The sequence below is a fragment of the Niallia endozanthoxylica genome (genome assembly GCF_008710145.1).
In the GTDB taxonomy this organism is placed as follows: Bacteria; Bacillota; Bacilli; order Bacillales; family Cytobacillaceae; genus Bacillus_BD; species Bacillus_BD endozanthoxylica.
The window spans coordinates 115,343-173,013 of record NZ_VYKL01000022.1 but is presented as its reverse complement, the minus strand read 5'-3'; the positions used below and the strand labels follow the sequence as shown (position 1 = coordinate 173,013).

Annotated in this window: 60 protein-coding genes (2 of these 60 running past the window's edge); 9 read left to right on the top strand and 51 right to left on the bottom strand. The window is 38.2% G+C overall.

What is annotated here, in order from left to right; genetic code table 11:
* The 5 genes from F4V44_RS15350 to F4V44_RS15330 form a co-directional block, all read right to left on the bottom strand.
* A protein-coding gene (locus F4V44_RS15350) for a D-serine ammonia-lyase (protein WP_150440895.1) crosses the window boundary here: on the bottom strand, positions 1–159 show its start. The gene continues 1,158 nt to the left of window position 1, outside the view; the window shows 159 of its 1,317 coding nt (coding positions 1–159); the start codon lies at positions 157–159; its stop codon lies off the left edge, out of view.
* A 120-nt stretch (positions 160–279) separates the two neighbouring features.
* Entirely contained in the window at positions 280–1,236 is a 957-nt protein-coding gene (locus F4V44_RS15345) for a sugar ABC transporter substrate-binding protein (protein ID WP_150440894.1), read from the bottom strand.
* Between the two features lie 51 nt (positions 1,237–1,287).
* Positions 1,288–2,799, bottom strand: a complete 1,512-nt coding sequence (locus F4V44_RS15340) for a response regulator (RefSeq protein WP_223881910.1) — start codon at positions 2,797–2,799, stop codon at positions 1,288–1,290.
* A gap of 28 nt (positions 2,800–2,827) precedes the next feature.
* A complete protein-coding gene (locus tag F4V44_RS15335; RefSeq protein WP_150440892.1) occupies positions 2,828–3,676 on the bottom strand; it encodes a CheR family methyltransferase in 849 nt (282 codons plus the stop codon).
* 30 nt (positions 3,677–3,706) lie between these two features.
* Complete coding sequence (locus tag F4V44_RS15330; RefSeq protein ID WP_150440891.1) at positions 3,707–6,463, bottom strand: ATP-binding protein; 2,757 nt, start codon at positions 6,461–6,463, stop codon at positions 3,707–3,709.
* A gap of 255 nt (positions 6,464–6,718) precedes the next feature.
* Between F4V44_RS15330 and F4V44_RS15325 the strand changes: the two genes are divergently transcribed.
* Both F4V44_RS15325 and F4V44_RS15320 read left to right on the top strand, forming a co-directional pair.
* A complete protein-coding gene (locus tag F4V44_RS15325) occupies positions 6,719–7,030 on the top strand; it encodes a DUF5634 family protein (RefSeq protein WP_223881909.1) in 312 nt (103 codons plus the stop codon).
* A gap of 324 nt (positions 7,031–7,354) precedes the next feature.
* On the top strand, positions 7,355–8,116 hold the full coding sequence (locus tag F4V44_RS15320; RefSeq protein ID WP_150440890.1) for a MerR family transcriptional regulator: 762 nt from the start codon (positions 7,355–7,357) through the stop codon (positions 8,114–8,116).
* 253 nt (positions 8,117–8,369) lie between these two features.
* Here F4V44_RS15320 and F4V44_RS15315 read toward each other — a convergent pair whose 3' ends face one another.
* The 3 genes from F4V44_RS15315 to F4V44_RS15305 all read right to left on the bottom strand — a co-directional run bounded on the left by F4V44_RS15315 (position 8,370) and on the right by F4V44_RS15305 (position 11,228).
* Positions 8,370–9,218, bottom strand: a complete 849-nt coding sequence (locus tag F4V44_RS15315) for a DODA-type extradiol aromatic ring-opening family dioxygenase (RefSeq protein ID WP_150440889.1) — start codon at positions 9,216–9,218, stop codon at positions 8,370–8,372.
* Between the two features lie 139 nt (positions 9,219–9,357).
* The gene (locus F4V44_RS15310) at positions 9,358–9,879 is read right to left on the bottom strand and encodes a 3-phenylpropionate/cinnamic acid dioxygenase subunit beta (protein WP_150440888.1); all 522 of its coding nucleotides are present in this window, start codon (positions 9,877–9,879) and stop codon (positions 9,358–9,360) included.
* On the bottom strand, positions 9,876–11,228 hold the full coding sequence (locus F4V44_RS15305; protein ID WP_150440887.1) for an aromatic ring-hydroxylating oxygenase subunit alpha: 1,353 nt from the start codon (positions 11,226–11,228) through the stop codon (positions 9,876–9,878). The genes F4V44_RS15310 and F4V44_RS15305 overlap by 4 nt, the downstream gene beginning before the upstream one ends.
* Positions 11,229–11,365: 137 nt before the next feature.
* Here F4V44_RS15305 and F4V44_RS15300 point away from each other — a divergent pair, with 137 nt between their 5' ends.
* The 3 genes from F4V44_RS15300 to F4V44_RS15290 all read left to right on the top strand — a co-directional run bounded on the left by F4V44_RS15300 (position 11,366) and on the right by F4V44_RS15290 (position 14,536).
* Entirely contained in the window at positions 11,366–12,142 is a 777-nt protein-coding gene (locus F4V44_RS15300) for an IclR family transcriptional regulator (protein ID WP_150440886.1), read from the top strand.
* Between the two features lie 97 nt (positions 12,143–12,239).
* On the top strand, positions 12,240–13,025 hold the full coding sequence (locus F4V44_RS15295) for an IclR family transcriptional regulator (RefSeq protein WP_150440885.1): 786 nt from the start codon (positions 12,240–12,242) through the stop codon (positions 13,023–13,025).
* Positions 13,026–13,156: 131 nt separating this feature from the next.
* Positions 13,157–14,536, top strand: coding sequence for an MFS transporter (locus F4V44_RS15290; RefSeq protein ID WP_150440884.1), 1,380 nt, complete (start codon positions 13,157–13,159; stop codon positions 14,534–14,536).
* A 140-nt stretch (positions 14,537–14,676) separates the two neighbouring features.
* On the opposite strand, the gene F4V44_RS15285 is transcribed toward F4V44_RS15290, so the two are convergent.
* Positions 14,677–16,122, bottom strand: a complete 1,446-nt coding sequence (locus F4V44_RS15285; RefSeq protein ID WP_150440883.1) for a DEAD/DEAH box helicase — start codon at positions 16,120–16,122, stop codon at positions 14,677–14,679.
* A gap of 323 nt (positions 16,123–16,445) precedes the next feature.
* Between F4V44_RS15285 and F4V44_RS15280 the strand changes: the two genes are divergently transcribed.
* On the top strand, positions 16,446–18,668 hold the full coding sequence (locus F4V44_RS15280) for an RNA degradosome polyphosphate kinase (RefSeq protein WP_317978330.1): 2,223 nt from the start codon (positions 16,446–16,448) through the stop codon (positions 18,666–18,668).
* 252 nt (positions 18,669–18,920) lie between these two features.
* Here F4V44_RS15280 and F4V44_RS15275 read toward each other — a convergent pair whose 3' ends face one another.
* Complete coding sequence (locus tag F4V44_RS15275) at positions 18,921–19,691, bottom strand: SDR family NAD(P)-dependent oxidoreductase (RefSeq protein ID WP_150440882.1); 771 nt, start codon at positions 19,689–19,691, stop codon at positions 18,921–18,923.
* 156 nt (positions 19,692–19,847) lie between these two features.
* Here F4V44_RS15275 and cysQ point away from each other — a divergent pair, with 156 nt between their 5' ends.
* Complete coding sequence (cysQ, locus tag F4V44_RS15270; RefSeq protein WP_223881908.1) at positions 19,848–20,645, top strand: 3'(2'),5'-bisphosphate nucleotidase CysQ; 798 nt, start codon at positions 19,848–19,850, stop codon at positions 20,643–20,645.
* A 57-nt stretch (positions 20,646–20,702) separates the two neighbouring features.
* Here the strand turns inward: cysQ and F4V44_RS15265 are convergent, their stop codons facing one another.
* The 10 genes from F4V44_RS15265 to F4V44_RS15220 all read right to left on the bottom strand — a co-directional run bounded on the left by F4V44_RS15265 (position 20,703) and on the right by F4V44_RS15220 (position 25,774).
* Positions 20,703–20,921: a hypothetical protein gene (locus F4V44_RS15265; RefSeq protein ID WP_150440881.1), complete on the bottom strand. Its 219-nt coding sequence runs from the start codon at positions 20,919–20,921 to the stop codon at positions 20,703–20,705.
* A gap of 59 nt (positions 20,922–20,980) precedes the next feature.
* Positions 20,981–21,757, bottom strand: a complete 777-nt coding sequence (locus F4V44_RS15260) for a sulfite exporter TauE/SafE family protein (RefSeq protein ID WP_150440880.1) — start codon at positions 21,755–21,757, stop codon at positions 20,981–20,983.
* 48 nt (positions 21,758–21,805) lie between these two features.
* Positions 21,806–22,033, bottom strand: a complete 228-nt coding sequence (locus F4V44_RS15255; RefSeq protein ID WP_150440879.1) for a sulfurtransferase TusA family protein — start codon at positions 22,031–22,033, stop codon at positions 21,806–21,808.
* A 17-nt stretch (positions 22,034–22,050) separates the two neighbouring features.
* The gene (locus F4V44_RS15250) at positions 22,051–23,187 is read right to left on the bottom strand and encodes an MBL fold metallo-hydrolase (protein ID WP_150440878.1); all 1,137 of its coding nucleotides are present in this window, start codon (positions 23,185–23,187) and stop codon (positions 22,051–22,053) included.
* 43 nt (positions 23,188–23,230) lie between these two features.
* On the bottom strand, positions 23,231–23,800 hold the full coding sequence (locus F4V44_RS15245) for a sulfurtransferase TusA family protein (protein WP_150440877.1): 570 nt from the start codon (positions 23,798–23,800) through the stop codon (positions 23,231–23,233).
* 53 nt (positions 23,801–23,853) lie between these two features.
* Complete coding sequence (locus tag F4V44_RS15240; protein WP_150440876.1) at positions 23,854–24,150, bottom strand: rhodanese-like domain-containing protein; 297 nt, start codon at positions 24,148–24,150, stop codon at positions 23,854–23,856.
* A gap of 114 nt (positions 24,151–24,264) precedes the next feature.
* A complete protein-coding gene (locus F4V44_RS15235) occupies positions 24,265–24,744 on the bottom strand; it encodes a DsrE/DsrF/DrsH-like family protein (protein ID WP_150440875.1) in 480 nt (159 codons plus the stop codon).
* 66 nt (positions 24,745–24,810) lie between these two features.
* Positions 24,811–25,038 (bottom strand): sulfurtransferase TusA family protein, encoded by a 228-nt coding sequence (locus F4V44_RS15230; RefSeq protein ID WP_150440874.1) that lies wholly within the window; start codon positions 25,036–25,038, stop codon positions 24,811–24,813.
* 82 nt (positions 25,039–25,120) lie between these two features.
* Positions 25,121–25,384: a metal-sensitive transcriptional regulator gene (locus F4V44_RS15225; protein ID WP_150440873.1), complete on the bottom strand. Its 264-nt coding sequence runs from the start codon at positions 25,382–25,384 to the stop codon at positions 25,121–25,123.
* A gap of 12 nt (positions 25,385–25,396) precedes the next feature.
* Entirely contained in the window at positions 25,397–25,774 is a 378-nt protein-coding gene (locus tag F4V44_RS15220; RefSeq protein WP_150440872.1) for a rhodanese-like domain-containing protein, read from the bottom strand.
* 321 nt (positions 25,775–26,095) lie between these two features.
* Here F4V44_RS15220 and F4V44_RS27395 point away from each other — a divergent pair, with 321 nt between their 5' ends.
* On the top strand, positions 26,096–26,263 hold the full coding sequence (locus F4V44_RS27395; protein WP_191090697.1) for a hypothetical protein: 168 nt from the start codon (positions 26,096–26,098) through the stop codon (positions 26,261–26,263).
* 91 nt (positions 26,264–26,354) lie between these two features.
* On the opposite strand, the gene F4V44_RS15215 is transcribed toward F4V44_RS27395, so the two are convergent.
* The 24 genes from F4V44_RS15215 to F4V44_RS15100 all read right to left on the bottom strand — a co-directional run bounded on the left by F4V44_RS15215 (position 26,355) and on the right by F4V44_RS15100 (position 49,387).
* Positions 26,355–27,491 (bottom strand): MBL fold metallo-hydrolase, encoded by a 1,137-nt coding sequence (locus tag F4V44_RS15215; RefSeq protein ID WP_150440871.1) that lies wholly within the window; start codon positions 27,489–27,491, stop codon positions 26,355–26,357.
* Positions 27,492–27,522: 31 nt separating this feature from the next.
* Entirely contained in the window at positions 27,523–27,912 is a 390-nt protein-coding gene (locus tag F4V44_RS15210) for a DsrE/DsrF/DrsH-like family protein (RefSeq protein WP_150440870.1), read from the bottom strand.
* 16 nt (positions 27,913–27,928) lie between these two features.
* Positions 27,929–28,501, bottom strand: a complete 573-nt coding sequence (locus F4V44_RS15205; RefSeq protein WP_150440869.1) for a sulfurtransferase TusA family protein — start codon at positions 28,499–28,501, stop codon at positions 27,929–27,931.
* 346 nt (positions 28,502–28,847) lie between these two features.
* Complete coding sequence (locus F4V44_RS15200; protein ID WP_150440868.1) at positions 28,848–29,546, bottom strand: Na-translocating system protein MpsC family protein; 699 nt, start codon at positions 29,544–29,546, stop codon at positions 28,848–28,850.
* A gap of 201 nt (positions 29,547–29,747) precedes the next feature.
* Complete coding sequence (locus F4V44_RS15195) at positions 29,748–30,467, bottom strand: ATP-binding protein (protein ID WP_150440867.1); 720 nt, start codon at positions 30,465–30,467, stop codon at positions 29,748–29,750.
* A gap of 333 nt (positions 30,468–30,800) precedes the next feature.
* A complete protein-coding gene (locus F4V44_RS15190; protein ID WP_150440866.1) occupies positions 30,801–32,528 on the bottom strand; it encodes a PAS domain-containing sensor histidine kinase in 1,728 nt (575 codons plus the stop codon).
* A gap of 1 nt (position 32,529) precedes the next feature.
* Complete coding sequence (locus tag F4V44_RS15185; RefSeq protein ID WP_150440865.1) at positions 32,530–32,997, bottom strand: GAF domain-containing protein; 468 nt, start codon at positions 32,995–32,997, stop codon at positions 32,530–32,532.
* Complete coding sequence (locus F4V44_RS15180) at positions 32,987–33,640, bottom strand: response regulator (RefSeq protein ID WP_150440864.1); 654 nt, start codon at positions 33,638–33,640, stop codon at positions 32,987–32,989. The genes F4V44_RS15185 and F4V44_RS15180 overlap by 11 nt, the downstream gene beginning before the upstream one ends.
* A 95-nt stretch (positions 33,641–33,735) precedes the next feature.
* Positions 33,736–34,380 (bottom strand): sensor histidine kinase, encoded by a 645-nt coding sequence (locus F4V44_RS15175; protein ID WP_150440863.1) that lies wholly within the window; start codon positions 34,378–34,380, stop codon positions 33,736–33,738.
* Positions 34,381–34,430: 50 nt separating this feature from the next.
* On the bottom strand, positions 34,431–35,654 hold the full coding sequence (locus tag F4V44_RS15170; protein ID WP_150440862.1) for an MFS transporter: 1,224 nt from the start codon (positions 35,652–35,654) through the stop codon (positions 34,431–34,433).
* A 5-nt stretch (positions 35,655–35,659) separates the two neighbouring features.
* Positions 35,660–35,935, bottom strand: coding sequence for a hypothetical protein (locus tag F4V44_RS15165; RefSeq protein ID WP_150440861.1), 276 nt, complete (start codon positions 35,933–35,935; stop codon positions 35,660–35,662).
* Positions 35,922–36,233 carry a hypothetical protein gene (locus F4V44_RS15160; protein ID WP_150440860.1) on the bottom strand — a complete coding sequence of 104 codons (312 nt, stop codon included), beginning with the start codon at positions 36,231–36,233 and terminating at the stop codon, positions 35,922–35,924. The genes F4V44_RS15165 and F4V44_RS15160 overlap by 14 nt, the downstream gene beginning before the upstream one ends.
* A 5-nt stretch (positions 36,234–36,238) precedes the next feature.
* A complete protein-coding gene (locus F4V44_RS15155) occupies positions 36,239–36,430 on the bottom strand; it encodes a hypothetical protein (protein WP_150440859.1) in 192 nt (63 codons plus the stop codon).
* Positions 36,420–36,947, bottom strand: coding sequence for a QcrA and Rieske domain-containing protein (locus tag F4V44_RS15150; protein WP_071396271.1), 528 nt, complete (start codon positions 36,945–36,947; stop codon positions 36,420–36,422). The genes F4V44_RS15155 and F4V44_RS15150 overlap by 11 nt, the downstream gene beginning before the upstream one ends.
* 11 nt (positions 36,948–36,958) lie before the next feature.
* The gene (locus F4V44_RS15145; RefSeq protein WP_071396272.1) at positions 36,959–37,519 is read right to left on the bottom strand and encodes a 4Fe-4S dicluster domain-containing protein; all 561 of its coding nucleotides are present in this window, start codon (positions 37,517–37,519) and stop codon (positions 36,959–36,961) included.
* Positions 37,520–39,688, bottom strand: coding sequence for a molybdopterin oxidoreductase family protein (locus tag F4V44_RS15140; protein WP_150440858.1), 2,169 nt, complete (start codon positions 39,686–39,688; stop codon positions 37,520–37,522).
* Positions 39,675–40,775: a hypothetical protein gene (locus F4V44_RS15135; RefSeq protein WP_150440857.1), complete on the bottom strand. Its 1,101-nt coding sequence runs from the start codon at positions 40,773–40,775 to the stop codon at positions 39,675–39,677. The genes F4V44_RS15140 and F4V44_RS15135 overlap by 14 nt, the downstream gene beginning before the upstream one ends.
* A 251-nt stretch (positions 40,776–41,026) precedes the next feature.
* Entirely contained in the window at positions 41,027–41,227 is a 201-nt protein-coding gene (locus F4V44_RS15130) for a hypothetical protein (protein WP_223881907.1), read from the bottom strand.
* Positions 41,228–41,493: 266 nt separating this feature from the next.
* Positions 41,494–41,784, bottom strand: a complete 291-nt coding sequence (locus F4V44_RS15125; protein ID WP_150440856.1) for an SAV0927 family protein — start codon at positions 41,782–41,784, stop codon at positions 41,494–41,496.
* 473 nt (positions 41,785–42,257) lie between these two features.
* On the bottom strand, positions 42,258–43,283 hold the full coding sequence (locus tag F4V44_RS15120) for an isopenicillin N synthase family dioxygenase (protein WP_150440855.1): 1,026 nt from the start codon (positions 43,281–43,283) through the stop codon (positions 42,258–42,260).
* 270 nt (positions 43,284–43,553) lie between these two features.
* Entirely contained in the window at positions 43,554–44,930 is a 1,377-nt protein-coding gene (locus tag F4V44_RS15115; RefSeq protein WP_150440854.1) for an MFS transporter, read from the bottom strand.
* 354 nt (positions 44,931–45,284) lie between these two features.
* Positions 45,285–47,192, bottom strand: a complete 1,908-nt coding sequence (locus F4V44_RS27880) for a dihydrodipicolinate synthase family protein (RefSeq protein WP_223881906.1) — start codon at positions 47,190–47,192, stop codon at positions 45,285–45,287.
* 643 nt (positions 47,193–47,835) lie between these two features.
* Positions 47,836–48,753 carry a DMT family transporter gene (locus F4V44_RS15105; RefSeq protein WP_150440853.1) on the bottom strand — a complete coding sequence of 306 codons (918 nt, stop codon included), beginning with the start codon at positions 48,751–48,753 and terminating at the stop codon, positions 47,836–47,838.
* A 121-nt stretch (positions 48,754–48,874) separates the two neighbouring features.
* The gene (locus F4V44_RS15100; protein ID WP_223881905.1) at positions 48,875–49,387 is read right to left on the bottom strand and encodes a MurR/RpiR family transcriptional regulator; all 513 of its coding nucleotides are present in this window, start codon (positions 49,385–49,387) and stop codon (positions 48,875–48,877) included.
* Positions 49,388–49,848: 461 nt separating this feature from the next.
* Here F4V44_RS15100 and pyk point away from each other — a divergent pair, with 461 nt between their 5' ends.
* The gene (gene pyk, locus F4V44_RS15095; protein WP_150440852.1) at positions 49,849–51,609 is read left to right on the top strand and encodes a pyruvate kinase; all 1,761 of its coding nucleotides are present in this window, start codon (positions 49,849–49,851) and stop codon (positions 51,607–51,609) included.
* Between the two features lie 115 nt (positions 51,610–51,724).
* Here the strand turns inward: pyk and F4V44_RS15090 are convergent, their stop codons facing one another.
* From F4V44_RS15090 to F4V44_RS15065, 7 genes are all read right to left on the bottom strand, one after another.
* A complete protein-coding gene (locus tag F4V44_RS15090) occupies positions 51,725–52,270 on the bottom strand; it encodes an NAD(P)H-dependent oxidoreductase (RefSeq protein ID WP_150440851.1) in 546 nt (181 codons plus the stop codon).
* A gap of 305 nt (positions 52,271–52,575) precedes the next feature.
* Complete coding sequence (locus F4V44_RS15085) at positions 52,576–52,779, bottom strand: aspartyl-phosphate phosphatase Spo0E family protein (RefSeq protein WP_150440850.1); 204 nt, start codon at positions 52,777–52,779, stop codon at positions 52,576–52,578.
* Between the two features lie 501 nt (positions 52,780–53,280).
* A complete protein-coding gene (locus F4V44_RS15080) occupies positions 53,281–54,153 on the bottom strand; it encodes a MurR/RpiR family transcriptional regulator (RefSeq protein WP_150440849.1) in 873 nt (290 codons plus the stop codon).
* 284 nt (positions 54,154–54,437) lie between these two features.
* Positions 54,438–55,061, bottom strand: a complete 624-nt coding sequence (locus F4V44_RS27875) for an MFS transporter (RefSeq protein ID WP_223881904.1) — start codon at positions 55,059–55,061, stop codon at positions 54,438–54,440.
* Between the two features lie 45 nt (positions 55,062–55,106).
* Positions 55,107–55,601: an MFS transporter gene (locus F4V44_RS27870; RefSeq protein ID WP_263406664.1), complete on the bottom strand. Its 495-nt coding sequence runs from the start codon at positions 55,599–55,601 to the stop codon at positions 55,107–55,109.
* A gap of 68 nt (positions 55,602–55,669) precedes the next feature.
* Positions 55,670–57,190: an alanine/glycine:cation symporter family protein gene (locus F4V44_RS15070; RefSeq protein ID WP_191090696.1), complete on the bottom strand. Its 1,521-nt coding sequence runs from the start codon at positions 57,188–57,190 to the stop codon at positions 55,670–55,672.
* Positions 57,191–57,393: 203 nt separating this feature from the next.
* On the bottom strand, positions 57,394–57,671 hold the 3' end of the coding sequence (locus F4V44_RS15065; protein WP_150440847.1) for a dihydrodipicolinate synthase family protein. The gene runs 652 nt beyond the window's last position; 278 of the gene's 930 nt are visible here — the last part of the coding sequence; its start codon lies beyond the right edge, outside the window; it ends in the stop codon at positions 57,394–57,396.

Genomic DNA, 57,671 nt, shown 5'->3' with positions numbered 1-57,671 from the left:
ATACGGGGCAAATCGCTCAACTCTTTGACGTGCATCTTCAATATCTGCATCTGTAAGGTCAATTGTTTCATCACAATTAATCTTAGGGTTAAACCAAATAACCTCCTGACCTTTTTGCATGTCTGAAATGATTGGATATTTATCAGCAAGCTCTAACATACTCTTCCCCACTTTTCAGTTTATTTTTTCTTTAGATTACATATTTAAAATGTACTATATCAACTCTAAAGTAAAAAAATAGTCCCTCACATAACATGGGGACTTTAAAAGAAAATAAGATCATTTTAATATATTATTATAAAATTCCAGGCGCTGCTCAGCATTACTTTTTGTAATAATATCTACTCCACTATCTATATTCTGTTTTATCCTCTCGCCTCTTAGCACTTTATCTGCTGTTTCAATACTTATATACCCCATATCATATGGGTTTTGCGATACTGAAATGGAGAGTTTTCCCTCCTTAATATTTTTAAGCATGTCCCTGATACCATCGGTTCCGGTTACCGGTAATTCAAGACCATGCTCGTAAATGCTATCTAATGCTGGAAGAGCCAAATAATCCGTTGTCGTGATAACTCCTTTAAGATCAGGGTGTTCCTTAATGATATCTGCCATTAATTTTTTGACTTCTTGATTGATTTTATTCCCGAGAGGCAAATCTCCATATTCTCCTGCAATTTGAATCCCCGCTGCTTCTAAGCTTTTTCTAGCACCTATCAATCGGTCCATTTCAGCAAAGGACTCCCGTCTTCCAATAAGGGCAACCTTTTCACCAGGCTGGAGTTCTGAAGCCATTAGGATTCCCGCCTTCTCCCCTAATATACGATTATCTGTTCCGATATAAGCGGTTTTATGTTCCCATGGCGCATTCGAATCCATGAGTAATACCGGTATGTTTCTGTCAACATACTTTTCTAATTTTGGAATAACCCCTGTACCCAAAGGTGAGACAATTAATAAATCAGGATTTTCTTTTAGAGCACTGTCTAATATTTTATTTTGTTCCTCTGGCAGTCCATTCTTCGGTGCAAGAACTTTTCCATCTATCCCAAAATCCTCAAACCCTTTGTCTGCTCCAGCTGTGACGATTTCCCAAAATTCTAATTCTTCTTCTTTTACCACAACAATAACCTTTGGCTTCTCCTTAAACACTTGTCGATAGACGAATATCCCTGCCAATAGGACAACGAGAGTAAATAATGATAAGAGAAGTCGTTTACGAATAACAGTCATTCTATACCTCCCTTCTTCATGGTGAACAATCTGAACCCTGTCAACCTCTTATTAATCGGCGAGAAACGTAATGGAAAAGGTCGTCCCGCTATGTCCAGTTTTAATCTCAATTTCTGCCTGATGACGCTTAGCAATACTATAGCAAATCGCTAGTCCAAGCCCGGTACCGTTATCCTTAGTCGTAAAAAACGGAGTACCTATCTTTTCCAACACTTCAGGGCTGATTCCTGTTCCCTGATCTTTTATGTTTAATATGACTGTTTGTTCTTTTGCAAAGGTTGTAATCGTCAGCTTTCCTCCTGACGTCATAGCATCCAGCCCATTTAAAGCCATATTTAAGATTAATTGACGAATTTCCTTCTCATCTATGAAAATCTCAGAACATGGCTGTAAATCTAAAACGACCTGTTTATTCGCTCTAAGGGCTTCTGCCTGAATCAATGGAAATAAAGCCTCAATAATGGAGTTTATTTGATGCTTCTTTTTATAGCTGACTTTATTCTTAGCTAAATTTAAAAACTCGGTAATAATAGAGTTAGCCCGGTTTAATTCATCCAGCATCAGTTCAATGATGTCTTTTGATACCTCATTCGTCTTAGCTATTTGTAAAAACCCGTAAACAGTTGTCATCGGATTACGAATTTCATGAGCAATTCCGGCCGCCATTTCACCAATTAAATTTAATCGATCCAATCGGGTTAACCCTTTTTCTAAAAGGTCTCTTTCTGTAATATCTGTCAAAACAAACAATACACAAGGTTCCGGGTCAATATCAATTAATTCTGATGACAACAAACCGGCCCGCAATTCTCCGTTTTTTGTTTTGTATTGAATTTTAATATTACGAATAGGATCTCCTAAATGAATCACTTGACCGTTTGCTTCCTCCATAAAGTCCTCGAAATTCATTTTTTGATTATACAATTCATTGTACTGATATCCCGTAAATTGTAACCAACTCGCATTAACGTCGAGATAGATTCCATCCTCTAACGATACAATCGCCATCAGGTTAGGACTAGATTCAAATATTTTGCGAAACCGTTCCTGTGAAACAAACAGATGGTCAGTAATCTTCTTTCTCTCTGCAATTTCCTGCTGCAGCTTTTCATTTGTAGATAGAAGCTCTAACGTACGTTCCTCTACCTTTTTTTCAAGCTCGATTATATGCTGCCGCTCGTTTAGATAAATCTTTTCTTTATGCTTTTGGTAGATTTCAACAAATTTTTCTATTTTCTTTTTCAATGTTTCCGGTTGAAATGGTTTAAATATATAATCGATTCCTCCAACCTCATACCCAAGCTGGACATGTTGGTTTTCCTGGCTAATAGCCGTCAGAAAAATAATCGGTGTATGCTTTGTTTTCTCCCTCGCCCGAATCAGCTTAGCCGTTTCAAAACCATTTAATCCCGGCATTTGAACGTCCAGTAAAATAACTGCAAATTCCTGATTAATAAGGTGCTTCAATGCTTTCTGCCCAGAAGTAGCACTGACTAAATGATAATCCGGTGATGAAAGCACAGCCTCTAGCGCTAATAGATTTTCCGGATGATCATCCACCATTAAAATATTCACCTTTTGAGGAAGGGTACTATTGAATTTTTCGGTATATCTTTTCAGCTGTGTCGAATTCTTCATAACATTTTCCATACGTAGTAAATCTAATCCCCTCTCTCTTACCTAGACCAAGAAAACCAGATAAGCTTAGACTTTCATATAAAAGCTTGTGAACTTCATCTTGCAATGTTTTATTAAAGTAGATTAAGACATTACGACAAATAATAATATCAAACTCATGAAACGATGAGTCTGTCACTAAGTTATGTTCAGCAAAGACAATATTCTTTTGCAAAAGCGGATCGAAAACAACCTGTTCTCCCACTGCCTTGTAATACTCTGAGAAAGCTCGTGTTCCTCCGGCTTCCATATAATTTTTCGTGTACTGCTGCATATGTGCTAAAGAAAACGTTCCTTTTTTCGCTCGTTCTAGTATTCTCGCATTTATATCAGTAGCATAGATCATTGCTTTTTCATAAAGACCTTCTTCCTGTAATAGAATAGCCATTGAATACACTTCTTCACCCGTTGAGCAGCCGACATGCCAAATCCGAATATTTGTATACTCCCTTATGATAGGAATGATATTTTCTCGGAAAGACTTAAAAAACGGAGGATCGCGAAACATCTCGGTAACATTTATAGAAAAGTCGGAGAATAACTTCCTCATGACAGTAGAATCACGAAGGATTTTTTCCTGGAGAGCAGAAATACTTGTCAGTTTCTCCTTCTGAACTCGATTAGCTATTCTCCTTTCAATAAAGGAATCCGCATAATTTCTAAAATCATAGCCATAAAGCCGATAAATAGCTTCAAGCAATAAATCAATCTCTATTTTCTCAATTTCTTCATATTTCTTTTGTTCCTGAATCTTTTCAGTCATTGTTGTATGTTATCCTCTCTTTGTTGTATGTTATCCTCTCTTTTTATATAACCATACATTCATGAGTGAAAATAATTGATCAATGTTCAGAGGCTTACTAATGTAATCATTGGCTCCTGCAGCTAGACAGTCTTCTCTGCTTTTTTTCATCGCTTTAGCCGTTAACGCAATAATCGGTAATGTTTCGAACTCACGTAATTGTCGTATTCTTCTAATTGCCTCAAAACCATCCATTTCAGGCATCATAATATCCATTAGAATGATATCTGTATCAGGATTTGCAAGCAGCACTTCAATCCCTTCATAGCCATTTTCCGCTTCAATTATTTCCATTTCAGCTTTCTCAAGCGCAATGGTTAAGGCATAAACATTTCGAATATCGTCATCAACAATAAGAACCTTTTTATTTCTTAAAGCAGAATGCTCTTCGGCCTCTTGACTGCTATTCTCTTCTGTTGCTTGATTCAAGTCATGAATGGAATCATAGTTATTCTCAATAGCAGCTGCAGCTTCCTTAACATGGGGCAGCAGGTCTATTTCTCTATCTGTTTGTTGCACAGGCAGATAGAGTGTAAATTTGCTTCCTTCACCTTCTACACTTGATAACTCAATATAGCCGCCCAGCATAGAGGCTAGATTTCGACAAATCGATAACCCTAAACCAGTTCCGCCATATTTCCGGCTTGTTGTTCCGTCCGCCTGGCTGAAAGCTTCAAATATAGCAGCATGTTTTTCCTGCGGTATGCCAATCCCTGTATCAATTATAGAAAATGCCAACAATCTTTCTTCCACCTTATTGAGCTTTGCTTCCAGCAGGCTGTCTCCCATATGCAAGCTGTGAATAACAAGTGAAACACTGCCACGTTCAGTGAATTTAAACGCATTTGATAGCAAATTATTAACAATTTGTAATAATCGATGTTCATCATTATAAAAATATAAAGGTACATCCGGCTCCAGTTGAATATAGAAATCCAACCCCTTTTGCTCAGCAAGTGGAGAAAATTGCCTCATGAGCTGCTCTTTAATAGATTTTAGCTCCACTTTGCCATAACTAATTTCTAACTTTCCCGACTCTACCTTTGCCAAATCTAAAATATCATTGATTAATAGAAGCAAATCATTGCCTGAGGAATAAATCGTACTTAAATATTCCCTTTGTTTCTCTGTTAGATTCCCCTCCCCGTTCTCAGCAAGGATTTGCGCTAAAATAAGTAAACTATTCAATGGGGTTCTAAGCTCATGGGACATATTAGCAAGAAATTCTGATTTATATTTTGAATTCACTTCTAATTGCATAGCCTTTTCTTCAAGAGCTTCCTTAACAACCTCCAGCTCTGTTTTCTTTTGTTCAGAAGCAGCATATTGTTCCTCAAGCTTTTCATTCGTTGTCCGCAGCTCCTCCTGCTGCAGCTGCAGTTCTTCAGATTGGACTTGGAGTTCTTCTGTTAAACTTTGAGATTCCTGAAGCAGTCGTTCCGCTTTCATATGGTTTGAAATGCTGTTAATTGTAATTCCGAGTGTAGCCGCTACTTCCTCTAGCAGCATGATATGACTGAACTCAAACGTATCGAGTGCAGCAATTTCAATAACAGCCTGTACTTCATTCTCAAATAAAACAGGCAGAATGATACTATTCCTTGGTAGTATATCTCCTATTCCTGAACGAATTTTTATATATTCCTTTGGAACCTTATTCAAGAGAATCGGCTGCTTTTCCAGCGCGCATTGCCCGATAAGCCCCTCTCCCATTTGAAAGACCTCATATTCCTTCTGCTCATTTGTAATGGCATAGCCAGCCACTCTTTTTAAAAATGTTTTTTCACCATCATGTTTCTTAAAATAAAATGCACCAAAATTGGCCCCGACCATTGGCACAAGCTTTGACATTAATAATTCACCCAGCATTCGGATGTCCTTTGCTTCAGGATAAATCTTAACGATTTCAGCAATTCTCGATTGGTGCCAGCTGTGCGCCTCGGCCTCGGCCAACAGCTGTCTTTCATGCTGGCTGTGATTTTCCAAATCTACCACCATTTTATTATAAGCATTGGCAATAGAAGCAATTTCATCCTTTGTCGAGACCTCAATCCTTGGCAGATTGTCAACATTAGAATCATTCACACTTTCCATAACTGTAACAACTTTCCTAAGGTTCTTCGTCATGCTTCTAATAATGAAAACAATGAGAGCAGCCCCAGAGCAAAGGCTAATAGCTAAATAAAAATAGATAATGGTAACAGCTTTATTATAGGTTTCCCGTGATCTAAAAAGTTCATTTTTCATTTCTTGCTCTTGCAATCCAACGAGAAGACTGGATATTTGCTGCATTCTTTCCTGATTAAGCTTTATATCCTTAAAGAGAACTTCTGTATTTTCTACACTTTGACTTACCTTTTTCATCGTTATTACTTGTTGAATGGTTTCAAGATTAGAGTTATGAAGTGCTCGATATTTCTCAATTAATTCTTTTGATATTTCCTGTTTATCCATTTCCTTCAATAACTCAATATTTTGGCTGATTTGCAATTTCGAGCTTTGCCAATTATTAACCACTGCTGAATCTTCATATAATTGATTTTCAATAATCTCCCGACCTAGCCGATTTGATCGCTCGGTGCCACTCTTAATTTCAGCGGCAATTTCAATTCGAGCATACAAGTCATTCACAACAACATGCATATTAACCATTGATTGTTCAAGCATATTCATTAGATAGATAACGCTGATAGATATAAGCAGTATAATTAAGCCGATACTCGTATAGAGCTTTGTCCTAAATTTCATATAGCCTCCAATTATTAACCTAATATTCAATTATTTCCTTTATTATTATTTTTTTGCCTATTCTAAAGAAAGTTTCTTTAGTTAGGGATAGTAATAGAATACCATATACCCTGATTATCCGTTATTGTAATTATATTAAAAATCAGAACAATTTTTGGAATATAATTTTCGTAATGGATAGAAAAGAAAATAGAAAGATACGATTAAGATTATTAAAGAAGGTCATATTAAAGATAGCTATGAATGAGGAAGGGAATGAAAAGAATGGAATATTTAACGAGAGAGCAAATCATCAATGATTTACAACAATCCTACCAACCCTATATCGATAAATTCGGCATTGAGGATATCGGGATTTTTGAAGAAGAAGGACAGGATGATCAATATTATATTGGATATACTGCCAGAAAAGAAGGTAAAACCTATCATATACACACTCCATTTAAAAAGAACGATAAGGGAGAATTAACTCCTATTAAAAATGAGTGGACAATTGAGTCTGATGAACCGCAGCGAGAGGATATCCACGGATTTAGAGATATAGAAAGTGCACTACGTGAAATTTAAAAACCACAATAAATAAAAGGAAAAAGGGAAAGGAAACATTGCAGACCTTTCCCTTTACTGTCAGCAACCAAATATTCAACCACTTTAATCCCCCATCTTTACCGTTAACTCTCTAATTGATATTTTTTCTGAATAATTTGTTTATTAACAAGATTAATTTTTGACTCATCCGTGAGAAATGTCTATTTCTCACGGGTGAGTCAAAAATTTGGCTTACCAACATGATGCGTTAACATAATCCTCCAAATAAAAAATTAGCCTCTGACCCATTGACATTGACGTTACGTAAAGGTGTATCGTTTCATTACAAGGAGGTTTCAGTTGATGGAATATACCGTGCAAAAACTAGCAAAACTCGCAGGAATTAGTACGAGAACCCTTCGATACTATGATGAAATCGGGATTCTTAAGCCGGCAAGAATCAATTCATCAGGTTATCGAATTTATGGTCAAACTGAAGTTGACATGCTGCAGCAAATTCTTTTCTTTAGAGAATTAGGTTTAGAATTAAACAACATAAAAGAAATTGTAACGGACCCTTCATTTGATGGCATGAACGCACTTAAAGAGCATCTGCAAAAACTCCTTGAAAAAAGAAACCAATTAGATAGGTTGATTGACAATGTCAATCAAACGATTTCATCGAAAGAAGGGAGAATAACTATGTCTAACAAAGAAAAGTTTGAAGGCTTTAAGGAAAAAATGGTCGAGGAGAACGAAAAGAAATACAGTGAAGAAATCCGCCAAAAATATGGTGAAGATAAGGTTAATAAATCCAATGAAAAATTCATGAATATGTCACAGGAAGATTATGAAAAAGTAACCCAGTTGGCAGAACAGGTCCTAGAAACATTAGAACAGGCAATGGCAACAGGTGACCCTAATAGTGAGCTGGCACAAAAAACAGCAGATTTTCACAAACAATGGCTTTGCTTCTATTGGCATGAATACAGCAAGGAAGCTCATGCAGGTCTGGCGCAAATGTATGTAGATGACGAACGCTTCAAAGCCTATTATGACAAGGTTCAGCCAGGTGCAACTGAATTCCTAAGAGACGCCATCCATATTTATACAAGCATGAAGTGATTACAAAGTCCATTAAAGCCAAGCACCTTTGGAAACAGGCTATTATTAATTGGGTGGATGACTATAGACCAAACGAAGCCTTGTATATGATGAAAAAAGGACAGCTCCACTAACAGGTGAAGTCTGTCCTTATATCAATTAGAGCTTATACATAAGCTATTCGAAATAGCTTCCTGTTACAGAAGAAAGTAACTCAACCAGTTCTTTATTCTCAAAAACTTATTTTGCACCAGAACCTTATTGAAAATAGAATTTACTTGACATATTCTTGTTCAGCTTTTTCTTTTAAACTGGAAACCTCTGTTCTTTCAAATGTGATGAGAGGATTCCAACTTCCAGAAGATTGGCCATCTGCAAAATAAACGGGTGTGCACTCTTCATCAATTACACCTAGCAGCATCGCTACATGACGACCCCCTGATTCTACTTTTGCCATGCTTGCATATTGCGGCAGCATTCTATAGGCAGCTTGATAATCTTTATTCATTACTAAATCAACAAACTCTTTATCAAGGGCATGCTCAGCAGCAGTCGGCATATTGTGTCTTCCTCGGACTAAATTATGGGACAGAGCACCGCTCGACACAAAAACTACTTTTTGCTCCGTTTCCTGCAAAACTTTGGCAATCGTTTGCCCCCATTTATAGGTTTCTTCAATATTAGCCGCTAACGTAACAGATAGATTAATAACAGGAATATCTTCATTTGGAACAAGATAACGTAAAGGAACCAACGTACCATAATCCCATTCGAAATTCTTTCCATAGACCCCTTCTACCGGAATATTCGTCGCTTTTCCAGCCTGAACCAATTGATTAGCCAAAGCTTCGTGACCAGGATAATGATACGGCACATCACTAATCATATCTGGAGCTTCTTGTGCCGTCAGAAATCCTTCATGAACAGGGTTACAATCAACATAATGGGCAAATGTAGATGGCCAATGACAAGAAACTAATACAATTACATCCGGTTTTATTTGTTCAATTTGTTTAGCCACTTTTTTAAAACCAGCCACGATGCTTTGCTGGAAATCTGGGGCTTGATCCTCATGGCAGAGACTTGGAGCATGAGGTACGAGCATACTTAATTCAATTGACATAGCATTCCCTCCACTTTAATATAAATTAAATGTGACAGTTTCATCTATTAATGCTTCCTAAAATGAATGATAGATATAGAATAAAGGCGGCCTTCATTGATAGAAGAGCCAACTTTATTCATATGTCTTAATTTTCCCTTTATAGAAACATGCTCATATTCATTGTTGTAATGACTGCTTGGTCTGGTTTGATAAATCTTTTTGCGATTTTCCATTGACTGTTTACTTTTCGAACAAGATCATGACGTTCACCAAATAATTGTTCGACTTCATGATGAGAACCTCTGCTTCGTTTAAAAAGGAAATAACTTCTAACTTTGTATTCATTCGGGTTTGATGTTTCTTCAATCATAATATTGGATACAAAATGCCTTTGCCTTGTAGCTGGATTTTCTACCCAGGCTGATTTTGTATAAAGTCTATTGACCCTTGTTGTTAAAGACATTTTTGTTTCATGATAATAGTCGATATCAGTGGCAATATTATTGACTCCCACTCCTTCAACTGTTTCACGGACGGGCATTTGATACGAAAGGTCCTCTGTCAGTAAGTCTAACCATTCTTTATACATTCCGTTATCTAAATAAAATGCCTCTTGGTATAGCAGGTTCGTAATTTCAAGATGAAGTTCTGCTGATACTGGACTTTTCACCTCAGTCATACTATTTCCTCCTTCATCATTACTCCTTCAGATATCAATTTAAACCACTGTTCATGCATGCTTCTGGCAATTGCATCAATATACGTAGTTGGGTAGGCTGTACCAGGTCCCTGAAAGTTTGAATCAGGTTCAACACGTTCGAAGCCCATTAAATAATTGTTAATGCTGTTATAATTCAAATGCTTATCACGAGCCATTAATCCACTGCTCACTTCTACAATCCGTGCCCAGTTTTCTGTATCATCCACTTCAAGAGTTCCAGTTGGACCGAAAGAACCTAAATACCCTCTATACGCAGCCTCTTTATATTCTTCAGGAGCTGATTTATCAATCATAAACCAACACCAAACCTCCACTTTATCTGGACCAATCGGTCTCCAAAGTCTAAAGTTCAAGTAATTATGCAAGTGCCCCTCTGTCCCATGAATCGGGCTGACAAATGATAGATTCGGATACATCCCGCCGACAAAAACTGTTACTCTTGATTGAATATCAAGCTGTTCCGGCGTTAAATTCTTTTCAAACATAGGCCACATTGATTCAGGTGTAGCTTGGAATGGCACACGTGCTTTCCCTGTCTTTGATGTAATAACATTAATTCCATGCCCATTTTCCATAACAACCTGATGTCCATAGCCAGCATAAAGTGGATCTTCTGGACTGATTCCCATTTCAACGGTCGAACGATGGGTGGTTTGAACATGATAAGGATCTGCAGCGAAGTTCTCTGCCGTGGCTTTCCAATTGGCTTTGGCTACCCAGCGCTGCGGCAATCCTCTTACTTCCATTCCTCCATCACTGCGGCCAAGCATAAGATCTAAATACCATTTCATTTCTCCTAAGTAATCCTCTAAAGATATTGCGTCTTTATCCAGATTCCCAAAAATCATCCCTTGATAAGAAGCAATCTGAGGAATTTCCCGTAATCCCCAATCACCTTTATCCATTTCTCCTCCATACACTTTATTTCCAGCTACGATTCCGATTAACTCCCCCTCTAAATTGTAACTCCAGCCATGATAAGGGCATGTAAACGTTTTCTTATTACCGCGATCAGCAGTACATAGATGAACACCGCGATGGGAACAGGAATTCAAGAAAGCTTTAATTTCTCCCTCTCGATTTTTTGAGACAATAACTGGATCATTAACCATCCATCTTGTAACATAGTCCCCTGGCTCTTTTAATTCTGATTCATGTGCAAGGAATTGCCATGTTCGGCCAAAAATATTTTCTTTTTCTAATTCATAAATGTCCGGATCCGTTAATACCCATTGCGGGAACAACCCTTTGTCCATTTTTTCTTTTAAAAGTTGAAATGCTTTTTCATCAAGAGTTTTTTTAATCATGATTTCTCATTCCTTTCCTAAACTAGTTTATAAATAAGTACTGTTTTGATATTGATAATGTTATACTAAGAATATTCTGAAAAGAATCACATTTTTCTGATATGTGGAACATTTTAATAATTTTTCGAGGTGAAGTAATGGTTTCTTCCATTCAAAATCAAACACTGCTGAAATCTGCCCAAAATGGTCTGCGGATTTTAAGATTATTTAGTAGAGAAAAATCGTTTTGGAGAATAACAGAAATAGCTAGAGAATTAGAACTTCCCAAAAGTACAGTCAGTCGATTATTGAATGTCCTTTCTAAGGAAGGATTTATAGAGAAAATAGATTCAAAATATAGGTTAGGTTTATCCTTACTTAATTTATCAGGTGTCATTAAGTATCATATGGAAATAAAACGCGAAGCTGCAGAACCCCTGCAAGCACTTGTAGACAAAGTGGGGGAAACAGCCATGATTCCTACTCTTGAAGGCGAAAAAGTGGTTTATTTGCTTAAAATTGAATGTAAAAAACCCTATCTTCTTCATGGGGATATTGGTGAAAATAATCCTGCCACCTGTTCTAGTTCAGGAAAAGTACTGTTGGCTCATCTTCCCATGAAAAAGGTGGAAGAAATACTCCAAGCAGGAATACCGAAAATGGGACCAAATAGTGTAACAGACCCAGAAATTCTAATGAATCAGTTACAAAATATTAAAGAACAAGGATACTGTATCTGCATCGATGAAATGCACGAAAATAGCATAAGCATTGCCGCACCCATAAGGGATTATACAGACCAGGTTGTGACAGCCGTCAGTTTAATCGGTCCAAAAGATCGAATGAGTACCAAACCGATATCCGAAATAGTGGACGTTGTTGTTAAAACCGCACAAGAAATCTCTTACCGATTAGGATATATCGAAGGGGAATAATAACGAATTATCTCTTTTTACTAGTTTTCAAGAAAGTTATCAAAGCTGTTTTAGCTGAAAAAAGAAAATATGAATGTAATGGGGATGGAGCATAGCTATGGAAATCAATCAGAAGAAAAGTTCGTCTACATTAGGAAATACTCTCCGTCTATTAAACTTCTTTAATATGAACGAACCTGAATTTACTTTAAGTGAATTGGCTGAAAAATTGGGTGTTGGACATAGTACTATTCACAGGCTCACGATGACTCTTATGCAAGAGGGGTTTCTAGCAAGGGACCTCGTAACGAAAAAGTTTCGGTTAGGATCGTCTATTCTAGCAGTGGAAAAAACGATTCTATCCTATTATGACATCTGTCAAATATCACATCCTGTATTAGAAAAGCTTGTTCAAGAGACAGGTGAGGCAGCACATGTTTCTATTTTAAAAGGTCATAAAGTGGTGTACTTACAAAAAATTGACAGTCCCAACTATGCTCATTTGCTTTCACACGAAGGAAAGGAGAATCCTATTCACGCGACAAATACCGGACTGGTTATTCTCGCTTATCGGTGTCAATCAGAGATAGAGGAAGTGATTGCAGAGGGTTTGTCCCCTTATACTAGTCATACGATTAAGCATCCACAGCAATTTAAGGAACGTTTAACTAAAATACGTAAGGAAGGCTATTCTTATAGTAAGGATGAATTGCATTTGGGTTTTTCCTCGATAGCAGCACCGGTTAAATCCTCGTCAGGGAAAGTGACGTATGCAGTCAGCATTGCAGGGCCTTCATCACGAATCACACCTTATCGGGTTCAGGAGTTAAGTAAAGCCGTTATGGATGCGGCAGATGAATTAGCTATAAGAAATTATGGAAATAAAAGAGCTATGAAGATTTAATTAAGAAACTTTTTTTAAAAAATATTTAAATGTTCCATCTATAGGAAAACCTTTATTTTATTCTGAAAATTTAAAATATATTATTAACACTGTAAAAATATTAAAAAGGAATAAATAAAGGAGGAAAGTAGATGCGAACGATTGCTGCACAAGAGATAGTTTCTGCTAGTAAATTTAACCGCTTTCATTTAATTGTTTTTATTTGGTGTTTCTACGCAATAGGTTTTGACGGCTTTGATATTGCTATGTATGGTGTGGGGATGCCCTGGATGATGGAAGAATGGAATTTATCCGCGCTACAGGCAGGAGCAGTGGGAAGCTATTCTTTATTTGGAATGATGATTGGTGCACTTGTCCTATCTCCAGTGGCAGATAAATTCGGCCGGAAAAATATCATTATAGTATGTATGTTTTTATTCAGTATATTTACTTTGGCAGCAGGATTAGCTCCTAATATTGTTTGGTTCACAATCATGCGCTTTATTGCGGCGATTGGAATGGGCGGTTTAATGCCAAATTGCATTTCCTTAATGACAGAGTATTCTCCGAAAAAACATCGTCCTCTTCTTGTAGGGGCCATTTATATTGGATATGCTTTAGGAGGAATTTTGGCTTCATTAATTGGGATATATCTAATTCCACATACAGGTTGGCGTGTGTTGTATTATATCGGTGCGATTCCGTTATTAACAATCCCGCTTTTCATTAAGCAGTTTCCTGAATCACTCTCCTATTATTTAGCAAGAAAACAGGTTGGGAAAGTAGTAGAAATTCTTCATAAAGTGAAACCAGATGGGAATTTTAAGGAAACAGATGATTATCAACTTACTGCAGCGGCAAAAGACAATCAAGGCTTTCCGGTAAAAAAGCTGTTTACAAACAATCGTGCTTTCAGTACGGCTGCGATTTGGCTTGCTGTATTCTGTACAATGATGATGGCGTATGGGCTAAATACATGGCTGCCAAAAATGATGCAGAATTCGGGTTTTAGTCTGAGTTCAAGCTTAACATTTAATATTGTTCTATGCCTTGGACAAATTGGGGGTACATTGGTAGGCGGTTATTTGGCAGGCAAAGTAGGCCATCGGAAAGTTCTTATTTCGTTATATTTAATGGGGGTTGTTACATTTATTGCCTTAAGTCTCACAACAAATGTTGCTCTAGTATATGTATTGATTTTTGTCGGAGGAGCAAGTACTGTTGGGGCAATGAACTTAGGAAATCCATACATTACAGAATTCTATCCACGTGAAATTCGTGCAACTGGAGCAGGCTACTCGCAGGCTATCGGGCGAATCGGTTCGATTCTCGCTCCGACTTTAATTGCCATGCTGCTTGTAACAGGCATCGATACAAAAGTAGCTTTTGCTACCTTCGCCATACCAAGCATTCTTGCTGCTCTTGGTTACATTCTTATTCAAGAAAAGTATGCTTCTTTCGACAAAGTAGTGGAAGAAGATGAGGTAAACGAAGAATTACTCATCAACAACAACCGTTCTCTGTCCAACTAACCTTCATAAACTGTTCTCTCGTTGTTAGACAACACTTAAACAATCTTGTTATTCTCATTAAAATAACAAGATTGTTTATTTTTAGGATAAATTTTTAAAAATTAATAACCTAAACATTCTGAACCTCTACTAGAGTAACATTACTTATTTGCCTGATATACCTTCAACTGCTTGCCTTTAATAGTGGTATTCTTCATAGCATTTAGTACAGCGGGACCTTTTCCATTTAAAATTTCAACAAAGGAGGCATTTTCTTCGATTGTGATGATTCCAATATCTTCAGCTTTTACGCCATCTAATTTAGCAATGGTTCCGACAAAATCTACTGCTCTCAGTTTCTTTTTCTTTCCTCCATTAAAATACAACTTCATTATATCTTGATTTAATTTTACCCCTTTATCTTCCTTTAAAGCCGGCACTGCTTTTATTTTTGCTATAAACTCAGCCTTCCTGCTTTCTACTTCCTCTTTTGCAGGCGGAGTCATGACAGGAATTTTAAACCCTATATATTGTTCAATTTCATCTAAATACTTTTGTTCATAAGGGGTAACAAAGGTAACAGCCTTCCCCGCTCTACCCGCCCTGCCAGTCCGGCCAGTTCGGTGCACATAGCTTTCTTTTTCTAATGGAATATCGTAATTAATAACAAGATTAATGTTCTCAATATCAATTCCTCTTGCAGCTACATCTGTTGCAACAAGGTATTGAAACACTCCTCTTTTAAAATCATCCATGACAGCAAACCGGTCCTCCTGATACATCCCGCCATGCAGCTTATCACATGGATAACCGCCACTATCTAGCCTTTCCATTACATCATCAACCCGTTCCTGCGTACGGCAGAAAATAATACAGCTATCCGGATTCTCAACAATTGTTATGTCCTTTAAAAGAGAAAACTTCCCCTCTTCTTTTACTTCTAGAAGGTTATGGTCAATCCTTTCAGTAGTGATGCCTGTCGCTTCGACTGAGATTTCAACCGGATTCTTCATATAAGTATGACAGAGATGTTTAATATCCTCTGGCATCGTTGCCGAGAAAACAGATGTCACTCGTTCTGTAGGAAGCTTTTGAATGATGCTCTCTACTTGGTCGATGAAACCCATATTCAGCATCTCATCCGCTTCATCGATGATAAGGAATTTGAGCTTTTCCACGACCAATGTTCCTTTTTCAATATGGTCCAATACCCGGCCTGGGGTTCCAACTACAACATGCGTTTTTTGCTTTAGCTCAAGCTTTTGCTTCGCAAAGGATTGCTTACCGTAAATGGCCGCCGCTTTAATCCGTTTAAATCTTCCAATATTAGTAATATCCTCTTTTATCTGTGCGGCAAGTTCCCGCGTTGGGGTCAAAATGAGGCACTGTGGCTTATTCTCCTCCCACTCCACCATCTCACATATAGGTATGCCAAAAGCAGCCGTCTTTCCGCTTCCTGTTTGAGATGATACAACCAAATCCTTTTTATCTAATGCGATCGGTATCACTTTACGCTGAACTTCTGTTGGGCTTACATAATTCATAGCCGTAATGGCTCTGATAATTTCTTCACCTATGTTATAATTATTAAAGATTAATTCACTCATTAACTAACCTCATTCTCTATGATATTTTGCAACCAATCTTTCAACAACTTTCGACAAAAATTAACAGAAGATTTACAATCCTCATACATAATATTTACCTTATTTTGATATTTTTAATATAACTTAAATATATTGTTCAAAAAAGTGACAAGGAAACAAAGTATAAGTATATCTCGCCTGCATTCTGCATTACATATTGTATTTGCAGTTCCAGCAGTCACGACAATTAACTATACTCTTTTTATCTTCTACAATAAAGCGCTTCTTAAGAAGATTTTCCTGACTTTTTTGAACTCATCTTGAGAGATAGGAGATAGATGAACATGAACGCACCAATTGAAATAAAACATGAAGACCCCTTACTCCATTTAGGCAATCCTTCTTATTATAATAATAGAGAATTAAGCTGGCTTGATTTCAACCAAAGAGTATTGGAAGAAGCAATGGATGAACGAAATCCACTGCTTGAACGGTATAAATTTATGGCGATTTTCAGTTCAAATTTAGATGAATTCTTCATGGTTCGTGTTGCAGGCCTACTCGATCAGTTGAAAGCCGGATTTAACCGCCCTGAGAACAAGGCTGGCCTTACACCTGCAGAGCAATTATCTGCTATTTCTAATATTGCCCATAAATTAATTGAACAGCACGACAAGACATACTTACATGTATTAACCCCTCTGTTAGAAAAAGAACGTGTGAAAATCATCCCAATTCAGGAAATCTCCAGAGCTGATTATTCTTTCTTAGAAAAGCATTTTCATGAACATATCTTTCCTGTCCTCACACCTATGGCAATAGATGCTTATCGGCCTTTTCCAATGCTTCTGAATAAGTCGCTCAATCTAGCCATTGTCCTGTGTGAGCAAAATGAAAACAGCAGAAATCACACCGAAACTAAAATGGCCATTGTTCAGGTCCCGTCTGTTATTAAGCGCTATATTGAACTGCCTTCTAAAAATAATATAAGACGATTTGTACTGCTCGAGCAGGTTATTGCTGAGTTTATCGATACCTTATTTATGGGCTATGATATTCAATCTGTTACACCTTTTCGTATTACCCGTAATGCGGATTTAACGATTCATGAAGAAGGTGCCGATGATCTTTTACGTGAAATTGAAGAGGAATTGAAAAAACGTAAATGGGGAGCATGTGTAAGATTAGAAGTTCAAAGTCAGCTCCATGATCAGCAAGTAGTAGATTATTTAGTTGAAGAACTGGAAATCCATCAAAAGGATGTGTATTTTGTTCAAGCACCACTTGATTTAACCTTCTTATTTTCTTTCTACAATACGATTCAAGCCAGCCATGAACACTTAGTCTATGAAACTTTTATTCCACAAGTTCCAGAGGACTTAATCGGAAAGAAGGATATTTTTGAAGCGGCACTCAGTGAGGATCTTCTGTTCCATCACCCTTACGAATCATTTGAACCCATCGTCGACTTTATCTCACAGGCAGCGGATGACCCTGATGTAATGGCAATTAAACAAACGCTTTACCGAGTAAGCGGAAACTCTCCGATCATTAAAAGTCTCGAGCGCGCTGCTGAAAATGGAAAACAAGTCACGGTGCTAGTGGAATTAAAAGCAAGATTTGATGAAAAAAATAATGTCCAATGGGCAAAAGAACTGGAAAAGGCCGGCTGTCATGTTATATATGGAATGACACACTTAAAAACTCACAGCAAAATAACACTTGTAGTCCGTCGCAGGAAAAATAAAATTGAGCGCTTTGTTCATTTAGGTACAGGCAATTATAATGATGCAACAGCAAGAATCTATACAGACATGGGATTAATTACAACGAATGAACAAATCGGCATTGATGCATCAAACTTTTTTAATTACTTAAGCGGACATACGGAAAAGCCATCCTATCATCACCTAATAGTATCGCCGCATGATATTCGGAATGAATTTATCCAACTGATTGATAAGGAAATTTCCTTCCATAAACAATTTGGTGACGGGTATTTTATTGCGAAAATGAACTCGCTGACCGATAAGACAATCATCATGAAGCTTTACGAGGCATCCATTGCAGGCGTAAAGATTGACCTCATTGTCCGGGGAATATGCTGTTTACGTCCAGGAATAAAAGATATCAGCGAAAATATCACCGTTCGGAGTATCGTGGGCAGGTTCCTCGAGCACACCCGGATCTATTATTTTCACCATCATGGAGAGCAAAAAATCTATTTATCATCTGCAGATATGATGACGAGAAATATGGAAAATCGAGTAGAAATCTTATTTCCCATTCTTAAAGACCATTTAAAAGCAAGAATTTATAGATGGCTTGAGATTATATTATCTGATAATACAAAAGCCCGTGAGCAGGATTCATTAGGAGTATATCATTATGTACAAAATAAAGCCGTGGAAGATCAAATCAACAGCCAGCTTGAACTCTGTAAACAAGCTTCTCGTTCCAGACAGATAGAAGTTAAAAAGATAGAGGAAACATCAACGATTAAAAAAGGTCTTAACAAATTAATCAGCTTAAAAAAACTTTATCACTTTAAAAATTCACTTAGTTAAAAGGCTATGCTAATCAATAATGTTGATAAGTCAGATTTTTGACTCATCCGTGAGAAATATCCATTTCTCACGCCTTTCAGCTATGCTGAAAGGTTGCTGTATGGTTATGAAATGACAGGAGAAAATGTATTTTCTCCTGTCATTTCATAACCATACAGCTTTAGATGAGTCAAAAATCAACAATGTTGCTAAATAAAGCTAATTAAAAAAATAATTAAAGGGCGGATTTCAACAGCCCCCTTAACCAAAGCATTAATAATGAACAGCGTTTCCTGTACCGCCGGTTAAAGACAGCACTTCACCGCTAATAGAGACAGATAGCGGCGATGCTAGGAAGGTTATGACATTTGCCACATCCTGCGCATTGACTAGACGGCCGATTGAATTCATGCTGGCAAGCTTCTTCCTGTCCTCTTCATTTGGAATTCGATCATTAATAGTTTCCGTTTCTGTAAATCCTGGATAAACAGCATTCACATTAATTCCGTATTTTCCCAATTCAATTGATGAAGTCTTCGTTAGATGAACAACCGATACATTTCGCGCCCCAGCACTAACACTGCCGGCCATTCTGGCAGCCAAGCCGCTCACGTTAATAATCCGGCCCCAATTATTTTCCTTCATATAAGGAGCAACAGCCCTTGTACATCGGAAATAGCCGAGGAACTTTTCCTCAAAATCTTTTAAAATCAATTCATCACTAACTTCATTAAATCCTTCAGGTTCTTTACCGCTTACGCGAGCTCCGTTGTTTATCAAAATATCAATACCGCCTAATAAATCTACGGCAGTCTCTACCAATCTTTGAATGGATTCAGAATTCCCCAAATCAGCTGTGACAGGGTAAATATTCCTTCCTGTTTCCTCACTAATTTCTCGGGCTGTTTCTTTTAAAGCCGCTTCACTTCTGGAACAAATAACACAATCAACACCCTCTAATGCGAGCTGGCGTGCAACCGCTTTCCCAATGCCGCGGCTTCCGCCTGTAATAAGCGCTTTTTTACCGGCTAGCTGTAAATCCATTTTCATTACCTCCGATTCATAAAATCATTCATTTGCAGGATGATTCCCTTTTATGTAGAATTAACATTAATTCTTTTTTCTCAAGATTCTCCATACATATTATTATTTCATTATTTTGAAAAGGAAAGCAACTAAATAACTTTAAGGATGATTAAAATGATTGAATCTATTAAAATTCTTGATATAACGAAAGCTGCCTATGAAGCTGGGCAAAAGATTTTAGAAGTGTATGATACTGACTTTCAAGTTGAAACAAAAGAGGATGCCTCACCTCTCACATTAGCTGATCAAAAATCACACGAAATGATTGTTAAACACTTGGAGCAGCTCTACCCCTCCATTCCTATACTAAGCGAAGAGGGTCAGCACCTTCCCTTTGAAGAAAGAAAAAAGTGGGAAACTCTTTGGATTGTCGACCCTTTAGATGGTACGAAGGAATTTGTAAATCGCAATGGAGAATTCACGGTAAATATTGCACTTGCTCATAATCAGAAGCCAATCTTAGGTGTTATTTACGTTCCTGTTAAGGATGAAATGTATTTTTCAAACCAGCTTGGAGCTTTTAAAGTAAACCGCTACAGCAACCATCAGCTTAAATCAGAGCAGAACTTATTAGCAGTGTCTGATAAAGTCGCAGTCGGTCATGAGGGTTCATATAAGGTGGTTGCCAGCCGCTCTCATTTATCTTCTGAAACAGAAGCATTTGTTGAGAATCTAAAAAAAGAACATGCCGAGGTTGAGATGATCTCTGCAGGAAGCTCATTGAAATTCTGTCTAGTAGCAGAAGGAAAGGCTAATGTCTATCCTCGCTTTGCCCCAACAATGGAATGGGATACAGCAGCAGGTCAGGCTATTGTTGAAGCGGCCGGAGGAGAAGTTGTTGATGCCAAAACCAATCAACCATTGCTGTATAATAAAGAACAGCTTGTAAATAACTGGTTTATCGTGCGTTAATCTATTAAAAGAGAGCCGATTCTTGAAATCAGCTCTCTTTTAGTAACTTGCCCGCATCTAATCTTCCTTCAATTCCTTCAGCTCATCAATCAGTTGCTTCGTCCGTTTCGCATTTCCTTGTGCAAAATTTTCAAGACGTTCTTTTAGCTCATCATCATCTTGAACCCTCTCAGCACTTATCAGATAAGTACGCATTAAATCTTCTTCGGTTTCAATTGAATGTTTAAGAACTTCTTCAAGTTTTTCCTTTTCATCGTCATTCATTCCATCAAACATAATTAATCCCTCCTATCATTGTTATCGTTTACTAACCTTTTTCTGAATATCCATTAAGCTTATAAAATATCCACCCATGTCTTTATTGCAGTAGCCAAGATTAATACTCCCATAATGATTTGTAATACTTTTGTATTCATCCTTTTTCCAACATTTGCTCCCAGTGGAGCGGCAAGTAAACTAGCTGCAACCATTATAAGAGAAGGAAGAATTTCTACTTGTCCTGTTGAGATTTTACCAGTAATAGCACCAATAGATGAAATGAGTGTAATCGCTAAGGAGGAAGCAATAGTCATTCTTGTCGGTACCTTTAATACGACAAGCATAATGGGAACTAGCAAAAATGCTCCTCCAGCACCCACAATACCTGCTCCAATCCCGACAATAAATGCTAGAATTGCGGCAAGCCACTTGTTAAATTTCACTTGGTCTAATGAAATATCATCAATACCTTTTTTTGGTACAATCATCATGATAACGGCAAGCAACGCTAAAATTCCATAAACAATATTCACTCCGCTTTCGGTCATGTGCGTGGAGCCGAGCCCGCCAATCAAACTTCCAATCAGAATACTAATCCCCATGTAGACAATCAAAGTTTTGTTAATATAGCCACCTTTGCGGTAAGCAAAAACACCACCGATTGTAGCAAAGAAAACCTGTACAGCTGTAATTCCTGAAACCTCATGTGCCGTAAAATGTCCTACCCCAAAAGCAGCTGGAATATATAATAACATTGGGAAGTTAATAATAGCTCCACCTATTCCTAACATCCCTGAAATAAATGAACCTATAAATCCAATTAGGAAGATCGTGATTATCAAACTAATATCCATCTCTTCCTCCTTTTTAGAAAAGGGAACCTATTACAGCTCCCTTTATTTTTATCCTTTTTGAATCCAAAATTTTAATACATCATTATCTTCTTCGTGTTTTAGAAGATTGTGTCCACCTGATTTTGCCCAGGCTGTAAGATCATTTTTGGCCCCTTTGTCTGTTGTATGGATTTCTAACACTTGACCTGATTCAAGTTCATTTATGGCTTTTTTTGTTTTCACAATCGGCATTGGACAAGCCAAGCCTTTAGCATCTAATACTTTCGCTGCATTCATTTTTTATTTACCTCCTATTATTCAGCATGATGAACAGCACAACGGTTAGGCCCGATTTCCAACTCTTGCATTTTAACAGAATCAACTTTTTCTACTCCACGATTAATTGCAACAATCTCTTCAAAATTTGGTGGTTTAACTGAACTTGCTGACTTTTCAACACGATTGAGAAATTCATCTTTTGTAGCCTTAAACATATTTTCATTGCGTTTTCTAATCTTTCCAAGCGTATCTCCAATATACCCAGCTGAGTTGATTTCAGTATCCAGGTCAGCATAGTGGCCAGGGAGTACAATCACATCATCAGCAATTTCTGATACCTTGTTATGAACAGTATGAAACAAGTCATTTGCCCATTCACGTACTTTATTTCCAAGGTCAGGACGACCTAATCCACTAATAAAAATAGTATCACCTGAGAATAAAAGTTTATCATTCACAAGAAATGATACGCTGCCTGGTGTATGTCCAGGTGTTTTTACAGCTAAGACTTCAAGCTGTACTTGCTCGAACTCAATCTTTTGATAATTTTCTAATGCCTCAAAATTAAATACAGCACCTTCACTCTTCATAATATAATATTTTGCACCTGTCAATTCAGCCAGCATGTTACCACCTGAGATATGATCAGCGTGTAAATGAGAATCGACAATATGAGTAATTTTTGCTCCTTCTTTTTCCGCAGCTTTTACGTAATCATCTACAAAACGTGCGGGATCAACAATGAGAGCTTCCTGACCAGATACAACCATGTACGATAAGCAGCCTTTACCTACGCGGATAAATTGGAATACCTTTAGGTTTTTATCTTCATATACTTTTACCTTTTCTAAGTACTGGCTCCAAGCCTGCATCCCGTCTTCTAATGTGTAAATATGATTAAAGCCAGCATCAACTAATTGTTCTCCAACAAATACAGAAGATCCGCCTTTAGCACAAATCACAAGCACATCTTGATTTTGAGGAATTTGATTAGCAATTGGTTCAATCCCATCAATTAACTCGAAATATGGAACATTTACATATCGAAAATTTTCTCCTTCTACTTTCCAATCACGAAAATCACTTTCATTGCGGACATCCAAAATAAACAATGTTTCTTTATTTAATACCTTTTCAGCCAGTTGTTTGGCAGTCATTACTTTTAAAGTCATCCCCAATTACCCCCTATAGTATTTTTAGTTTCAAAAAAAATTACTAAATACCCGTTGTCTGACCAGACCATTGACTCATTCCCGGAACAACATTGCTCACATTGGTAAACCCTTTTTCAGATAACTTTTGCGCAGCAAGATCACTGCGGCTAGCTGTACGACAAACCACAAAGATTTCATTTTCTTTATTTAATTCATTTAAACGGTCTTCTAATTCACCTAAAGGAATATTAATAGCATTTGGAATATGGTTAAATGCATATTCTGCAGCTTCTCTTACATCCAACACCACGATGTTTTCATTTGTCTCAAGTTTTTTTTCTAACTCTTCATTTTTAATGATGTGTGGATGCTTTTTCTCAGATGTCTCATCATCAGAAGATTTACGAAGATAATGTTTTAGCACTTCCCCTTCTTCAATCGTTCCTAAATACTGATGTCCTGAACTTTGAGCCCATGCCTTTATGTCAGATTTGGATCCTTTATCTGTTGCTTGAACTTCTAATACTTGCCCTGCCTCTAAAGTATTCATTGACTTTTTTGTTTTCACAATCGGCATTGGGCACGCCAATCCTTTTGCGTCTAAAATTACGTTTGCTTTTAAGTTCTCCATTTTAAAGCCTCCTGTTTTTATACATATTGGGGTATTATTTTTACGAAAAAAATTTATTCAACTTTACCTTCCCAAGCAAGCATTCCACCAACCATGTTTATCACGTTAAATCCATAGCTTTCAAGAAATTGCGTTGCACGGCCGCTTCTAGCTCCTGAACGGCAAACCATGATATACTCTTTTGCTTTATCTAATTCATGCATACGAAACTCCACTAATCCTAAAGGAATATGAACTGCACCTGGAACTTTTCCGGCTGCTACTTCATCCACTTCGCGTACATCAATGATATTTAATGTCTTTCCTTCATTAAATAATGTTTCTACTTCTTTTGCAGTCATTTCTCTCATTGTATTAATCCTCCTTCAATTTCTATTAAATCTAGGCACCAATGTCACCTTTGATACTATTGTAAATCCTGACTAGTCTCTCCTATATCTAGAGGATAACATTCCCCGCTTCTTCTAAATAAATAAATTAACATTTCCTTCTTGGGCATCTGCCAAATATGCAGCAACCCCTGCATATTCAATATTATCTAGCAACTCTTCCTGTTGCAGACCTAATAAATCCATCGTCATCGTACAAGCAACCAATTTTATATCCTGCTCTTGAGCCATTTCGATTAGTTGCGGAAGAGGCATCGCGTTGTGTTTTTTCATAACATCCTTAATCATTTTAGGACCAAAGCCGGCAAAATTCATTTTGGAAAGTCCCATTTTATCTGCGCCTCTTGGCATCATCTTGCCAAACATTTTTTCCATAAACCCTTTTTTCACTTGAATATTTTCATCTTTACGAAGGGCGTTTAATCCCCAAAACGTGTGAAAAATTGTTACTTCATGATCATAAGCAGCTGCCCCATTTGCAATGATATATGCAGCCATTGCCTTATCATACTCACCACTAAATAAGATAATGGTTGTCTTTTTCTTCTCTGTCATAATATTACCTCCAATATGATGTTTTTGTTACATGTACCCGTATGGGTATATTTACAGTTAAAAAAATTATCCTTTTTGAATCCAAAATTTTAAAATTTCATTTTCCTCTTCGTATTCCAGCAGCTCATGTCCACCTGATTTAGTCCAAGCGGTAAGGTCATTTTTGGCACCTTTATCTGTTGTATGAATTTCTAAAACCTGACCAGATTCCAGTTCATTTATTGCTTTTTTTGTTTTAACAATTGGCATTGGACAGGCTAAACCTTTTGCATCTAATACTTTCACTACATTCATTATTTATTTCCTCCTATCCGTTTATTACCTTTACCCCTATGGGTATAATGTTAATAAAAATAAAAAAAAGTGTCAACCTTTTTTACCGACTTTTTATTAATAGATTAACGGCTTCTTTTACTAGCTCTTCTGTATTTTTATCACCTTGATCATGATTTTTTTGAACACACTCTACTAAATTGGAACTTACAACAACCCCAATTGTTCGGTCAATAGCAGTCCTAACTGCAGATAACTGAGTGATGACTTCCTTACATTCCTTATCTTCTTCCATCATTCTTAAAATTCCTCTTAATTGCCCTTCAATACGTTTTACTCTATTTTTCATTTGATCATCATAATACATGTTTCTACCTCCTTAACGGTTCGTTTCCATTTCTAATGAATTTTCCTTTAATGAAAACTTTTCCTGTTCCATAATTGTATATCCAGTTACTCGAAAACCCTTTTGTCTTAATAAACGTATACCCATATTTTTTTCTACTAAGCTTAATGCTACTAAATGTAAATCACGATTTGGGATTTCATGATAATTTCTCTTTAGATAGGCAATCGGAATATTGATGGCTCCCTCGATTGGATTCTTACAAGATTCATTAAAATCCCTTACATCTATTACATTTATTTTATCTAAATCAAGATCACTAAAATGATTACACTGGACGCCAAGAACAGGAAAATACCTTCTATATAAAATAAATATGACAATCGCTGTACTCAAAATTAAAAATGTCATTCTAACCTCCATAAATTGAAACTTCCATCAGTGGGGGTCTTACTGCCCGTTAAGAGTGGGATAAATTAAAGAACCCCTCAACATGTTCTATATTATACCCCTATAGGTATAATGTCAATCTTATTTTTGTTTCATCTTCCTTTTCTGCTTTATTTTATATCCATTGAAATCATATACATCCTATTTCGTTCACTTTTATTACCCACCCTCCATAAGATAAATAGTAAAAAGTGAAGGATTCCTATTGTAAATATACGATGATGCTGTATAATTCATAGTATAAACATAGGAATTAATGGAATAAGGATGGTGAATCTGATTATGGGTTTTATAAAGAATCTTTTTGTTGAACATTGCCCAAAATGTAAGAAGGCATTAGAAACTCAACATTCCAATACTTTAAAAGCAATTGTCATTAAATCATGTCCAGATCAGCATTATCAAAAAGAGTTTCATCCAGCTCTTGAAACATATATTGAAAGCCATTAGATTAGTAATAAATAAAAGGTAGCGATTCAAGCTACCTTTTATTTTTCTTCTCTTTTTTCAAAAGAAATTCATGTAACTATTTCCTTACCTTCTACCTGACAGCACAGCGATTTGGTCCAATTTCCATTTCTCTTTGCTTTTCTTCATCCGGAGTCATTTTTCCCATGTTTGTTTCCCGAATTTCCTGATATGAGTTTGGTTGTGGAGGTAAGTTTTCTGTTACTGTTTTTCTAAACTCATGTTCATCTGCAATATTTAACCCATGATTCTTTTGATACAACTCACCTAGCTTTTCACCTATACTTCCATCCTCATTCATTTCTTTTATACTCATATAATGAGCTGGCAGAACCAATAAGTCATCCGCAAGCTCTTTATATCGGCTGTATAAGGTGTTTCTTAAATCTCCTACCCAATCTTCTGCTTTTCCTGCTAAATCTGGGCGGCCCATGCTATCAATAAATAAAATATCTCCTGTTAATAAATATTGATCATCAATTACAAACGATGTACTTCCAATGGTATGCCCCGGAGAGTAAACGGCTTTAATGATTGTGTTCCCAATAATAAATTCATCCTTATCATGAATTGGATCATACTCAAAGTGAACTTCTGCAGCATCTTTGGGCGGAAGACAGTAAGTCGCACCTAATTTCTCAGCCAGTTTTCTTCCTCCGGAAATATGATCTGCGTGTAGATGTGTATCTAAAGCATAATTTAAATGAATGTGATGCTCTTTAATAAAGCTTTCGTATGGTTCAAGCATACGATTAGTATCAATTATAGCGCCTTCTCCATTGGATTCAATTAGATAAGACAAACACCCTTTGCCTATACGAACAAATTGATAAATGGCTCCTCCATTTTTTAAATTGCCAATTTTAATCGGCTCTAAATGCTCACTCCAAGCCTTCATACCACCTTCAACGGAGTATACATTTGTAAAGCCTGCTTCAGCAATTTGCTCTGCTACAAATTCGGAGGACCCGCCTTTTGCACATATTACATAAATTTCCTTATTTTTGGGCAACTTATCTTGTATAGGGTCAATCCCTTCTAGTAAGTCAAAATACGGGGCATTAATAATCTCAATATTTTTCCCTTCAATTTTCCAATCATCAAAATCATCTGTATTCCTAGCATCAATAATAAACAAGTCTTCATGGTTTAATACTTTCCTTGCTAGTTCTTTTACAGTGATTGTCTTTATAGCTGTTGCAGTTACCATTTTGCCCCTCCTTTTTAAATGAAGTTATAGTCTAAAAAGTTAGTGTCACATCAGCATCTTTAGCAAAAGTTAAAAATGTAACAGCTCCCCCAACATCAATTCCTTCAATAAAATGCTCCTTTTCTAAACTCATCACATCCATTGTCATTTGACATCCAATCATTTTGACTCCCAGTTCTCTTGCCATTGAAACCAGTTCCTCAATAGGCGGGACATTGGCTTTTTTAAAGCCTGCTTGAAAATGTTCTGTTCCTGCAGGCATAGGTAAATTTTTATGGGCTTCTTTATGAATAAGATTTAACCCTTCAAACGTAAAAAAGATTGCTACCTCTGCATCTGTTGCAGCGGCGGCTGTTGCAATGTTGAAGACTTTATAGGCATCGAACATACCTCCATTTGCAGCAATAATCGCTACCTTCATTCGTTTTCCTCCTTAATCAGTGGCTTTTATCAATTGCTCCTATCCAATCCTTCATACCAGGAACTACATTCTTTACATTTTTAAACCCTTTTTCTGTTAGTTTTTGGGCAGCAAAATCACTGCGGTTTCCGGTTCTACAAATGATATGAAGATTTTCTGTATCATTTAATTCTTCAAAGCGATGCTCTAATTCTCCAAGAGGTATATTAATGGAACCCGGAATATGACCAAAAGCATATTCAGCTGGTTCTCTAACATCTAAAACGGTAATTTTCTCATTTCCATCTAATTTATTTAATAGGTCGTCTAAACTTACAACATCTGCATGCTTGGCCTCTGTTTTCTCTTCTTCGGTTCTCGCTTTTCGAAGATAATGTTTTAAAATATTATCTTCCTCAACGGTTCCTAAATATTGATTACCCGTACTATCTGCCCAAGCTTTCATATCAGCAGTAGAGCCCTTATCCGTTGCTTGTATTTCTATAACTTGTCCAGGCTCAAGTGTAGTCATTTCTTTTTTTGTTTTCACAATAGGCATAGGACAGGCTAATCCTTTTGCATCTAACACTTTATTAACTATAACCTCCATTAATCTTTCCCCCTTTCAAATATTTATTATTTTTCTAAATCGTTTTTCCATGCCAATATATTGCCTGCCATATATTTCACGCCCTAATCCTGAATATTTTTATAAGACAAAAAAACCATCCATTTAGATACTTTTCAGCCTCTAAATGGATGATTTCATTTTTTATCGATATTTGTAATCAGAATTTTTCAGTCTCTCTGGACTGTATTAAAGGTAATATTATGTTATTTATTATATTAAAATAATAAAAAATGCGTTTCAATCCCCTTGTTAAACAGATTTCAGAGAATAATTTCCACAAATGAAGCGGCTAATTCTTTTCAAATCCTTCTATGTCTTTATTCCCTTAATTCTCTCTATATTCTTTATTAAAAATAAACACAATATCATTACGATCTTTTTCATAATCCCAAATGATAAAAATATCTTCAATCGAGCGGTTAAAAATATCCTCAAATAAATGTTTACAGTTCATATATTCTTTTTTTATTTCCCTAGCTTGGTGAAGCAATAAATCGAAGTCCCCTTTTTGATACACAAATCGTTCTAATTGTAACAGTACACCCTTTGACTCAATCGTACAAATGTTTTGTGAATAGCTGACAATTTTTAAACAGGTCGCTTTTTTATGAGTCTTTGAACCTATTTCATCCAGCAGCTTTAAAAGTGATTTTTCAAAGCTTACCTCGATTTGTTCCTCCACCATATCATTAATCTCAAATAGAAGAATTCCTGTGTTTCTTTCATAATCCCAATCAGATCGGAAATATTCATACAAATTCCCCAACACCTTTTCCACTTCGGGAATAAAGTCTTTTACCACCGTATTTATAACAGTGGAGCGAAAATTGGTTGCAAGATTTAATTCGTTACTGTTGATCAACACTTCCTCTGCAGGGATAATGAAATTTCTCATATAGACATAGAATCGTTTCCCTTTCTGCATAACATAACAGGTTTCTGGTCCTTTTCCAAACCTCCGCTTTAACTGCTTACTTAACTTGCTGCTAAGGTACTGCATATTCTCCTGAGTTGTTTTAATCATAGGATTCTCCTTTCAGAAAAAAAGACCTAACCTCTCATAAAAGAAGCTAGGCCACGGCTTAAACGACTTTTATAAATCGTTTGTTTCATATACCCTATTTCTAGAATCAGTCTTTAGTAGTATCAATATCAATATCTCTGCCATCACGGATAACTCCTGAACGTTATACATAATATTATTAATATTTACATTATACAGTAATTATTTAAAAACTGCCGGTAAAATAACTTCTATACAAGTTCCATCATTGTTACTACTAATATTTACTCGTCCTTGATGTTCTTCGATAATTTGGCTGCTGACATGCATCCCAAGACCTGTTCCATATTCTTTCGTAGTAAAAAATGGTTCACTTACCCGCCCAAGCATGTCAGACGGAATCCCGCAGCCTTGGTCGATAATTTGGATTTGAATGGTGCTTTTAAAAGGATTGAAACCCTCAACAAAGATAGTACCTCCATCAGGCATAGCTTCAATGGCATTTTTAATATAATTAATAAACACTTGTTTCAACTGGCTCTCATCACCCACTACCGTTGTCTCTCTAAAATTGTATCTTTTGACAATTTGAATATTATTTAATAGTGCGTGTGACTCCATTAACATAAGTACTTGATCTAGCAATACTTGCATAGATAACTTTTCATACTTTATTTTCGCTGGTTTTCCAAGAACCATCAGTTCTTTTAAAATAGCCTCCACCCTGGCAATCTCGGATTCCACTACTTCAAAATACATAGGCTCACCTTTGTAGTCAGCCATAATTAATTGCAAAAAACCTTTTATAGCCGTAATTGGATTTCGGATTTCATGTGCAATTCCAGCAGCCAATTGACTTGCCACTGCATGTTTTTCTGACTGCAGCTGCTTATCCAATTCGCTCATTGATAAATTGCTTTCCAATCTTTGCTCTATCACCATTTGGATTCTACCTCCCGTTTTTTTAGCAGAAAATAAAAAGCCAAAATAAGCATAGTTCTTCCAACTACGTCTTATTCTGGCTTAAATTCTAGCATCATATCTAGAAACTCATTGCCTATTAATGTTAGAACACAAACTTCCTGTTATAAAAAAGGTCATTCTGATAGAATAGAGCGAAATATCCCTATATCCAATATTAATACTAACGCACGCTATCTAAATTTTCAATCAATTTAACTTGATTTAATGGAATTGTAAAATACGTTCCTTCTGACTAAAGCTGCCAGCCAAACTGACAGCTTTCATTTCCAGCAACCAATGCATTAATTGCTCCTACTTCGGTACTTCTAAAACAATCCTTGTTCCCTGCTCTTTAACCGCATGAATAGATAGTATACCTCCAACTGCTTTGGCTCTTTCTTCCATGCTGAACAGACCTACACCGCGTGAAACCTGTCCTATATCAAAACCTTTTCCGTAATCCTCGATAACCACCCGAATTTCGTTATCCATTTCTCGAATCGTCACAAAGGCTTCATCTGTATCAGCATATTTCCGAACATTTGTTAATGTTTCTTGGATAATACGATAGATAGTTATTTCTTTATTCGCACTTAATCGGCTTTGCAGATAACAGTCAAAATGAACATTAATCCCACTGTATTCAGAATAACGAACAAGATAGGAACGAATCGCAGGAATTAAGCCAAGATCATCTAACACAGATGGGCGCAATTCCCAAGAAAGATTGCGAAGCTCTTCAATAATCGCAGTTGCTTCGTCCTGCATCTGATCTAGCAGTGGATGACTGATTTCAGATTGAAGCCGATTAATCGTTATCAAATGGCTGTATAAATTTTGTCCAATCCCATCATGAAGTTCACGGGAAATCCGTTTCCGCTCATCCTCTTGGACATCTATAATTTTTGTCATCATTTTTTGCAGTTCCTCTTCAGCATTTTTTCGCTGCGTAATTTCATGTCTTATCGCTAGATACTGATAAGGCTTGCCATCCCTATCAAGAAAAGGAACAATGGTCGTATCCACCCAATAATAGCTGCCATCCTTCGCACGATTTTTGATCTCGCCTTTCCACACTTTTCCGGTTGCGATTGTCGTCCATAACTCAGTGAAAAACTCCTTTGAATGGTAGCCGGAATTGATAATTCGATGGTCCTTTCCAATCAGTTCCTCCCTTGAATACTGTGATATTCGACAAAACTGTTTATTAACGTCTGTAATCGTTCCTTTTTGATCTGTTATCGCAACAATAGAAGATGCGTCGAGTGCAAATTTCAGATCCATCAACTCATGTATAGATTTTCTCAATTCCTCGACAACCCGCTTATATTCAGTAATCTCCTTACGGATAGCCAAGTATTTATATGGTTTGCCTGTGTCATCTAGGAAAGGAACAATCGTCGTATCCACCCAATAATTAGTGCCATCCTTTGCCCTGTTTTTAATTTCTCCATGCCAAATATGGCCGCTTGAGATTGTAAGCCACAGCTCCTCCATAAATTCCTTCGAATGGTATCCAGAGTTAATGATTCGGTGGTCCCTTCCAATTAATTCCTCTGGGGAATATTTGGATACCTCACAAAATTTATCATTTACAAAAGTAATTTTTCCTTTTTCATCCGTAAAGGCAACGATTGTCGATTCGTTTAGAGCGTAGAATAAATCAACCAATTCATGTATAGGGTATGATTGATGTTTATTCAGCCTTGATTGATCTTTCACTACATGAAACGTCATTAAATAATATTGCTCTCCGCTAAGACTAAAGGAATTTACACGAAAGAAAAGAGAAATAGTACGGCCATCCCTATGTATACCGTGATGGTGGATAACCATTCCCTCTTTTATAGTCTGAAGGTCAGCTTCTGGCATGAGTATACGAAGAGCTTTTCCATTTAATTCATTCTCTTGATAGCCAAAGTTGACACATGCCTGCCTATTGGCAAAAGAGATGATGCCATAGTCATTAACAAGAATGGTTGCATCACTGGAACTAGGATCAATCTTGTTTTCTTTATTTAAAGGATTATTCCTGTCCATTCTATTTCCTCCTGTTACTGCTTAACTTTTCCTCCAACCCCTTTGCAGCCAATAAAACAACTCGATGTTCAGTTTCCGTAAAGATTCGCTTTGTCCGATTCCCCACCAATAAAACTCCTTTTGGCATTCCGTTAATCTGAATGGGTACAGCATAAGCAGATAAGAGATTTTCGGCCAGCATAATCGGGTACTCAAGTACCTTTCCTGTAATATGATTAGGAAAATCCTCTACTGTCATCGGCCTTCCTGTAGAGATGACTTTACCTGCTATCCCTTTTCCATAACGGACTGTAATTCTCATGTATTTTTCGTTACTGTTTCCAGCAGCGTAATGCCATCTAACATCAGGTCCGTCACTATTTTGGATAGCCAAACCAACAAAATCACAGTTCAATTCAGCTAATAACTGTTCACAGCATGCCTCAATATGCCGGCAAGTACCCTCTTGGCTGCACCTTTTATAATCCATATCCTAATAACCCCTTTTTTAAAGCTAATGCCACAAGCTCTGGTCTTGTCTTCATCTGGAGCTTTTCCATTAGGTTCCCTTTGTGGGTTTCAACTGTCTTGACACTGATAAACAGCTGTTCCGCAATTTCTTTATTCGAAAAACCCTTCGCAATCAAGGTAAGTACCTCTTTCTCACGATCGGAAAGGAGTTGAAACGTATCAGCAGTTCCTTGCTTGACGCTTCCCAAATACTCCTCCATTAATCGTTTCGTTGCAGAAGGATGAAGGTATGCATTTCCACCTGCCACAGAACGAATAGCCCCCACAAGCTCCTCCTGAGGCGCACTTTTTAAAATACACCCCGAAGCTCCTGCTTGAATCGCACGGAATAAGTACTCCTCGTCGTCATGCATCGTCAGAATCAAGATAGTCACTTCCGGCATCAATTTTTTCAATTCCGAGGTAGCCGATAAGCCATCTTTTCCATGGGGCATACTTAAATCCATAACTACTACGTCTGGTTTAAGTTCAAGCGCCTGCTGAATTCCTTCATTTCCTTCAGAGGCTTCCCCAATGACTTCCATATCCTCATGATTATTTAACAGCATTCTCAAACCCATTCTAACAACAGCATGATCATCGCAAAGTAATATTTTAATCAAGCCAATCCCCCCTAACCTGAGATCGATACCATTTAATCTGAAAATAAAACACAATAAGGGGATTGCACGTTGCAAACCCCTAAATCAATATTCTACTATAACGGTAGGAAAAACTCTATAGAAGTCCCTTCCTGCATTCGAGAAGATATAGTACAGCTTCCGCCAATCAAACCCATTCTTTCAATCATCGAAGCAAGACCTGGCGAATGATCCATGGCTGCTTCAACGTCAAACCCCTTGCCAAAGTCTCTTATTGAAATGAATAATCCTTCCGGTTCCCATGTTAAAGTGATGTCTGCCCGAATGGTATCGGCGTGTATTGCGATATTGGCCAATGCCTCCTGACAAACTCGAAAAAGAGTAATTCTCTCTTTTTCTGAGATTTCCACTTCATCTCCGAAAACGTTAAAATCCACTTCAATGCCATATGTTGACGTGTATAATTTTAAATAAGTTTTCATAGCTGAAAGTAACCCAAGTGTTGTGAGAGTAGGAGGATGTAATTCTACAGCCAAAAGCCTTACTTCTTGAATTGTTTTCTCCAGCAATTGGGTCATATCTTCCATATACCCCTTCATTGACTGATCTACATTTCCTTCGATTAACTGCAAACCTGTATAAAGGCTGTATAAAGTTTGACCCACTCCTTCGTGAAGCTCAAGGGCAATTCGCTTAAGCTCCTGTTCCTGCGCTTGAATAATGTAGGAACTGATATTTTCCTTTGTCGGCTGCGTTTTCATTCCATCCCTCCTTCCTCATATTGATATTTCACATAAAAGCAAATGAAAGTTTACGCCTTTTTCATATTATTGTTTCGAATCTTGAACATACTTCCCTCAACAGCTCTGTCCAAATCATTTTTGGCTTGAGCCATTTTTTCCTGATAATACATCCAGACTACCAGAATTAAGCTGGCAAGAGCAACTTCCGATAAGGCCATAAAACCAATGGCATAGTGCCCTGTTATATTAAACAATAATGATAATAAGATTGGCGGGAAAAATCCTCCCAAGCCGCCCATCATCGATACAATACCATTTGCAATACCAGCCTGCTTTTGAAAGTATAATGGCACCAACTTAAAGATAACACCGTTTCCGACACCGGCACAAAACGCAATCGTTAAACACCCAAAGGTATACCATGCAAGGGATGGAGCAAAGGAAAGAATCATCGCTGAAACTGTATAAACTCCAAACACAAACATAAGTAAAATAAGAGAATGAAAACGGTCAGCCAGCCAGCCGCCGATTGGACGCATAATCGTAGCGACCACAATAAATCCGGCAGTACGCATTCCTGCATCTACTTTTTCTAAGCCAAAGTTTGAAACAAGGAAGTTTGGCAGATAAACGGTAAAGGCAACAAATGAGCCAAAGGTAATAAAGTAAAATAAACAAATTAGCCACAGCTTTTCATTTTTATACACACCTTTTATTTGCTCGGAAAGTGTTGTTTTTACTCTCGGTTCTTTTTTATCACCTAAGAAAAAGTTCATTAGGATAAAAACAGCCAAAATGACTAGGTAAATTTGAACAGTCACAGACCAGCCAAATTTCGTTGCAAGCATTGGAGCAGCAAAAGTTGAGACAGCTGTTCCAAGATTTCCAGCACCATAGATTCCATTAACAAAACCGTGGCGTTCTTTCGGATAGTACTTCGGCAAAGACGTTACCCCGACGGAGAAAACGGCTCCGCCAATTCCTAGAAATAATCCGCCAATTAATAAATCAGCTAATGAATTAGCAATACTGATATAATACACAGGAAATAACAACAAAACAAAGCTCAGTAGAAATATCACTCTGGCACCAAACTGATTCGCGTAGAATCCTAACGGAACCCTGAGAACAGAACCTAAAATAACCGGAACAGCTGTTACAAGCGCCAGCTGACCTTCAGGAATGGCAATATCCTCTTTAATAAACGGCATTAAGGAGGAGATTAAAACCCAAATCATAAATCCAACAATCAGATTCATTGTTTGTAATGGAAGCTGGATTTTTTTTATCATTGTGTTCACGCTCTTTTCTTAATTACATAATATAGTTGTGATTGTTGATCAAAAGCAGTCCATGCATTTTCAGCTAAAGAAACACTAGCTGTTAACGGAATAGCAAAAAAGTGCCGGCGGTCAAAGTAAATGCGCAGATGAGTATGGTCTGGACACAGCTCCAGCTTTTGGATTTCTTTTGGCACAAAAGGAGCCTGCTCTTCTCCATCTTTATCAAGGATGGCAACCATTACCTTTTGAGAAATAAAGGGTTGTAAGTCTTCCATTTTAATGTGTTCCACAGCTGCCACAGCCTCTCTTTGCCGGGTATACATTCATCTGATAGCCCTGCAGATACTTCCAGAATGCTTCGTCTGCGTGTTCTTCGATATAATCAATCGTTTCCTGTTCTGACTGCCATCTGCTCATTCCCTTTACTTCAGCAACGACAATTTCAATTCCATCCTCTGTCTTCTCATCTAAGTACCAATTCAAGCGAATATCTTTAAAAAGTTCTGCAAGCATTTGATCAATTTCAGCAGCAAAATGACCTATTGCCTCTCTGATAAAACAAAAATCAAGGTATGTTTCACTGTTCATAGGATTCACGCCTTTGCATTGATTGTTTTTTTGTATACATAAATGGCAGCAGGGAAAAGAAAAATATTTAATCCCCCAAAGATTAATGTATTAGTATAATTTTCATAATAATATTGATGAACCATGTACTGAGTAAAAATGACATTCAGCATCAAAATGATGCATAGTACGGCTACACCCATAACCCTAAGCTTCATAACGTTTCACCCTCACTGCATAAACTGCCCCATTTTCAACCTTTAACTGAATCTCAGGAAGCGGACGACGCGGAGGTCCTGCAATGGGAACACCTGTCTCGACATCAAATTTACCGTGGTGACAAGGACACAGCATGACATTCTGTTCCTTTTTCCAAAATACTGGACAGCGAAGATGTGTACAGGCATTTTGATAGGCAACATATTTATTCTCTGCTAGCCTGACTAATAGGGCATCGTCATGTTCACCAGGGAAAGCAAACTCGACTGCTTCACCGACAGGAATGTCACTGATATCTGTAATCTTTTGATGCGGATATTCCTTATCCCCAAGCCCCATCAATTCCTTGGCAGCTACAGCTCCCCACGGAAGGGAGGAAACAGCAAATGCGCCTGCTGCTCCTACTAAAGTTTTCATAAACCCGCGTCTATCTAGTTTTCTTTCATTATTCCGCTCAATATTATGTGTATAATTATCCTCATTAAAGGGGATTTTATTATTTTTATCCGATGGCATTCTATTACCTCCTAGAACAGCTTTGTTGTACCCTGTAAAATACCAGGCAGATTGACTTTTACATTCGTTTCGCCTTCAAGATATGGCAGGCTTGTCACCCACATATCATTATCCAGGTTGAATTGTTGTTTCTTATTCTCAATTTCTTCATCTGTCAGCCATTGAAGTGTGTTGGTTGGACAGACACTCGCACACATTGGCGGGATATTATCCTTTGTCCGGTCAATACATAAATCACATTTATACATTAAGTTTTGCTCGGTATCAAACTTCGGTATACCGTAAGGACAGGCAATGGTACAGTTTTGACAGCCGATACATTTTTCCACTAATGCTGATAGAACGGCACCTGTTTCGTGAATTTGGATTGCCTGGGCCGGACAGCTTCTTGCACATGCCGGGTTAACGCAATGAAGGCACATAAGCGGCATCGTCTGTCGGTCCTTAAGAGGATTGACATCATACACATAGTTTCGATTACGCTCTTCATGTCCGCCGCATTGTGTACATGCCGCTAGACAAGAACGACAGCCTATACAATTCTCTAATTCGATATACAGCCTCTTTTGCACTTAAAGCACCTTCTTTGTTTCAACTTTTTCCATCTGCGCTGCGCAGGCCTTAAATTCAGGCATACGTGACATCGGGTCAAGCGCTGCAATGGTTAATAGATTAATAGACTGTTCGTGACCAAAATGATATGGAACAAAGACTGTGTCTTTTCTAATCGCTTCCGTAATTTTCACTTTATAAATAGCCTCGCCTCTTCTTGTAAACAAGCGGACTCTTTCTTCATGTTCCACGTTATATTTTGCTGCTGTTTCAGGATGCACCTCGACATACGGCTCCGGGCACATATCGCGTAAGAACTGAATACGTCTTGTCTGGTTCCCTGATAAATAATGATAAACAACACGGCCTGTCGTTAAGCGAAGCGGATATTCTGCATCAGGCTCCTCTGCCGGCGGACGGTAAGGCAATGCACAAATTTTCGCTTTTCCATCCGGATGATAGAATTTTTTATCTAAGAACATATGCGGTGTCCCAGGATCGTTTTCATCCTTACAAGGCCAAAATACTCCATCCTGTTTGTCGATTTTATCCCATGTAGCACCATAGTAATCTGCGTAACCGCCTTTACTTGCCAATCTAAATTCATCTGCCACATCTTTTGCTGTTTTTAGATGAGAGAAGTATTTTCCTCTTCCTAGACGTTCGGCAAGTTCTACTTGCATTTGCCAATCCGGCTTTGATTCGCCGATTGGTTCCTGCGCTTTGTTAATCTTAATGATGCGGCCTTCTAGGTTTGTCACTGTTCCTTCATCTTCAGACCAAGTAACAGACGGAAGAACCACATCGGCAAACTCTGCTGATTCAGATAAATAGAAGTCAGCACATACCATGAAGTCCAAATCTTTTAAAGCTTTTCTTACGAAGTTTAAATTAGGTGCAGATACTGCCGGGTTTGAACATAATAAATACAGACCACGGATGGTTTTTTGTTCCATCAGTTCGAACATTTCATAAGCCGATACACCCGGCTGCGGCATTTCTTCTGGTGTAATTCCCCAAACCTTACAAACTTCTTCCACATGTTTAGGATTGGTAATTTTTCGATAGCCTGGTAATAAATCTGACTTTTGACCGTGTTCCCGGCCGCCTTGGCCATTCCCTTGACCGGTAAATGTAGCCACACCTGCCTTTGGACGGCCAATTTTACCTGTTACTAAAGCCATATTGGTATAAGCTGATACATTATCAACACCCTTATGCTGCTGTTCAATACCGCGGGCAAACATCACGACAGCATTCGGAGCTTTTCCGTAAATTTCTGCTGCACGGATGATTTTTTCAGGCGCAACACCTGTAAGCTGACTCGTATATTCTGGAGTAAACTCTTTTACAAGCTCTTTTGTTTCTTCAAATCCATTTGTATGGTTCGCAACAAACGCTTCGTCCGCATAACCATTTTGAATTAATAGATTTAAGATTCCGTTTGCCAAAGCAAGGTCTGTTCCTGGACGCAAATCAAGATGAACGTCTGCTCTTCGTGCAATTGGTGTTTCACGCGGGTCGGCAACAATGAGGTAGCCTCCTCTTTCCTGTACGTGCCATACACGGAACATGGATGTTGGATGGCATTCTGCTGTGTTGCTTCCGGCAATAAATAAGCAGTCTGTTTCATGGATATCCGTCCAAGGCAATGTTGAACCTCTGTCCACACCAAATGAACGAAGGAAGCCTCCGGCCGCACTTGACATACAGAATCGCCCATTATAATCGATATAACGTGTTCCAAGAGCAACACGGGCAAACTTTCCAGTTAAATAGCATTTTTCATTTGTCATTGATACACCGCTGAAAACAGACAATGTATCTTTTCCATAGTTGTTTTGCAGCTCTGTAAACTTTTTCGCAATTAAATTATATGCTTCATCCCAGCTTGCTTCACGAAAGCCCTCTTTCGTTCCTTTTAAAGATGCATCATCACGAATAAGCGGCTTTAATATACGATCATCATGGTTTGTCTGCTGGTACGCTGTAACCCCTTTTGGACACATCTTTCCATGTGTGACAGGCCAATCATAACGAGGTTCAACCCCAATAATTTTATTTGTTTTTGTATCTACTCTTAAGTTCATACCGCATTGCATGCCGCAATAGGAGCAATGCGTTTTAACCAAGGTTTCATTTGGATGTCTAACATTCTCTATTTCTCTAAAAAACTTATCCCTTTGCATTCTGGTTTGCCTCCTTAACTTTTACCTCGTGGGTAGGGAAACCGGAAAATTGCGCAATCCGGTACTTTCTTCGACATGGAAGACACAGTTCTGCAAGATGGTGGCCTTCCTTCGTTTTAAACTCGATATCGTTAACTCCTAGAACATCAACTACGTCTTTTGACTGTTCTACAGAAACAAATTCATCACCGCAAACTTTACATTCTTTCATAGATTGTTCCGCATAGTGTTCTCGGTAATTTCTTGCCAGAACACTCATTGGTCGGAACGGAATGTGCGCCAATTTTCCAAATGGCAGATAGATTAATGTAATAATCACGGACCATTGGTGAATTAAAGACATGGCAGGCTGCCCTGCGCCGTGTAAAAACATATTCATAAAGGTAAGTGCTAGTCCTGTAATACTTACTAACAACAACAGATATAATGGAAGAAAATCATAAATGAATTTTTGCTCTGCTCTCGCCTGCATATTTTTCAAGCGGCGGTATAGAGCCATTGTTACTCCAGTAATAACCATGACAGCTGAAATGTTTAATGCGTTATAAGATAAAGTAGCGATTAGACCAGTAGCCTCTACAGTCAAGACTTTCACACCCATAACGATAATGTTGTAGTAGCCATTATCATTCATCGTGAAGTACATCCAGCCGAACACAAGCGGGAAAGTGACACAAATAGCAAGTACACATCCCCATCCGATTAATAAGTGCTGGGTCCATCGGTAAATTCCCCTATTCCAAATGAATCTGTATGTAGCTAAATGCTCAACAGATGTTTGTGGTGTGGATTTTCTAAAAAGAAGCTTAAGACCTTTTTTGATAATGATTTTTGTCGGTGGTCTTTCACCCCAAGCAATAAATCGATAGAAGAAGCCCCCAATAAATACGAGCGTTCCCACCATATAGCCATATAGATTTAAATCAATATGCGTAAACATTCTAGTACCAATAAACGTTAAGATTGCCAGCCCGCAAACAGCTAGAAACATAGATTTAGCAAAATGAGAGGCAAAAGCATTATTAATTGATTTTTGATTTTCCTTTTTTACCTTTGCCTTTGCATTTGCTTCAATATTTGTCTGCATAATAAATCCTCCTTATTCCCGCAATTCCTTAACCTTATTGTAAAAAACTACACAAACTTTCTACATCGGGGAATTTCCCTATTCGGTCAGGGAAACTCCCCTATTCTGCAAAATTCGACATAAACAAGGTTTGCACCATATAAACATGTCAAATCTATGACATATAAAAAACCCAATCCACATGATTGGGTTTTTTATATGTTTACTATTATGTTAATTAAAAGAATGGGTACAGTTTGACTAGAATCAACCTACAATACATTACTATTAGAAAGCTCCCTGTTACTTCGCAATCCTCGTTTTTCTAGAATTGGCAGCACATGATCGCGAAAGTAAGGAAACTCAGCATTATAATCAATAAAAGATAATGTTGTTCCCTTAAAACCAGCTTCAGCTAATGATGTAATACCGTCTACTACCTGTTCAGGTGTTCCTACTAATGGATTTCTCATATTGGATTTCCTTCAAATTGGAAAGAACTTTTAATAAATATTAATAATCGTAATTATTAAGGTTAAGAGAGTGAATTTGTATCACTCTCTTTTCTTTATATTGCAAAATAATAATTATCTAAGAAGTATATATTCATAAAACAATGGATTCCCTTCGTAAATGAACGCTTGTTCATAAATTGCGACTTCTTAAAATCTCCGTAACAAGGACTGATAACCATCTCTTTAAGTCCAAATCACCATTTCTTTTATCGATTTCCAGGTTATTAAAAAAGTTCTAGTAATTGACCTTTGTCCAATACCATATAAAAGAAGTCCTTAAACTTGTTAATGTCGGTATTTTGAATGCCTAGCTGCCCTCCCCAGTAATTTGCATCAGAAATATCATCATAACTTAATAAAACCATCCGTCTGTTTTGAATGGACATTACCATAGCCTTGCCCAAAAACATTTCTGAATGCACGATAACAATGTCATATCTATAATCCTTGGAAGCAATGCAATAATATCGTACCATTTGGTTTTCTGTTTCATCTAGTAAATAATCTAGCGCCATGTTAATTACCTCCTTTATAAAAAATTTTATAGAACCAGATACCTCATTTGAATCATAGCAATGGCCTCATGAATTTCATCGTTTAAATAAATTACCTTCAGCTTCATATATGATAGCTGTTACTGTACTTACTTTTCCTCAGACATTAGTAAAAGCAACAAATTTTAATTTAAAAAGGGCGCCTTTTGAATGGCTCCCTTCCGTATTAAAGGTTAATCTATTCATTTGATTCACCTATTTTTTTATAGATTAAGGTAGTTAGGGCAAACTCCTCCACTGGGTATGTGTCTGCATTTTTCGCAGTTGCGCCACACGTGAAGGTGCGCCGGGTGGAAACGCCTTCGACCCGGCCGAATCGGGAATATTCGGCCGGGTCGATTTAGGGCAACGGCTCACGAACCTCGGTACCCTGCAAAACCACACCGAAGAGTGCTTTGCATATCCTCAAGGGTTAAGAGACCGTGAGCAGTCCCTTAAACCGGTGCGTTCTCATTTTGTGTCTCCTGCAGGTGCGGGTAGACGTACACAAAACGCCCGTACTTGTATTCACCGCAGGTAAAGGTGTTTTCGCTGGCCGGATTTTCCTCATCCACGCAGGTCGGCACAGTTTCAACAACCGCGTCATAGTCGAGGTCGAGGAAGAACCCAACTGAGTATCGAGACTCTCCGCTCGTGTTGATGACCCGGTGCAAAGTCGAGGAGTATCGACCATTGGTCATAGACTGTACCAGATCACCGATGTTGATGGTGAAGGCGCCTTCGACAGGCGGTGAGTCTATCCATTCGCCCTCCTTGTTACGAACCTGCAGACCGCCGACGCTATCCTGGGACAGGATCGTCAAGAATCCGTAATCGGTGTGCGCTCCGATACCGATCTCGTTCGCGGCAGCATTAACTTGCGACGGGTAGTGAAGCAGACGCTGGATTGTGATCGGTTTGCGCTGCAACTTCTCGAAGTAGTCCGCCGGAAGGTCGAGGCTGATAGCAAAGGCGCTGACCAGCTTGCGCGCAAGGGCCATCATCGCATCGTGGTACTCCTCGCAGACATCCTTGAATTCGGGCAGTTCTGCGGGCATCAGGTTGGGTCCGAAGAACGGGGACACTTCCTCCCCGTGGACGCCGAAATCGAAAGCTTCCTTGAGGTCACGGGTGTTTTCCGGGTCAGCGTTCTCGCCATACGGAGGGATGTAGCCGCGCACCGTCTGACCGGAGTTGGCGATGTGCAGACGCTCCTTGGCCTCTGCCGGCAGATCGAAGAATTGCTCCGTGGCCTGATACATGCGATCAATCAAGTCCTGAGGGATGCCATGGTTCTTGATGGAGAAGAAACCGACTTCCTCGCAAGCCTTACCGATCGCCCGGGCGACGCTTTCTGGATCACTCCCGTCGACTAGAGCTGCGATGTCAATCATCGGAATCTCGCTGAACGCCGTCTGCTTGCTTGCAATACTTCCCTCCGGTGCTTCGATTATGTTGGGTTTTCCTAAAGGTTTATTCATATTTATCCTCCTCATAACTCATAATTAAAGTAGAATCTCTACAAAAAAATTTGAATAACTAAATAAAAAGTATTTTTCTCCTTTCTAGTAAATTAATATTCGTAATATTTTGAATATTTTATAGGTTTGATATTAACACGAAAACGAACTGTTGTAAATCATTTTTATCAAAAGGGACTATATATTCCGTTTTATTCCCAAAATTAAATCATAGGCATCTAATTTATTAAAATATTAACTCAAAAAAATGCAGTTCGGAATTTGCATAGACTAATTAATATTTTGGTTTGATTCAAAATCCCTTGTCTTTAAGTTTCCAAATTTATTTAAGGCACTGGTTTCTGTTAAACTCATATTCTTTGTTTCCGGAGCCATGAAAAGCGAGACTAAAAAGCCAACGAAGAACAGCGCCCCACAAACATACATCGTCATTGCCACACCATAATTTGCCAAAAAGGCCGGAAATAAAAATGTTCCAATTGCTGAGGCAATCCGGCTTACTCCTGTACCAAATCCCACTGCAGTTCCCCGAATATGGGTTGGGAAAAGTTCGGTCGGGTAGACCCATTGATGAATTCCCATCCCCGTATTAAACGTTCCATAGATGATAAAGAGAACTAGGATAAAAACAAATGATAAATTTGCTCCGGAAGTCGCTCCTAGAACGAATAGCGTGATGGATGATACTAAAAATGGCCAAATCAATGTAGGTCTTCTGCCATATTTTTCAATCAAATAAAGGGCAGGAATCAGGCCGGCAAGATAAACGATATTGATAATCGCAGATCCCAAGTATTCACTTTTACCATCGGCAAAGCCAAATTGACCAAGAATTACAGGAATATACGTTCCAATTGCAAAGGTCGGAACGACTTGAAGTGACCAGAAAACCGCCACGAAAAGTGTCCATTTCCCATAACCATTTCTAAACATATCAAGAAATGAGGTTTTATCCTTAATCTCCGGTTCTTCTGACATCACAACGCCAGCCCCGAATATTTTTTGAACAATCGCATTGGCCTCTTTTTCCCTACCTTTGTTCGCCAGCCAACGAGGGGATTCCGGCATATTTAATCGAGCAATTAGCAAGAGAAACGAAGGAATCGCACTGCTTAAAAGCATCCATCTCCAACTTGTATCTCCAATGGACAATAAAAAGTAACCAATTAAAAAGGAAAAGGCATAACCGGTATACCAAAGCGCACTTAGTCCCCCAATTAAAGCACCACGATTCTTTTTCGGTGAAAATTCTGCCATCAAGGTTCCTGCAATCGGGTAATCCGCCCCCACCGCAACACCTAAAATAAATCGTAAAATGATCAAATAAATAGGATCATTAACATAAAATTGAAGAACAGAGGCAATAGTGATAACAAGCATATCAAGGAGAAATATCGTCTTTCGACCGATTAGATCTGTAAGATAGCCTCCTATTATCCCTCCAAAAAACATCCCTACAAGCGTTGCTGTTCCAAGGAGACCCATAACTGTTAAAGACATATCGAGTTGAGTCTGCATGACAGAAAGTGCTACTGCAATAATCCCTAGAATATACCCATCCAGGAATGTACTCCCACTGGTATAGGTAAACATTTTAAAATGAAATCCACTTAAAGGCATATCTTCCATCGTGCGTACTTTATTCATAGATTCCTCTCCTTCTTTGTTTTCAAAACCTTTTTAATGCCCAATCTTATTAAAAATGATATTGCGTACCATGCCACCACTTACGATGAAATAATTTCAAAGAACCATCCTGGCCAATAAGGTGGTATGAGCAGAGCCACACTAAACTTTTCTGGCAGAATGTTAAACTTGTTTATACTAGATGCCCATTGCAGATTGTTTTTCTTGGACTTTTATTTTCAAATCGACCCGGTCGATCGGGAATATTCGACAAGGTCGATTCAGGGTAGCGACTCACGAACCTCAGTACCCTGCAAAGCCACCCCGAAGAGTGCTTTACATGTCCTCATGGGTTAAGCGCCCATGAACAGTTCGTTAGGAAACCGGTGCGTTCTCCTTCTGGGGCTCCTGCAGGTGCGGGTAGACGTACACAAAACGCCCGTACTTGTATTCACCGCAGGTAAAGGTGTTTTCGCTGGCCGGATTTTCCGCATCCACGCAGGTCGGCACGGTTTCAACAACCGCGTCATAGTCGAGGTCGATGAAGAACGGGATCGAGTATCGAGCGACTCCACTCGTGTTGACGACCCGGTGCACATTCGAGGAGTATCGACCATTGGACATAGCCTGTACCAGATCACCGATGTTGATGATGAAGGATCCTTCGACCGGCGGTGCGCTCACCCATTCTCCCTCCTTGTTACGAACCTGCAGACCGCCGACGCTGTCCTGGGACAGGATTGTCAAGAATCCGTAGTCGGTGTGCGCCCCGATACCGATTTCGTCCGCGGCAGAATTAGCTCCCAGCGACGGGTAGTGAAGCAGGCGCTGGATTGTGATCGGTTTGCGCTGCAACTTCTCGAAGTAGTCTGCCGGAAGGCCGAGGCTGATAGCGAAGCCGCTGACCAGCTTGCGCGCCAGGGCCATCATCGCATCGTGGTACTCCTCGCAGACATCCTTGAATTCAGGCAGCTCCGCGGGCATCAGGTTGGGTCCGAAGAACGGGGACACTTCCTCCCCGTGGACGCCGTAGTCGAAAGCTTCCTTGAGGTCACGGGTGTTTTCCGGGTCAGCGTTCTCGCCATACGGAGGGATGTACCCGCGCAGCGTCTGACCAGAGTTGGCGATGTGCAGACGCTCCTTGGCCTCTGCCGGCAGATCGAAGAATTGCTGAGTGACCTTATACATGCGATCGATTAAGTCCTGGGGGACACCATGGTTCTTGATATAGAAGAAACCGACTTCCTCACAAGCCTTACCGATCGCCCGGGCAACACCTTCGGGGTCACTTCCGTCGACCAGAGCTGCGATGTCAATCATCGGAATTTCGCTAAACGCCGTCTGCTTGCTGGCAAAACGTCCCTCGGGTGCTTTGATTATGTTGGGCTTTCCTTTGACGGAATGTCCTAAATCGATTAATTTATCTTGGACTTTTGTTTTTAATTCTTCTGAAGCAGGTACTAATGGCGATCTGCATTTTCCTCCTGACAAGCCTATCATGTCTAAACCAGCCTTCACTGCCGCCGGAGGAGGCTCTTCTTCAAGCAAATCTATTAATTCTGTTAATGATTGATTTAATTTAATAGCTTCTTCTAATTTGTTTCCGCTTACAAATAAATCATATAATTTAACATATTCTTTCGGTACTAAATTCATCGCAAGACCAACAGCACCAGCGCCACCTGCTGATAAGGTTGGCAGGATTAATTGCTCGTAACCTGTAAGTACTGCAAAATTCTTATTGTCCTTAGTCAATTTAGTAAGCTTACAAGTATGAAGTGCATCAGCAGTATTTTTAATCCCAACAATTCCATCTATTTGACTGATTTCATAAATCTGTTCTGGACTAAGTTCAACATTTGTACCTTCAGGATAATGATAAATAACAATTCCTATAGTAGTACTTTCAGCTACAGTCTTATAATACTCAAAAACTCTCTCTCTACTAACCTTCATATAATAAGGTGGTAAAACTAGGGCAAAGTCCACACCAGCTTCTGCCGCATATCTGGTAAGTTCTATTGTATCCTCTGTTCGATGACACGATGTTCCTGCCATAATTGGCACTCTTCCTTGGGACTTTTCACAAATGAATTTAATGACGTTTTTCCGTTCATCCATATTCATTAATGAATACTCACCAGCACTCCCTGAAACTAAAACGCAATGTACCCCTCCCTCTATTAGAAAATTCAGATTTTTTTTGAGAGTATCATAGTCAATACTATTATCTTCTTTAAAAGGTGTTGGTAAAGCTGGAATCATTCCAAAAGGTTTATTCATATTTATCCTCCTCATAACCCTTAATTAAAGTAGAATTACTAAAAACAAATTTGAATGACTAAATAAAAAGTAATTTTCTCCTTTCTGAAAATAATTAGCATAATATTTTGAATCTTTTTATAAATGAATATTATCACGAAAATGAATTGTTGTAAACCATATTTTTAAAAAAGGAATAAAAAATCCCCTTATTGGAGTTCTCAGTGTATGTGACAGTGAATCTTGATAAAAACTAATAGATAGCCCAACAAGATTCAAATCCCTTGGCTTATGCATACTCAGCACCCCCCAAGGTGACAAGATGCCGGCCACTCCCATCCGCAAAAAAGAGTAATTAATATCCAAATTAAAGGTGCTAACGAAAAGAAAACATCCGGAACGTGTGCAGAAATCATGATGATGTAATCGCGAAAAGGTACAAAACATTAAAATGTTCGTTATGTACTTTATTAGAAGGCGGCAGAGCTATAACTAGCAATTGTTGAGAAGGTTACTGAAAAGGCAAAAAAGAATATTGTGAAATCTAGAATCAATTGCTAGACGGACTCATGTACGGTTTGATGAGGAGGAGCTGAAAGTAAAAGAGATAGCTGAAAGCTATCCCGTTAAAATAGTAAAACCCCCACCGCAGTTTGGTAGGAGTTCAGGCATTCTGAACATGTTTGATTTGGACATTATCTTTCGATACAGGTGTTACTTTAAATCGACCAAATAGATAACAACCGGTGATCACAACGACGCTGCCAAAAAATTGTGTCCATGTCATCTGTTCACCTAACACTAAAAAGGAAAGAATCGCTGTAAAAATCGGGTTGAAGTTTAAGAACATACCGGCCGTCGTGCCGCCCAATTTTTGTACACCGATATTCCAGAACACCATTGAGACAACAGTGGACAGCACGCCCATATAGAGAACAGACCAAATAAATGATGGGTTTACATTTGTCACTGTAAACGAAGAAAGATTAAATGGCAGCAAGATAAGGATTCCGAATATAGCGGAATAAAGTGTCGACATCAACGGTGACGTTTCTCTCATCGCCCATTTTCCAAACACCGAATAAAGTCCCCATAAGGCAACAGCCGCCAGCATCCAAAAATCGCCTACATTGAAATCAAGTGTAAGCAACCGTTGGACTTCGCCTCTTGATAGTACAATGACAACGCCGAAAAAGGAGAGAACCATTGCGGCCATTTGCAAAGGGCGGATCTTTTCACCAACCAACAAAAAAGAAAAAATCGCAATGGATACCGGGTTTAATGTAGAAAGCAGCCCAACATTCATTGCATCGGTCCTTTCTAAAGCGAGAAACATAAACACATTATAAAGAACTACCCCGGTTAAACCCATAAGAACCAAAGGGATAATCGACCGTTTTGTCGGTAAAATTCTTTTTTCCTGAATCCATACGATTGGAAGTAAACATACCACCGCAATCATCCAGCGTAAGTTCGTCAAGGTCATGGATGACGCGTGGCCGACAAGAAACTTTCCAACGACAAAATCCCCACTCCATAACAAGCTCGTCAAAAGCAGAAGAGATGAGTATAGATAACGCATGGGTCATTTACTCCTTTAATAAAGTTAGTATTATTTTAAGAATTTACTATACTTTATCATAGTTATGAATGATTTAAAATCTTTTTTATAAAAAAGGAATAAAATCGTTCTAATTTTTATGTTAATTACTTTCATATATTGTATTGACTAAACAGATTGTTAAGCCTAAGCTAACCGATAACTCGTTAAAAATATGGGCCTTTGAATAAACTACGAAACAGACGTATTTTTTCCCCGTTTTATTTAATAAATTTACTGATTCGTTCCAAACTTGTACTAAAGTTGCAGCTCTCCCTTCATCTTTTTGAATGTCTGTAAAATACTTCTTTAATGTCCATCCTGAATCGGACGCAATCGATTCATCGTAGATATCTTTTTGTAAGTCATTAAAATTCTCATACCCTAAGGCATTTATCGTACGCATCACAGTTGAAATCCCAACTTCTGCATTATCGGCAAGCTCTTTAACTGTTATCAATCCTATTGACTGATAGTTTTTTAGTATATAATCGCACAACTGTCTTTGTCTTTTCGGCAAGGAATCTTTAATATCAACTATTTTATTAATTGTTTTACTTTGATTATCAATACTCATTAAAATCCCCTTTTCGCCTTCAATTTGTAGGTTATCCATCAAAATAATTCCACTTAAAGTCAATTAATTATATTTCATATTCTAGAAAAGGCTCAATTGAGTAGAGGGAAACTAAATTGACTAATTTTCGCGCCTCTCACATCACCGTACGTACGGTTCCGTATACTACGGTTCAATTTATATTACAGTGTGGACTTAATATTTTTACAAAAAATTCCATCTTAAATAACGATGCCTTCATAAAAATCTAAAACGATTAAAAATACATTAAATTCATTCTATTCAGAAAATGGTTGAAAGATAAGTTTAACCTTGTTACAATAAAGCCCACAAACAAAAGATTATTTTTTTGCACTATAGGGACATATTTTGTCCCTATAGGACTTATTGTGTCCCCTTTCGGAGGTTTTCTCACAAATGCATTCTATTGATTTAAATTTACTCAAACTTGCAAAAGAATTATCTATTAAAAAAGTAATATATGTCTAGGAGGATTCGATATGCGTAAAACAAAAATTGTGTGTACGATAGGACCAGCTAGTGAAAGTGTCGAGAAACTTATACAGTTAATGAAAGCGGGGATGAATGTAGCGCGTCTAAATTTTTCACATGGAAATTATGAAGAACATGGAGAAAGGATCCAAAAAATCCGTGAGGCTGCTCGGAAAACTGGGAAAAATATAGGAATTCTTCTAGATACAAAAGGACCTGAAATTAGAACCCATAATATGGTGAACGGGGCTATTGAATTGGTTGCTGGTAGTTCAAGTATTGTTTCAATGAACGAGGTAGAAGGAACCCCTGAAATATTTTCAATTACATATGAAGGTTTAATTGATGATGTTGAGATTGGTTCGAAAATTCTTTTAGATGATGGATTAATCGGTCTAGAAGTAGAAAAAATTGATAAATCTAACGGTCATATTCATGTAAAAGTATTAAACAGCGGAACGTTAAAAAACAAAAAAGGTGTAAATGTTCCCGGCGTGTCGGTTAAATTACCGGGTATTACCGAAAAGGATACTAATGATATTGCTTTTGGAATCGAGCAAAATGTAGACTTTATCGCAGCCTCCTTTGTTCGAAGAGCCTCTGATGTGTTAGAAATTAGAAAGCTGCTTGAAGAAAATCATGCAACCAATATTCAAATCATCCCTAAGATTGAAAATCAAGAGGGTGTAGATAATATTGATGAAATTCTTGAGGTATCTGACGGACTAATGGTTGCCCGCGGGGATCTTGGTGTTGAGATTCCGGCAGAGGAAGTCCCGTTGGTTCAGAAAAACTTAATTAAAAAATGCAATGCCTTAGGAAAACCGGTGATTACGGCAACGCAGATGCTTGATTCCATGCAGCGGAACCCGCGTCCTACGCGTGCAGAAGCGAGTGACGTAGCAAATGCTATTTTTGACGGTACAGATGCCATTATGCTTTCTGGTGAAACAGCTGCAGGCAGCTATCCCGTTGTGGCAGTACAGACGATGCATAATATTGCTTCGCGTGCAGAATCAGCATTAGATTATAAGAAGCTATTATCCAAGCATAGCAAGAATAGTGAAAACACAATTACCGATGCGATTGGCCAATCTGTAGTGCATACTTCTTTAAATTTAGTTGCAAATGCTATTATCACTCCGACTGACAGCGGTTATACTGCTCGAATGATTGCTAAATACCGTCCAAAAGCACCAATTTCTGCTGTAACAGCAAATGACTATGTGTTAAGGCGACTAGCGTTAGTGTGGGGAGTTTATCCGCAAATGGGAACAGTGACTAATTCGACAGATGCAATGCTTGAGAATGCAGTCGAGGTAAGTTTAAATAGCGGATTCGTTTCCAGTGGTGATTTGGTTGTTATCACAGCGGGTGTTCCTGTTGGCGAAGCGGGTACGACGAATTTAATGAAGATTCATGTAGTTGGTGATGTTTTAGCGAAAGCACAAGGAACTGGACGCAAATCTGCCTATGGTAAAGTGGTAATTGCAAAAAATGCGGAGGAAGCATTAGCGAAAGTGCAAGAAGGATCGATTCTTGTAACCATTGGAGCGGATAAGGAAATGGTTCCTGCTATAGAAAAGTGTGCTGCTCTCATAACTGAAGAAGGCGGACTTACTTGTCCTGCGGCTGTTATAGGCTTGAACTTAGGTATTCCAGTTCTTGTTGGTGTTAAAGATGCTACAAATTTATTAAAAGAAGGCCAAGACATTACCGTAGATGCTCAGAGAGGTATCATTTATAACGGACATACAAGTGTATTGTAATATAAAATCTTTACATTTATCGGCAAAATTCGTGAATTTGGTTCTTCTGGTAAAGCATTTAAATAGGAGAGCAGCCTTGATGGCTGCTTTTTTGTTAATAACCCCCATTCTGTTGTTAGCGGACGGCAAGAAAATTAAGTTCAGGGTTCAATGCATAAGCTACGTAATCCATCGCCCCTTGCTCAAGCTCCTCGTCGGACAATCGATTCACTCCGTAAAATACATATGGTGTTAAATAGAGCATGCCAATCAAGTTACTTGTTGCCTCAAAAGGTCGCAGTAACTCTGGGACGGTGTATTTTTCCCTCCCGCCTGGTGAATAGCTTTCTTTAGAACCGCCAGTAGTAATAGCAATCAGCAGCTCTTTTCCTTTCAGCTTATCCCCATTGCTTCCATATGCCCAACCATAAGCAAGGATGGCATCCTCCCATTTTTTCAACAACGAAGGTGTGCTGTACCAGTAGAATGGAAATTGTAAAACGATGCGATCATGCCCCTCTAATAGCCTTTGCTCGGCTGCGACATCTATCTTCTCATCGGGGTAAGCCTCATAAACACGGTGAACGGTAACGTTGGCTTGCTTCTCCATTTCCTCCGTCAAACGTCTATTTGCACGAGAAGCAGTTAAGTCTGGGTGAAATACAAGAACTAATGTTTTCATTTTATTATCTCTCCTTGAAGAATCATTTATTTGTCATGACATGCAAATGGGTATAAATCGCAATTATAGTCTAATAATTCAGTATATTTTAGTGAGTATTTCTCATCTGGGATATGTCCATCACATAATAGATCCGGTATTCCCTCAAACGAGTTTATTTCTATATCCTTGATATCATCTCCTTTATTAATTTAACGCCCATTTTCTCTATCAACCAAGCCTATAGTTGTTTCTGCAGCTACTACATTTAGTTTAAAGCAAACAAAAGATGACATTTAAACCATTTATTTTTAAAAATGTAGGATTTAAACAGCTTTGTTTCTATTCATCAATATTTCGCTAGTTTCCTTTTTTAATGTATTTTGATAAATCGTGATGAGTTGATCTAATTTCTGACTGTAATAAAGGGTTATATTACTACTTAAACCAGTTACTGCAGCAGTCTCAATCATTTTATTTCTCAATTGCTCAATCCTAAGCTCTAATTCATCTATCTCTAGAAATTGCATACAAATTCTCCTAATCCCTTTATCGTTAATATATTAAGAATCTTATATGTTTTGTTTTATGTAAGTTTTTAATTTTTTATTTTAAGAATTTAATATATTTTACCATAATTTTGAATTGTTATAAACCAAATTTTTAAAAAAGGAATAAAAAAATTCATATTGTCATATTAATGCTTCTAGTGAAAAAACTTCAAGCAAGAAATGATTATTTTACCAATGCAGCAAGTTCTCTCTTATTTTCTCAGTAGACAGTTAAAAAGTATGCCGAACAATATATTCTTAGAACTCAGTATACCAGCATCATAGGCGTTCATTGCTAATCAACCCCTTACTAAACAAAATACAAAAAAAAAGAGCGGGTTTCTCCTCTCTTTGATTAACTCTTTTTGGGATTTTCATGTTTCTAAGCCTCGTGACGTCACGTCGATAAAAATCCAAGCGTAGCCTATAGCAATTCAACAGCAAAAAGACTAGAAACAGTTGCACCAGAACCTTTTAGTTTTAATAAGAAAGGACTTCATTCTTTTCTATAAGGGTTTTTTCAAGTCTTTTCAACCTTTTAATTGCCTCTTCTGATGACCGTTTACCAATTTCAAGTACCAATGCCTCTATCAACGCAATAACAGGCACTACTGAAAATTGTTCTTTACTAACTTCTACTTTCAGTGTTGCGGACGCATATGAAATAATTGGACATGAAATATAGTCTGTTATCAATATAATTTTATTGCCTAGTTCATGGGCTAGCTTAACTGCTTCGATAATTCGATTAGTGTATGGTTCAAATGCAAAGACCACTAAAATTTCATCCTTTTCAAATTGTAAAATCCTATCATATATGACTTCCGTATCATTGCTTAGTTGTCTTATATTAGAATAGAATTCTCCAAGCAACGTTTCAAAATATAATGCAGTTGCTTTGTACGGTCGAGTACCCAAAATATTGATACGACTTGATTTTTCAATGAAATCAATTACAATTTCAAAGTTTTCCATTAGATCAGCGTCTAATGATTTGTTTAATAGATTAACTGATTCGTTCCAAACTTGTACTAATGTTGGAGCTCCCCCTTCTTCTTTTCCAATTTCTGCAATAGACTTTTTCAACGTCCATTCTGAGTCGGAAGAAGTAATCGATTCATCATAGATATCTTTTCGAAAGTCGTTAAAATTCTCATATCCCAAGGCATTTATCGTGCGCAACACAGTTGAAATCCCAACTTCAGCATTATCGGCAAGCTCTTTAACTGTTATCAATCCTATTGACTGATAACTTTTTAGAATGTAATCGCATAACTGTCTTTGTCTTTTCGGTAAGGAATCTTTAATATCAACTATTTTATTAATTGTTGTTCTTAGATTATCTAAACTCATTTAAATCCCCTCTTCACCTTCAATTTGTTGATTATTCGTCAAAATAGATCCACTTTGAGTGCATTATATCTCATATTCAAAAATGGGCTAATTCAAAAAGGGAGCCCTCTGAATGGCCCCCTTTCGTATTATAAGGTTGATCTATTCATTTGAGTCGCCATTTTTATACAATGTCAGACCTTGTCCATAATGGTAAAGACGCCGATTAATTACTTTGCCACTAGCCGAGTTTTACCTTCCCAGAAACTCAATTGTTTCTGCTGTTCCACAAAGCTTCACTCTTTCTAACCATTTTTCCTCATTACGAGACTTTCCTTCCTCTTATTAGTACCTTTGTTCAAAGCGCTGGTTTCCGCTAAGCTCATATTCTTTGTTTCCGGAGCCATAAAGAGCGAGATTAAAATTCCAAGGAAAAACAATGCCCCGCAAATATACAGTGTAACCGACAAACCATAATTTGCTAAAACGGCCGGAAAGAGGAACGTACTAATGGAAGAAGCTATACGAGTTACTCCTGTAATAAAGCCCATTGTCGTACCACGAATATGGGTTGGGAAAAGCTCATTCGGATAAATCCAAGGATGGGCTCCCATCGCAGTATTAAACGTTCCATAGATAATAAAGAGAACTAGGATAAAAATAAATGGCATATTCAATCCAGCGGTTGCTCCTAGTACAAATAAAGAGATGGAAGATATAAAGAATGGCCAAATAAGCGTAGGCCTTCTTCCGGCTTTTTCAACCAAATAAAAAGCAGGAATCAAACCAGCAAGATAGACGATGTTAATGATTGCTGATCCTAAGTATTCCTTCTTTCCGTCAGCAAAACCAAATTGTGCAAAGATTTCTGGGATATAGGTTCCTATACCAAAAGTAGGTATGAGTTCAAGCGACCAGAAAGCAGCCACGAAAAATACCCATTTCCCATAACCATTTCTAAACATATCAAGAAATTAGGTTTTCACCTTGATCTCCGGTTCTTCTGACATCACAACGCCATCCCCGAATATTTTTTGAACAATCGCATTGGCCTCTTTTTCCCTTCCTTTGTTAGCCAGCCAACGAGGGGATTCAGGCATATTTAAACGTCCGATAAACATGAGGATTACTGGGATCGCACTGCTAAAAAGCATCCATCTCCAACTCGTATCACCCATGGATAGCAAAAGGTAACCTACCAAATAGGAACTGGCGTACCCGATATACCAGAATGCATTAAGCCCTCCAAGTAAAGCACCACGATTCTTTTTCGGGGAAAATTCCGCCATCAAGGCTCCTGCAATGGGGTAATCTGCACCTACCGCAACCCCTAAAATAAATCGTAAAATGACCAACTGCATGGGATTATTGATAAAAAACTGAAGGATTGACACAATAGCCATGACAAGCATATCGATAAGAAACATCGACTTCCGACCAATAAGGTCTGTAAGATAGACTCCTATTATTCCACCAACAAACTGCTACTCCATTGGGAAATGATTATTCATCTATGGAACAAAAGCCCCCCTTTGATTTAGACTGATTGCCGAATATCTCCTGAACTTCGGGCAATCTTATTTTCGTTAATTTCCATCCATACATCAGCGTTTTGAATGCCTAACTTTTGCGGATTAAATACAGGTTCTTCTATACCCGCTTTGCGCTGCGCAGCATAATCTTTCTGTACTTTGATAATTTCCGGTGATTTGATTAGCAGGACTATTACATTCGTCCATACCATAATACCTACACCAATAGATCCAATAGCCCATGAAGCACTTGATGTACTAGTCGCGAAAAAGAAGAAAATAAATGGCATGGCCAGACGAAGAACTAGAATTGCACTTTTTCTTACTTTGCTACTGGATTTATCAAGCAAATAAACGAGTGCTGTCTCGCCCTGATAGTAGTAACTTAGGAGTGTAGTAAATGCGAAAAACAACAAACATATCGCAATAATAATCGAGCCGAACTCTGGAATTAAACTGTTTGCTGCCGCCTGTGTCCACGGAATACCTGCCACATTCTTTTCCGCCATTTCAGTCATAATTTCAGAGCCTTCACCAATATGCAGGTAAGTAACAGCATCTTTCGCTAATACATTAAAGGTGTCCGTCATAAGCACAATCAAACCTGTGCAGAAGCATACCAGCACATCGATGAACACTGACATGGAGTTTACTAAACCGGTTGCTCCTGGATGAGCCACTTCAGCAGCAGCGGCGGATGGTACAGCCTCGCCCATACCTGCACCTGAAGAGTTAACAGAACGTTTTACACCCCAGATAATTGCCTGTCCAAACAAAGCGCCATATAATGCATTCTCCCCAAATGCACTTGAAATCATGGTGCTAACAACAGAGGGAACCGATTCTATATTCATAGTGATAATCATAAAGGTCAATAATAAATAAATCCCTGTCATAATCGGAACCACAATTGTAGAAAACTTCCCAATTCTCTTAATGCCACCAAATACTACCGTCAACAACAAAAGCCCGACAACTAGACCTGTAATCCAATTGGGTACACTTGTCGTAGTGTGAAACGCCAGTGCAATAGAGTTTGCATGGGGTCCAACCGTTAAAATCGGTACACAAATAATGGTCAATAAAGCAAAGAACTTCGCTAGATGCTTCATTCTTAATCCGCGTTCAAGATAGTAATAGGAACCTCCGCGATACTCTCCATCCTTTTTTATTTTATACACCTGTCCAAGAGCACACTCTGCATAGGAAATGGCTGCACCTAAAATTGAACAAATAACCATCCAGATAATAGCACCAGGACCTCCCCAGAGGATTGCCACACAAACACCGGCAATATTAGCCGTTCCAACACGATAAGCAACAACCGTACAAAAAGCCTCTATAGGTTTGATGCCATAATCAGAATCGTTATCTTTGAACAATAGTTGGATTTGATGTTTTAATGATCGAAGCTGAATAAATTTAAATCGAATTGAAAAATAAGTAGCTGCGCCAAAAATCAGTAGAATCAACGGGAGTGCCCACATATAACCATCTAATGCAACAATTACTTCTTCATAATTCATAATCATCTCCCCTTTTTCTTCCATTAAAAATACATTTTACGATGAGGAAAATACGGCGCTTTTTTGTAACCACTATCATAACGTGACGCATTTCAGGCTCAATACGCACGTCAAGAAGATTAAGGTCGTCTTCATTCAGGATTGAATATCATCTGCCTGTTTAAAGACAACCTGCATCTATTCCATCTTCATTTTGAAATTTATTACATGACTCCGGTACTTCTTTGTGAGTACTCCTTAGACAATTCCAGAATATTGCTGGATTCCAGCACGTGCTTTTTCTCTTCATCGCTCAGGCCACGGCGCGGACGTCGGCAAATCCCCTCTTCAAAACCATACACTTCTTCAAGAATATATTTGACTGCCTGAGTCGGTTTCGGGAAACGCTCAGTCATATTCACCACCGGATAGAGCTTTTTGAAAATATCCAGGCCTTTTTCAAAATCCTTTTCCACTATCATTGCCTTGTGGAATTCCGCAG

Excerpts from the sequence above, each read along its gene's own strand:
- F4V44_RS15345 (WP_150440894.1), bottom strand. The coding sequence starts at position 1,236 with ATGACTGTTATTCGTAAACGACTTCTCTTATCATTATTTACTCTCGTT.
- F4V44_RS15340 (WP_223881910.1), bottom strand. The coding sequence starts at position 2,799 with ATGGTGGATGATCATCCGGAAAATCTATTAGCGCTAGAGGCTGTGCTT.
- F4V44_RS15335 (WP_150440892.1), bottom strand. The coding sequence starts at position 3,676 with ATGACTGAAAAGATTCAGGAACAAAAGAAATATGAAGAAATTGAGAAA.
- F4V44_RS15330 (WP_150440891.1), bottom strand. The coding sequence starts at position 6,463 with ATGAAATTTAGGACAAAGCTCTATACGAGTATCGGCTTAATTATACTG.
- F4V44_RS15325 (WP_223881909.1), top strand. The coding sequence starts at position 6,719 with ATGAAAAGAATGGAATATTTAACGAGAGAGCAAATCATCAATGATTTA.
- F4V44_RS15320 (WP_150440890.1), top strand. The coding sequence starts at position 7,355 with ATGGAATATACCGTGCAAAAACTAGCAAAACTCGCAGGAATTAGTACG.
- F4V44_RS15315 (WP_150440889.1), bottom strand. The coding sequence starts at position 9,218 with ATGTCAATTGAATTAAGTATGCTCGTACCTCATGCTCCAAGTCTCTGC.
- F4V44_RS15310 (WP_150440888.1), bottom strand. The coding sequence starts at position 9,879 with ATGACTGAGGTGAAAAGTCCAGTATCAGCAGAACTTCATCTTGAAATT.
- F4V44_RS15305 (WP_150440887.1), bottom strand. The coding sequence starts at position 11,228 with ATGATTAAAAAAACTCTTGATGAAAAAGCATTTCAACTTTTAAAAGAA.
- F4V44_RS15300 (WP_150440886.1), top strand. The coding sequence starts at position 11,366 with ATGGTTTCTTCCATTCAAAATCAAACACTGCTGAAATCTGCCCAAAAT.
- F4V44_RS15295 (WP_150440885.1), top strand. The coding sequence starts at position 12,240 with ATGGAAATCAATCAGAAGAAAAGTTCGTCTACATTAGGAAATACTCTC.
- F4V44_RS15290 (WP_150440884.1), top strand. The coding sequence starts at position 13,157 with ATGCGAACGATTGCTGCACAAGAGATAGTTTCTGCTAGTAAATTTAAC.
- F4V44_RS15285 (WP_150440883.1), bottom strand. The coding sequence starts at position 16,122 with ATGAGTGAATTAATCTTTAATAATTATAACATAGGTGAAGAAATTATC.
- F4V44_RS15280 (WP_317978330.1), top strand. The coding sequence starts at position 16,446 with ATGAACGCACCAATTGAAATAAAACATGAAGACCCCTTACTCCATTTA.
- F4V44_RS15275 (WP_150440882.1), bottom strand. The coding sequence starts at position 19,691 with ATGGATTTACAGCTAGCCGGTAAAAAAGCGCTTATTACAGGCGGAAGC.
- cysQ (WP_223881908.1), top strand. The coding sequence starts at position 19,848 with ATGATTGAATCTATTAAAATTCTTGATATAACGAAAGCTGCCTATGAA.
- F4V44_RS15265 (WP_150440881.1), bottom strand. The coding sequence starts at position 20,921 with ATGTTTGATGGAATGAATGACGATGAAAAGGAAAAACTTGAAGAAGTT.
- F4V44_RS15260 (WP_150440880.1), bottom strand. The coding sequence starts at position 21,757 with ATGGATATTAGTTTGATAATCACGATCTTCCTAATTGGATTTATAGGT.
- F4V44_RS15255 (WP_150440879.1), bottom strand. The coding sequence starts at position 22,033 with ATGAATGCAGCGAAAGTATTAGATGCTAAAGGCTTGGCTTGTCCAATG.
- F4V44_RS15250 (WP_150440878.1), bottom strand. The coding sequence starts at position 23,187 with ATGACTTTAAAAGTAATGACTGCCAAACAACTGGCTGAAAAGGTATTA.
- F4V44_RS15245 (WP_150440877.1), bottom strand. The coding sequence starts at position 23,800 with ATGGAGAACTTAAAAGCAAACGTAATTTTAGACGCAAAAGGATTGGCG.
- F4V44_RS15240 (WP_150440876.1), bottom strand. The coding sequence starts at position 24,150 with ATGAGAGAAATGACTGCAAAAGAAGTAGAAACATTATTTAATGAAGGA.
- F4V44_RS15235 (WP_150440875.1), bottom strand. The coding sequence starts at position 24,744 with ATGACAGAGAAGAAAAAGACAACCATTATCTTATTTAGTGGTGAGTAT.
- F4V44_RS15230 (WP_150440874.1), bottom strand. The coding sequence starts at position 25,038 with ATGAATGTAGTGAAAGTATTAGATGCAAAAGGTTTAGCCTGTCCAATG.
- F4V44_RS15225 (WP_150440873.1), bottom strand. The coding sequence starts at position 25,384 with ATGTATTATGATGATCAAATGAAAAATAGAGTAAAACGTATTGAAGGG.
- F4V44_RS15220 (WP_150440872.1), bottom strand. The coding sequence starts at position 25,774 with ATGACATTTTTAATTTTGAGTACAGCGATTGTCATATTTATTTTATAT.
- F4V44_RS27395 (WP_191090697.1), top strand. The coding sequence starts at position 26,096 with ATGGGTTTTATAAAGAATCTTTTTGTTGAACATTGCCCAAAATGTAAG.
- F4V44_RS15215 (WP_150440871.1), bottom strand. The coding sequence starts at position 27,491 with ATGGTAACTGCAACAGCTATAAAGACAATCACTGTAAAAGAACTAGCA.
- F4V44_RS15210 (WP_150440870.1), bottom strand. The coding sequence starts at position 27,912 with ATGAAGGTAGCGATTATTGCTGCAAATGGAGGTATGTTCGATGCCTAT.
- F4V44_RS15205 (WP_150440869.1), bottom strand. The coding sequence starts at position 28,501 with ATGGAGGTTATAGTTAATAAAGTGTTAGATGCAAAAGGATTAGCCTGT.
- F4V44_RS15200 (WP_150440868.1), bottom strand. The coding sequence starts at position 29,546 with ATGATTAAAACAACTCAGGAGAATATGCAGTACCTTAGCAGCAAGTTA.
- F4V44_RS15195 (WP_150440867.1), bottom strand. The coding sequence starts at position 30,467 with ATGGTGATAGAGCAAAGATTGGAAAGCAATTTATCAATGAGCGAATTG.
- F4V44_RS15190 (WP_150440866.1), bottom strand. The coding sequence starts at position 32,528 with ATGGACAGGAATAATCCTTTAAATAAAGAAAACAAGATTGATCCTAGT.
- F4V44_RS15185 (WP_150440865.1), bottom strand. The coding sequence starts at position 32,997 with ATGGATTATAAAAGGTGCAGCCAAGAGGGTACTTGCCGGCATATTGAG.
- F4V44_RS15175 (WP_150440863.1), bottom strand. The coding sequence starts at position 34,380 with ATGAAAACGCAGCCGACAAAGGAAAATATCAGTTCCTACATTATTCAA.
- F4V44_RS15170 (WP_150440862.1), bottom strand. The coding sequence starts at position 35,654 with ATGATAAAAAAAATCCAGCTTCCATTACAAACAATGAATCTGATTGTT.
- F4V44_RS15160 (WP_150440860.1), bottom strand. The coding sequence starts at position 36,233 with ATGAACAGTGAAACATACCTTGATTTTTGTTTTATCAGAGAGGCAATA.
- F4V44_RS15155 (WP_150440859.1), bottom strand. The coding sequence starts at position 36,430 with ATGAAGCTTAGGGTTATGGGTGTAGCCGTACTATGCATCATTTTGATG.
- F4V44_RS15150 (WP_071396271.1), bottom strand. The coding sequence starts at position 36,947 with ATGCCATCGGATAAAAATAATAAAATCCCCTTTAATGAGGATAATTAT.
- F4V44_RS15140 (WP_150440858.1), bottom strand. The coding sequence starts at position 39,688 with ATGCAAAGGGATAAGTTTTTTAGAGAAATAGAGAATGTTAGACATCCA.
- F4V44_RS15135 (WP_150440857.1), bottom strand. The coding sequence starts at position 40,775 with ATGCAGACAAATATTGAAGCAAATGCAAAGGCAAAGGTAAAAAAGGAA.
- F4V44_RS15130 (WP_223881907.1), bottom strand. The coding sequence starts at position 41,227 with ATGAGAAATCCATTAGTAGGAACACCTGAACAGGTAGTAGACGGTATT.
- F4V44_RS15125 (WP_150440856.1), bottom strand. The coding sequence starts at position 41,784 with ATGGCGCTAGATTATTTACTAGATGAAACAGAAAACCAAATGGTACGA.
- F4V44_RS15120 (WP_150440855.1), bottom strand. The coding sequence starts at position 43,283 with ATGAATAAACCTTTAGGAAAACCCAACATAATCGAAGCACCGGAGGGA.
- F4V44_RS15115 (WP_150440854.1), bottom strand. The coding sequence starts at position 44,930 with ATGAATAAAGTACGCACGATGGAAGATATGCCTTTAAGTGGATTTCAT.
- F4V44_RS27880 (WP_223881906.1), bottom strand. The coding sequence starts at position 47,192 with ATGAATAAACCTTTTGGAATGATTCCAGCTTTACCAACACCTTTTAAA.
- F4V44_RS15105 (WP_150440853.1), bottom strand. The coding sequence starts at position 48,753 with ATGCGTTATCTATACTCATCTCTTCTGCTTTTGACGAGCTTGTTATGG.
- F4V44_RS15100 (WP_223881905.1), bottom strand. The coding sequence starts at position 49,387 with ATGGATAACCTACAAATTGAAGGCGAAAAGGGGATTTTAATGAGTATT.
- pyk (WP_150440852.1), top strand. The coding sequence starts at position 49,849 with ATGCGTAAAACAAAAATTGTGTGTACGATAGGACCAGCTAGTGAAAGT.
- F4V44_RS15090 (WP_150440851.1), bottom strand. The coding sequence starts at position 52,270 with ATGAAAACATTAGTTCTTGTATTTCACCCAGACTTAACTGCTTCTCGT.
- F4V44_RS15085 (WP_150440850.1), bottom strand. The coding sequence starts at position 52,779 with ATGCAATTTCTAGAGATAGATGAATTAGAGCTTAGGATTGAGCAATTG.
- F4V44_RS15080 (WP_150440849.1), bottom strand. The coding sequence starts at position 54,153 with ATGAGTTTAGATAATCTAAGAACAACAATTAATAAAATAGTTGATATT.
- F4V44_RS15070 (WP_191090696.1), bottom strand. The coding sequence starts at position 57,190 with ATGAATTATGAAGAAGTAATTGTTGCATTAGATGGTTATATGTGGGCA.